Annotated in this window: 47 protein-coding genes and 1 pseudogene (1 of these 48 cut by a window edge); 37 read left to right on the top strand and 11 right to left on the bottom strand. The window is 43.3% G+C overall.

The window, feature by feature from the left end:
- The 23 genes and pseudogenes from BLQ13_RS18155 to BLQ13_RS18040 form a co-directional block, all read left to right on the top strand.
- On the top strand, positions 1–219 hold the end of the coding sequence (locus BLQ13_RS18155) for a carbohydrate ABC transporter permease (RefSeq protein WP_090922663.1). The gene continues 597 nt to the left of window position 1, outside the view; the window shows 219 of its 816 coding nt (coding positions 598–816); its start codon lies beyond the left edge, outside the window; the stop codon is at positions 217–219.
- 163 nt (positions 220–382) lie between these two features.
- Entirely contained in the window at positions 383–1,600 is a 1,218-nt protein-coding gene (locus tag BLQ13_RS18150; RefSeq protein WP_090922661.1) for an MFS transporter, read from the top strand.
- 278 nt (positions 1,601–1,878) lie between these two features.
- Positions 1,879–2,733 (top strand): cell wall hydrolase, encoded by an 855-nt coding sequence (locus BLQ13_RS18145; protein WP_244159363.1) that lies wholly within the window; start codon positions 1,879–1,881, stop codon positions 2,731–2,733.
- A 267-nt stretch (positions 2,734–3,000) separates the two neighbouring features.
- Positions 3,001–3,288, top strand: coding sequence for a DUF3139 domain-containing protein (locus BLQ13_RS18140; RefSeq protein ID WP_090922659.1), 288 nt, complete (start codon positions 3,001–3,003; stop codon positions 3,286–3,288).
- 108 nt (positions 3,289–3,396) lie between these two features.
- Positions 3,397–4,149 carry a peroxide stress protein YaaA gene (gene yaaA, locus BLQ13_RS18135; RefSeq protein ID WP_090922656.1) on the top strand — a complete coding sequence of 251 codons (753 nt, stop codon included), beginning with the start codon at positions 3,397–3,399 and terminating at the stop codon, positions 4,147–4,149.
- A gap of 237 nt (positions 4,150–4,386) precedes the next feature.
- Positions 4,387–7,692: a hypothetical protein gene (locus BLQ13_RS18130; RefSeq protein WP_090922654.1), complete on the top strand. Its 3,306-nt coding sequence runs from the start codon at positions 4,387–4,389 to the stop codon at positions 7,690–7,692.
- Positions 7,693–7,722: 30 nt separating this feature from the next.
- The gene (locus BLQ13_RS18125) at positions 7,723–12,546 is read left to right on the top strand and encodes an RHS repeat-associated core domain-containing protein (protein WP_090922652.1); all 4,824 of its coding nucleotides are present in this window, start codon (positions 7,723–7,725) and stop codon (positions 12,544–12,546) included.
- 11 nt (positions 12,547–12,557) lie between these two features.
- On the top strand, positions 12,558–12,929 hold the full coding sequence (locus BLQ13_RS18120) for a DUF7674 family protein (protein WP_090922650.1): 372 nt from the start codon (positions 12,558–12,560) through the stop codon (positions 12,927–12,929).
- A 281-nt stretch (positions 12,930–13,210) separates the two neighbouring features.
- Positions 13,211–13,546, top strand: coding sequence for a hypothetical protein (locus tag BLQ13_RS29245; RefSeq protein ID WP_476739422.1), 336 nt, complete (start codon positions 13,211–13,213; stop codon positions 13,544–13,546).
- A gap of 42 nt (positions 13,547–13,588) precedes the next feature.
- A complete protein-coding gene (locus tag BLQ13_RS18110) occupies positions 13,589–14,380 on the top strand; it encodes an RHS repeat-associated core domain-containing protein (protein WP_244159362.1) in 792 nt (263 codons plus the stop codon).
- A gap of 18 nt (positions 14,381–14,398) precedes the next feature.
- Positions 14,399–14,926 (top strand): hypothetical protein, encoded by a 528-nt coding sequence (locus BLQ13_RS18105; RefSeq protein WP_090922643.1) that lies wholly within the window; start codon positions 14,399–14,401, stop codon positions 14,924–14,926.
- Between the two features lie 267 nt (positions 14,927–15,193).
- Positions 15,194–16,324, top strand: a pseudogene (locus tag BLQ13_RS18100) (RHS repeat-associated core domain-containing protein); the annotation flags it as partial.
- A 10-nt stretch (positions 16,325–16,334) separates the two neighbouring features.
- A complete protein-coding gene (locus BLQ13_RS18095) occupies positions 16,335–16,694 on the top strand; it encodes a hypothetical protein (protein ID WP_090922639.1) in 360 nt (119 codons plus the stop codon).
- 199 nt (positions 16,695–16,893) lie between these two features.
- The gene (locus tag BLQ13_RS18090; protein ID WP_090922637.1) at positions 16,894–17,235 is read left to right on the top strand and encodes a hypothetical protein; all 342 of its coding nucleotides are present in this window, start codon (positions 16,894–16,896) and stop codon (positions 17,233–17,235) included.
- A gap of 395 nt (positions 17,236–17,630) precedes the next feature.
- Positions 17,631–18,059, top strand: coding sequence for a HEAT repeat domain-containing protein (locus tag BLQ13_RS18085; RefSeq protein ID WP_139168918.1), 429 nt, complete (start codon positions 17,631–17,633; stop codon positions 18,057–18,059).
- 17 nt (positions 18,060–18,076) lie between these two features.
- The gene (locus tag BLQ13_RS18080; RefSeq protein WP_090922633.1) at positions 18,077–18,454 is read left to right on the top strand and encodes a DUF7674 family protein; all 378 of its coding nucleotides are present in this window, start codon (positions 18,077–18,079) and stop codon (positions 18,452–18,454) included.
- Positions 18,455–18,801: 347 nt separating this feature from the next.
- The gene (locus tag BLQ13_RS18075) at positions 18,802–19,434 is read left to right on the top strand and encodes a hypothetical protein (RefSeq protein WP_090922631.1); all 633 of its coding nucleotides are present in this window, start codon (positions 18,802–18,804) and stop codon (positions 19,432–19,434) included.
- 148 nt (positions 19,435–19,582) lie between these two features.
- Positions 19,583–20,884 carry a WXG100 family type VII secretion target gene (locus tag BLQ13_RS18070; RefSeq protein ID WP_090922629.1) on the top strand — a complete coding sequence of 434 codons (1,302 nt, stop codon included), beginning with the start codon at positions 19,583–19,585 and terminating at the stop codon, positions 20,882–20,884.
- 3 nt (positions 20,885–20,887) lie between these two features.
- A complete protein-coding gene (locus tag BLQ13_RS18065; protein ID WP_090922627.1) occupies positions 20,888–21,409 on the top strand; it encodes a hypothetical protein in 522 nt (173 codons plus the stop codon).
- 928 nt (positions 21,410–22,337) lie between these two features.
- A complete protein-coding gene (locus tag BLQ13_RS18060) occupies positions 22,338–22,865 on the top strand; it encodes a hypothetical protein (protein ID WP_090922625.1) in 528 nt (175 codons plus the stop codon).
- Entirely contained in the window at positions 22,865–23,203 is a 339-nt protein-coding gene (locus BLQ13_RS18055; protein WP_090922623.1) for a hypothetical protein, read from the top strand. The genes BLQ13_RS18060 and BLQ13_RS18055 overlap by 1 nt, the downstream gene beginning before the upstream one ends.
- 73 nt (positions 23,204–23,276) lie before the next feature.
- Positions 23,277–27,608 (top strand): AVAST type 2 anti-phage system protein Avs2, encoded by a 4,332-nt coding sequence (gene avs2 / locus BLQ13_RS18050; RefSeq protein ID WP_090922622.1) that lies wholly within the window; start codon positions 23,277–23,279, stop codon positions 27,606–27,608.
- A 378-nt stretch (positions 27,609–27,986) separates the two neighbouring features.
- Positions 27,987–28,268: a DUF6809 family protein gene (locus BLQ13_RS18040; protein ID WP_090922621.1), complete on the top strand. Its 282-nt coding sequence runs from the start codon at positions 27,987–27,989 to the stop codon at positions 28,266–28,268.
- A gap of 135 nt (positions 28,269–28,403) precedes the next feature.
- Here the strand turns inward: BLQ13_RS18040 and BLQ13_RS18035 are convergent, their stop codons facing one another.
- Together BLQ13_RS18035 and BLQ13_RS18030 are read right to left on the bottom strand one after the other, a co-directional pair.
- On the bottom strand, positions 28,404–29,774 hold the full coding sequence (locus tag BLQ13_RS18035; RefSeq protein ID WP_090922620.1) for a right-handed parallel beta-helix repeat-containing protein: 1,371 nt from the start codon (positions 29,772–29,774) through the stop codon (positions 28,404–28,406).
- 578 nt (positions 29,775–30,352) lie between these two features.
- Positions 30,353–31,945 (bottom strand): catalase, encoded by a 1,593-nt coding sequence (locus tag BLQ13_RS18030; RefSeq protein WP_090922726.1) that lies wholly within the window; start codon positions 31,943–31,945, stop codon positions 30,353–30,355.
- Between the two features lie 197 nt (positions 31,946–32,142).
- On the opposite strand from BLQ13_RS18030, the gene BLQ13_RS18025 reads away from it, so the two are divergent.
- Positions 32,143–34,125: an ATP-dependent DNA helicase gene (locus BLQ13_RS18025; RefSeq protein WP_090922617.1), complete on the top strand. Its 1,983-nt coding sequence runs from the start codon at positions 32,143–32,145 to the stop codon at positions 34,123–34,125.
- Positions 34,126–34,343: 218 nt separating this feature from the next.
- Here BLQ13_RS18025 and cysK read toward each other — a convergent pair whose 3' ends face one another.
- The 4 genes from cysK to BLQ13_RS18005 all read right to left on the bottom strand — a co-directional run bounded on the left by cysK (position 34,344) and on the right by BLQ13_RS18005 (position 37,809).
- Positions 34,344–35,318: a cysteine synthase A gene (gene cysK / locus BLQ13_RS18020; RefSeq protein WP_244159361.1), complete on the bottom strand. Its 975-nt coding sequence runs from the start codon at positions 35,316–35,318 to the stop codon at positions 34,344–34,346.
- Between the two features lie 217 nt (positions 35,319–35,535).
- Entirely contained in the window at positions 35,536–35,922 is a 387-nt protein-coding gene (locus BLQ13_RS18015; protein WP_090922615.1) for a YhjD family protein, read from the bottom strand.
- 619 nt (positions 35,923–36,541) lie between these two features.
- Complete coding sequence (locus tag BLQ13_RS18010) at positions 36,542–36,775, bottom strand: hypothetical protein (protein WP_090922613.1); 234 nt, start codon at positions 36,773–36,775, stop codon at positions 36,542–36,544.
- Positions 36,772–37,809 carry a nucleotide-binding protein gene (locus BLQ13_RS18005; protein ID WP_090922612.1) on the bottom strand — a complete coding sequence of 346 codons (1,038 nt, stop codon included), beginning with the start codon at positions 37,807–37,809 and terminating at the stop codon, positions 36,772–36,774. The genes BLQ13_RS18010 and BLQ13_RS18005 overlap by 4 nt, the downstream gene beginning before the upstream one ends.
- Positions 37,810–38,720: 911 nt before the next feature.
- Here BLQ13_RS18005 and BLQ13_RS18000 point away from each other — a divergent pair.
- Complete coding sequence (locus BLQ13_RS18000; protein ID WP_090922608.1) at positions 38,721–39,449, top strand: YitT family protein; 729 nt, start codon at positions 38,721–38,723, stop codon at positions 39,447–39,449.
- A gap of 200 nt (positions 39,450–39,649) precedes the next feature.
- Here the strand turns inward: BLQ13_RS18000 and BLQ13_RS17995 are convergent, their stop codons facing one another.
- Complete coding sequence (locus tag BLQ13_RS17995) at positions 39,650–40,135, bottom strand: DUF2188 domain-containing protein (protein WP_090922606.1); 486 nt, start codon at positions 40,133–40,135, stop codon at positions 39,650–39,652.
- Between the two features lie 179 nt (positions 40,136–40,314).
- Here BLQ13_RS17995 and BLQ13_RS17990 point away from each other — a divergent pair, with 179 nt between their 5' ends.
- The 3 genes from BLQ13_RS17990 to BLQ13_RS17980 all read left to right on the top strand — a co-directional run bounded on the left by BLQ13_RS17990 (position 40,315) and on the right by BLQ13_RS17980 (position 43,153).
- Positions 40,315–41,115, top strand: coding sequence for a lipid II flippase Amj family protein (locus BLQ13_RS17990; RefSeq protein WP_090922603.1), 801 nt, complete (start codon positions 40,315–40,317; stop codon positions 41,113–41,115).
- Between the two features lie 124 nt (positions 41,116–41,239).
- Positions 41,240–41,833: a TetR/AcrR family transcriptional regulator gene (locus BLQ13_RS17985; RefSeq protein ID WP_244159370.1), complete on the top strand. Its 594-nt coding sequence runs from the start codon at positions 41,240–41,242 to the stop codon at positions 41,831–41,833.
- Positions 41,834–41,914: 81 nt separating this feature from the next.
- Entirely contained in the window at positions 41,915–43,153 is a 1,239-nt protein-coding gene (locus BLQ13_RS17980) for an MFS transporter (protein ID WP_090922601.1), read from the top strand.
- Between the two features lie 184 nt (positions 43,154–43,337).
- Here BLQ13_RS17980 and msrA read toward each other — a convergent pair whose 3' ends face one another.
- Together msrA and BLQ13_RS17970 are read right to left on the bottom strand one after the other, a co-directional pair.
- The gene (msrA, locus tag BLQ13_RS17975) at positions 43,338–44,300 is read right to left on the bottom strand and encodes a peptide-methionine (S)-S-oxide reductase MsrA (protein WP_090922599.1); all 963 of its coding nucleotides are present in this window, start codon (positions 44,298–44,300) and stop codon (positions 43,338–43,340) included.
- Between the two features lie 259 nt (positions 44,301–44,559).
- Positions 44,560–45,171: a TVP38/TMEM64 family protein gene (locus BLQ13_RS17970; protein ID WP_167375776.1), complete on the bottom strand. Its 612-nt coding sequence runs from the start codon at positions 45,169–45,171 to the stop codon at positions 44,560–44,562.
- Positions 45,172–45,404: 233 nt separating this feature from the next.
- Here BLQ13_RS17970 and BLQ13_RS17965 point away from each other — a divergent pair, with 233 nt between their 5' ends.
- Together BLQ13_RS17965 and BLQ13_RS17960 are read left to right on the top strand one after the other, a co-directional pair.
- Positions 45,405–46,343 (top strand): Gfo/Idh/MocA family protein, encoded by a 939-nt coding sequence (locus tag BLQ13_RS17965; RefSeq protein ID WP_090922722.1) that lies wholly within the window; start codon positions 45,405–45,407, stop codon positions 46,341–46,343.
- Between the two features lie 52 nt (positions 46,344–46,395).
- A complete protein-coding gene (locus BLQ13_RS17960) occupies positions 46,396–46,710 on the top strand; it encodes a hypothetical protein (protein ID WP_090922595.1) in 315 nt (104 codons plus the stop codon).
- 73 nt (positions 46,711–46,783) lie between these two features.
- Here the strand turns inward: BLQ13_RS17960 and BLQ13_RS17955 are convergent, their stop codons facing one another.
- Complete coding sequence (locus tag BLQ13_RS17955; RefSeq protein ID WP_090922593.1) at positions 46,784–47,602, bottom strand: AraC family transcriptional regulator; 819 nt, start codon at positions 47,600–47,602, stop codon at positions 46,784–46,786.
- A 192-nt stretch (positions 47,603–47,794) separates the two neighbouring features.
- On the opposite strand from BLQ13_RS17955, the gene BLQ13_RS17950 reads away from it, so the two are divergent.
- The 6 genes from BLQ13_RS17950 (at position 47,795) to BLQ13_RS17925 (ending at position 53,477) form a co-directional block, all read left to right on the top strand.
- Entirely contained in the window at positions 47,795–48,907 is a 1,113-nt protein-coding gene (locus BLQ13_RS17950) for a Gfo/Idh/MocA family protein (protein ID WP_090922591.1), read from the top strand.
- A gap of 378 nt (positions 48,908–49,285) precedes the next feature.
- Complete coding sequence (locus tag BLQ13_RS17945; protein WP_090922589.1) at positions 49,286–50,254, top strand: sugar phosphate isomerase/epimerase family protein; 969 nt, start codon at positions 49,286–49,288, stop codon at positions 50,252–50,254.
- A gap of 24 nt (positions 50,255–50,278) precedes the next feature.
- Complete coding sequence (locus BLQ13_RS17940) at positions 50,279–51,007, top strand: ThuA domain-containing protein (RefSeq protein ID WP_090922587.1); 729 nt, start codon at positions 50,279–50,281, stop codon at positions 51,005–51,007.
- 344 nt (positions 51,008–51,351) lie between these two features.
- A complete protein-coding gene (locus BLQ13_RS17935; protein ID WP_090922720.1) occupies positions 51,352–51,654 on the top strand; it encodes a winged helix-turn-helix transcriptional regulator in 303 nt (100 codons plus the stop codon).
- A 183-nt stretch (positions 51,655–51,837) separates the two neighbouring features.
- Complete coding sequence (locus BLQ13_RS17930; RefSeq protein ID WP_090922585.1) at positions 51,838–52,566, top strand: hypothetical protein; 729 nt, start codon at positions 51,838–51,840, stop codon at positions 52,564–52,566.
- A 194-nt stretch (positions 52,567–52,760) separates the two neighbouring features.
- On the top strand, positions 52,761–53,477 hold the full coding sequence (locus tag BLQ13_RS17925) for a hypothetical protein (RefSeq protein ID WP_090922583.1): 717 nt from the start codon (positions 52,761–52,763) through the stop codon (positions 53,475–53,477).
- A 141-nt stretch (positions 53,478–53,618) separates the two neighbouring features.
- On the opposite strand, the gene BLQ13_RS17920 is transcribed toward BLQ13_RS17925, so the two are convergent.
- Positions 53,619–54,335, bottom strand: a complete 717-nt coding sequence (locus BLQ13_RS17920) for a Crp/Fnr family transcriptional regulator (RefSeq protein ID WP_090922581.1) — start codon at positions 54,333–54,335, stop codon at positions 53,619–53,621.
- Between the two features lie 428 nt (positions 54,336–54,763).
- Between BLQ13_RS17920 and adhE the strand changes: the two genes are divergently transcribed.
- Complete coding sequence (adhE, locus tag BLQ13_RS17915) at positions 54,764–57,376, top strand: bifunctional acetaldehyde-CoA/alcohol dehydrogenase (RefSeq protein WP_090922579.1); 2,613 nt, start codon at positions 54,764–54,766, stop codon at positions 57,374–57,376.
- Positions 57,377–57,671: the final 295 nt, after the last annotated feature.

Raw genomic sequence — 57,671 nt, 5'->3', positions numbered from 1 at the left:
ATGGTGTGGAATGACTTGCTCATTCCGATGCTTATGCTCACCAGCAAGTCAAAACTGACCTTGCCACTTGCCCTGATGCAATTCCGCGGGGAGTACGTGACGAATTATCCGATGATGCTGACTGGCGTTCTTGTGACAGCGATCCCGATGATTGTGCTGTTCTTGCTACTTCAGCGTTATTTCGTCGCAGGTCTGACCGCTGGTTCCCTTAAAGGTTGAGGGTCGAGAAGAAGACTGAGAGATCCTTTACAAAATCGAGTTCGTTTTATATTCGTTGTAAATTGGCGTCACGTCGTATTTTGCATTGATTTCTGGTGCATTCTGCATAATAATGGTTTAGTGTCAGGATGACTACATAGAGATCAAGGGAGCTATTAATCTGATGAGTAAATTGGAAGTGTTGCGGAATCCCAAGCAGCGCAAGCTGCTGTTCAGTGCCGGCATGAGCTGGCTGTTTGATGCGATGGAGGTCGGCATGATCTCCTTTATCGTAGCTGCACTCGCGAAGGAGTGGAGTCTTAGTCCCGGACAAGTCGGGGTGCTGACAAGTATCAACTCTATCGGGATGGCACTAGGTGCCTTGCTCGCAGGTGCACTCGCAGATCGTTTTGGACGAAAAGCAATTCTGATGTGGACGTTGCTGATCTTCACGATTGCAAGCGGTCTATCTGCACTGGCGACTGGCTTTGCTGTGTTGTGTGCACTACGTCTCGTTGCAGGGATCGGTCTTGGCGGCGAGCTGCCCGTAGCATCTACGCTGGTATCGGAATCGATGCCTACAGCGGAACGTGGACGTGCGGTTGTGTTGTTGGAAAGCTTCTGGGCAGGGGGCTGGATTGTATCGGCGCTGATTGCCAATTTTGTAATCCCTGAGTATGGGTGGAGAATTGCATTTGCCATTGGAGCTCTTCCGGCGTTCTACGCGCTGTATTTACGCCGTGCCATCCAAGATCCTCCGCGGTACAAGAATCACACGAAATTGCACAAAATTACATTCCGCGAGAAGGTTGCCACGGTGTGGTCCGCACCGCATCGCCGCACCACATTAATGCTATGGATTTTGTGGTTTACCGTTATTTTCTCGTATTATGGCATGTTCTTGTGGTTGCCTTCGGTTGTGATGGCGAAAGGCTTTACGTTGGTCAAAAGTTTCCAGTATGTGTTGATCATGACGATCGCACAGTTGCCAGGTTACTTCACTGCTGCGTATTTCATTGAACGTTTTGGCCGCAAATTCGTACTTGTCGTGTACCTTACTTTGACTGCGTTCAGTGCGATTGCCTTTGGATTGGCAACGACAGAAGCAACTATTTTAGCCGCTGGAATCTGCTTATCGTTCTTCAACCTGGGAGCTTGGGGCGGATTGTACGCTTACAGTCCAGAATTGTATCCAACATCCGTGCGTTCCACAGGCGTTGGACTGGCTACATCGGTAGGCCGGATCGGGGGCGTACTTGCACCATTTATGGTAGGTATGCTTGTTCAGAAGGCAGTTCCAATCAGCCTGATTTTCACCATTTTCTTCGTGACCATTCTCATTGGAGCAGCTGCTGTGCTGTTCTGGGGCCGGGAAACGAAAGGGCAGGAACTCGCCGAGTAATGTTCAGAAAATTTTAGCGCAACTTTTGTGCGGGTCTGTTTGCCTACGGAAGTGGAGGCTAGATTAGCGGTAAAAGGTTGATATAAGAAGAGGTATGACCCTGATACGACCATGGGCTCATGCCTCTTTTTGATCTGTGCAGGACTCATTTTTTCATGCTCCATCGGTCCGATAGACGGGCAATTTTTGATATCCTATAATGACACTCGGGATGTCCATCCGAGAGGATTCAGGGGGAAGCCGTATAACTGGATTCAGAAAAATGGAGGGTTAAGGAAATGACGAATAAGAAGAATACAATGAGCGAAATGCATATGACGAGTGAACAGCATAGCGTGTACGAAATGGTGCGAGTTGATGAAGAGGCAGGGATGAATATCATATATGGGTATTCTGATCCGAATGATCTGCGCACGAGTGCAGACGATATGAAACCTATTACCGTGAGTCGTAAAGTCACCCATCGCAGGGGTAGAAAGACGAACAAAAGAGCAGGCCGAGTCAGTATGCTTCTTGGGGCCTGTGCAATGACGCTTGGACTTACCGTTGCCGCGCCTTCGGCTGGGGCACAAAAATTGGAGCAGGGCATTCGCAGTGAACATGTGGTGAAATTGCAAGAGCAGCTGAACGAGTTAGGATATTTTGACGCTGGAGTGACAGGTTATTATGGTACGATTACCAAGAGCGCCGTTCGCGAGTTCCAACAAGCGCAGGGACTAAGCGCCGATGGTGTAGCAGGGCCTGTGACGCTGAACAGGCTAAACCAAAAAGTCAAAGCCGAAGGTGAAACGCTGCGTCAACTGGCGAAGCTGATCCATGGGGAAGCACGTGGGGAATCTTTTGAAGGACAAGTTGCTGTAGGAGCAGTTGTCTTAAACCGGGTACAATCGGGAGAGTTCCCGTCATCCATCTCCGAAGTCATTTTCCAGAAAGGCCAGTTCACAGCGGTGGACGATGGTCAATTTAATCTGAAGCCAACCGCAACCTCGTTCAAGGCTGCACGCCAAGCTCTCAACGGTGTCGACCCAACGCATGGCGCGCTATTTTATTATAATCCGAAAATTGCCACGTCCGAGTGGAGCAAGAGCAGACCGACACTGCTGACGATTGGTCAGCATGATTTTACGAGATGATGCAGGGAAGGCAGATAGATAAATACTGAACTTTAATAAATAATAAACCCCGGCTGAACGTTTCTTTGGAACTGTTTCGTCGGGGTTATTTGTAAGGGTATTAGGAAAAGGTGTGGTAAGACAAGAACAGATGCAGTTCATAGTAGCTAATCTTGAATTGTGAATCGAATAGTCAACAAAGTCGGATCTAAAATAAATTACAACGCTGCTGTAGAATAGACATATCCGATTATAAAGAGAAAATAATCAAAGTCAGGGTGAATAAAGATGAAGTTACTAAAGACCTCATTGGCTGTAGTGGCTATAATAATTATTGCTTCTTTTGCATGGTACGGATCTTATAAAAGTGATATGAAGAAGCTTGAAGATGAGTTGAGGACGTATTTAACGGTTGAAAAAGGAATAGATGAGCAGACGATCACAAGTATCACAGCTCGCCGTAGTAAAATGCCGATGTATCCTGTTGTTGTTAAATTTAAGGACAATCCGGAGGAGCATATCTACTACTATAGAGAAGATGAATGGATTCAGCTTGCGCCTGATCCGAATTCGTAAACTTTTGTGAAGACGTAAGCTTAATACGCCTCACGATTGGATTCATCTGCCTAATCCTGTACAATGAATAACGACATAACAACGGTAGATTAAGGATGGATTAACACGATGCGAATTATTATATCACCAGCCAAGAAGATGAAGGTCGACACCGATCTGATGGCTAGCGCACAAATGCCGCAATTTATAAACGAGTCAGAACAACTCCTGAGTCTGCTTCAGACGTTATCCTATGATGAGCTCAAAGCGCTCTGGAAGTGCAACGACGCTATCGCGGAACTGAACATGGAGCGGATTCGGAGCATGAATGTAAAAGAAAATCTTACACCAGCCATCTATTCGTATGAAGGCATTCAGTATCAATATATGGCGCCTGGCGTTTTTCAGCAGGAAGAGCTGGCGTATCTGGAGCAGCATTTACGCATATTATCCGGTTTTTATGGCATGTTGCGGCCTTTGGATGGGGTTACCCCTTATCGGTTGGAGATGCAAGGCAAGCTGCAAGGCCCAGGGTTCAAATCGCTCTATCAGTTCTGGGGCAGCAAGCTGGCAGATCAGCTTCAGGCAGAGAGTAACTGCATTCTCAATCTGGCTTCCAAAGAGTATAGCAAGAACATCACTCCTTTTTTGAAGGAGAAAACCCGGTTTGTCACTTGTGTATTCGGACAAATGGTTGGTGGGAAACTTGTGGAGAAGGCAACCCGCGCCAAAATGGCCAGAGGTGAGATGGTACGTTATATGGCAGAGCGGAAGCTAACAGATGTGGAAGATATCAAAGGATTCGATCGGTTAGAATTTGTTTTCTCGGAAGAGATGTCGGATGAGAGTACTTATGTGTTTATTTATTCAGAGGAAAAGTAGTAATGGAGCTTATTTAATATGTAAGAGAGTAACAATCTGTTTTATTCTATCCAAGAGTCGCCATTTGGCGGCTTTTTTTGTTTTATTTACACCCTTAAAAGGAAAATAGTCCCTAAAATCAAGGACTAAATAACTATTACCTAAATTAAGGAAAATGACGATACTTATAATTCGACCATCTTTATCTCTTTTAAGGGATGAATTGGAAGATGAATATAAAGGAGGAAAAGAAATTTCATGAATTTACGAAAAGGCTTTATTATTTTTTTAGTTTTCTGGCTTGCTATTGGAACCATGCTTCCAACCAGCGGTTATGCACTTTCAGATCCATCAGCTTCAATAATAACGTCCGAAATCACGGGTGATGATGTTAACCGTTCTACGGAGGATGCAGTGCTGTTAGGGCAGGCGGATGTAGAGGGTTGGGATCCAGATTTCTATGAAGAACCTGAGGATGTAAATGAAGGTGAAGAACATATGAAGGAATCAGACCCGTTTACGGTGACGGATGATACATACGGAGAGCACATGTTCACTACCCAAGCAGCGGCTTTGGCGAACGAAACACTAGTCATGAATCCGGGAGAATCATATACATTCACCAATACCGGGACCGTTGCCAGGAGTTTAAGTATCAATGCATCAACCTCAAGAGGCAGTGCATATGATTATGCCAATTATAGACCGGACGGAAGTATTTCAGGTGATAATTTAGACTTTACCGGAAGTATAACGGTAAATTCAGGCTACACGATCGTCATTACATCAAGCGGGAAAAATCCTTTCACCGTTACGGTTCGACCGGAGTTTTCCTATGGTGTGTCCACAAACCCTGCGATGCACCGAGTTACTTTGTCCAAAGGAGAAAGTTACCGCTTCTTCAATGAAGGATCACAGTCAAGAGTTTTAAGTGCGGATACTTCCACAACCCAGGATAAGAAGATAGATTACGCTGTTTACAAAGAAGATGGTAGCCTTGTAAGTTCAAATTTTCAAACTACAGGCAAGCCTTCGGTTGCTGGAGGAAATGAAGTTATTATTACAGGTGCAGGTTCACAGCCTGTTAGTGTTGGTTTTCCCTATGAAGTATACACGGGTGACTGGAGTGACGAGCCGGCGTATACACGAGTAACTTTGAATCAAGGAGAGAGTTATCAGTTTACGAATATTAGTTCCAAATCGGATGCGCTTCAGAGTGATGGAACCTCTAAAGATAAACATGATTACGTTGTTTATCTTCCCGATGGTACAGAAAGTACGACCGGGACCAATTCAACCACAAAGCCGACGATCGCTGCGGGCCGAACAGCTGTGGTGACACTGGTAACCTCAACACCTGTAACTTACGGTGTACCATACAGAACTTTCGATGTTCAGAGAGCTGGCGGAGATGCGATAACAAGAGTGACCGTATATCCTGGCGAATCTGTTATTTTCCGGAACAATGGATCATTAGCCAACCCAATTAAAAACAATGCGAGCAGCGCCAACGGAGCTGTGTTTGATTACACCTTGTATACCTCGGAAAATGTTGTGCATTCTGACGGCTTTAACAAAAATATCAATCCAATCATTCGATCCCAAGGTTACGCCGTTGTATCCGTTGTAGGACAAGTTCCGATTGAGTTTAGTTACACGGATGATTTTTCCTTTGAATACAGCCTGGAACCATCCCATCACCGTGTAACGTTGAACCAAGGGGAAAGTGTGACATTCTGGAACTATGGTAAAAGTCAGGAATATCTCGACAGTGATGCTTCATCGAATAACAAATCTCGTTTATTTGATTATGTAACTTATTACCCCGATGGTACGGAGCGCAGCACCAAAAAATCAACCTCAACTGCTCCGGTAGTATTTTATGGGAACAAAGCCGTAATTACAGGTGTATCTTCACAACCTGTTACAATAGGTGCCATTTATACGATTTTTGATGTAGAGGATCGGCCTAATGAAGCATTGAGTAAGATTACTGTTGAACCGGGACAATCGGTGAAATTCCATAACGGAGGTTCACTTTGGAATCCAATCCGTAGTAATGCGAAGTCGGTGGCCTCACTCTATGACATTGTTGTATATAAATCAGATGGCAAAGCATATAGTGACAAATTCAATAACAATGGTAGTCTCGTTAACATTCCATCTGGCGGTGAAGCCATTGTTACCGTCGTAGGAAGCAAACCTGCGTTATTTGAATATACAGACGATTTCTCCGTCGTGAATAGTCAGGAACCCGCTTATTTACGTGTAACGTTAAACAAAGGTGAGAGTTATGCCTTTACAAATATAAGCTCCGATTCCAAGAGAATCAGGACGGATGCCTCTAGTAATCAACAGAAAGTCTTTGATTATATCATCTACAATTCAGATGGAACGGAATCATCCAAGAGAACAGCGGTTGCTTTTGATCCCCTTGTCGTGGGGAGTAAAAAAATTGTCGTTACGAATATTTCCGAGCAAGCGATAACGTATGGAGGGATTTATCGTATTTTCCGTGGACAAGACGACGAAGTCCCATCACCTGAAACGGAAATTACGGTAAAGCAGGGACAGAGCGCAGTCTTCACGAATCCGGGTTCAACGACGGCTCTAATAAATCGGGTAGGAACAAACAGTTCCATTGTTGATTTTGTAGTTTACGAAGGAACCGATAAATTCTTGCATCTAACGGCAGGTTCGGACTTGGATGCTTGGGACATACCTGCTGGCGGAACACTCGTGATGACTGCAATATCTTCTGAGCCAGTAACGATTCAATACAGTGCACCTGTGATAGCTAGTCCCAGTCAGGAGCCTGCACTCCTTAAACGAAATTTGGAGCCGAACACCACGGCGATATTCTCTAATACATCTTCTTTCTCATCCGTGCTCTTTACATCTCAATTAGGAGGATTGGTCTACGATTACGTAATCCGTAATCAGAACCAAGTCGTTGTTAAAGAAGGGGAAAATGCAGTAGGACCGCAACATGTACCTGGAAGATCGGATATTCAGGTGCATAATGTGTCAGACCAAACGTTGAAATTCGTAGCTCCATACCGCAATTTTACGGTCAAGCAAGTGGAAGTAGAGTTTATGACTTTGTATGAGAACACAGAGACAGAGCTTCCCAAAGTGCAACAGGGGAATGTCTACTATCGATTCAGCCCTTACAACTCAGCCAAATATCGTATCGCGATAAAAGAATCAGAGGATTTTTCCATTGAGCCGCGGATTGAATTGTATGAGGACAAGGAACTCAGCATACCTCTAGTTGCTTCAGTAGATCAGGAGCAGGTGTATGGCGAGCAATATACGGTGCTTGAATGGGATCTGCAGGGTGGGAAAACATATTATCTCAAACTGAGTGAGAAGAATGGAAAAACGATAAAAGGAAGTATAAAAGCGGCTACTATGCGAATCCGCAATGATAACAGCTATGAATACGGTTATGCGAATCAGCTACTAAAAGTCGTGCTGTATACAGGAGATCAGATTGTATTTGAGTATGACCGTAACGGTAATTTAACGAAAAGAACAAAGAAAATTTTCCCATTTAATTAATGATTGTTAATACTAGGTTGAGGTGATGAAGTGTTTAAGAAAATAACATTGATATGGTTATGTGCGATATTAGTTTTTAGTGGGCTTGGCTCTTTTGCGTATGAAGGGCAGGCTGCGGCGGCATCGTCGTCAGAAGGAAGAGATACTCTTCCTTCTGCTACCTATATTACAATTCATAGTTTACAAGAGCAGTTTGGTATTCAAAAGGAATGGATCAGAGCGAAACTGGATCAAGGTTACTCCTTGTATCAGTTGTATAAGGCGTTACAGACAGATCGCTCAGGCGGTGCGGCTGCCGAGAACTGGCTTCAAACCCAGAAAATCAGCGAACCGCTTACAATGGAGGGGCTACGCCCTTCCTCATCTACACCGTCGGATTCATCTCAGCTCAAACCATTTTCAATCCTTGCCGTTGACGATGAAGTTCCAGGTACAGGAACAACCGTGGATCAAACAGGGCTTGATCATGTCGATCTTCGGGATGAAGCATCCCGGTATATGACGTCTTATGGAGCTGAGTCCATCTCAACCGCTACAGGGGAGATGACGATTCAAAGTGCCGATCTGTCCCTTCCGGGTTTGATTCCCTTCGAACTGACACGTATTTATGATACAGCTAGAGCGAATGGACAGCTTGGTGTGGAGTATGACGCAGCGACTCAAACGTATTCTAATGCGGTAACACCGCGTAAAGAAACAGCTGCGGGCCTTGGGCAGGGCTGGCGTTGGGATCTACCTTTTATGGAACAACGTGGTGAGAACCAGTACATTTATGTTCCAGGTGTGGGCTATTATCGTTTAAACGCAAATTTGGAACTAGTAGGTTATGTGTGGAATGACATTTCACTGAAAAGAGATGCGACTGTAACGGTGGATGGAGTAGCCAGCAGTTATCGTTTGTCCATCCGCAACGGGTACGAGTATTTGTTCACACAAACGGGAGAATTGTTGCAGATTACGGATGCCTACCGAAACACGGTGAATTTCATATATACGAATTCAAATGGTAACCGTGTTATCTCTCGTATCGAAAATAGCGAAGGTCAAGCGCTGACATTTACGTATAGCGATCTGAAAATGACTATTCAGCTTGCTGGAACGGATCGGAAAGTGACCTATACACAGCGTGAGGACGGAGATATTCGTATTCTGAGAGAGTTTACGGATGCGCTGGATCGAACAACGACCTATACGTATTATTATCCGGAATCCAAATTCAACTTTTTACCGGAGCTTCAACAAAATCAGAGTGCACATGGTGTGATGCATACGGCGCTGCTGTCGCGTATTACAAGCCCATCCTCAGCGATAACAGATTATGCGTACATACCGGCTTTGAAACAGGTTGGAACGTCTTCCGTACATTTTGTATACAAAGTAAGAGAGCGTAAAAGTCATTTTAGTTCAACAGATGGCAAAGGTGATCTGGACAAAGTTAATTTCGAATACTCTGGAGAGGATCTGGAGTCATACGGTCAATCCGCTTCATGGACGACCGAAGTGAAATCAGGAAATACGGTGGATACATGGAAGTTCTCCAAATCATTCGGTGCAGCTGCACAGCCGGATTTAATCCGGGTGGACAAGCATGAATTAAGTGCAGATGATGTCGTCTATAACACAGAGTACAAGTACGATAGCCAAAATAATCGGAATCTGCCGACAGAACAATCCGAATGGACTAGCGAAAGTGGTCGTACAGGAGATAAACTGACTACTACGGTGACTTATGATACGAACGGAATGGTTACTTCCGAAAAGCAAAGTACGGGACAAGAAACGACTTATGCCTATGAAACCGGGAAGTCTCCGTACTTTTGGATCCAACCTATTCGTACTACGACTAAGATTAATGACAGGTTAGAAAGATACACGGAAACGACTTATAATGGACAAGGATCTGTATTACGAAGTGTAACCAAAAACGGATACGGAGGACAGATATTATCCGACTCCGAGATCAAACTCGACGCGAAAGGCAGAGTTGTCACGACAACGGATAAAGGCGGTTATCTGGCTAAAGACCGCGTGGTGACGCTGAGTTATGATGCGAATGCGGGACATCTAGTTCAATCGAAATCAACCATTGTCAATGATATTGCCGGGAAGGCAACTCCTTACGTTGATTCATATGAATATAATGGTGCTAGTGAACTGAAAAAAGTAACCGATGCTTCCGGTGAAGAAGAAACGTATCAGTATGACCAAGCCGGACGGGTTCTTCAAGTCACCCATGCGGATGGCACAAAATCAGTCACTACCTATGATGATGTGAGAAATATAATTACCAACACCGCCCCGGACGGTATGGTTACCAAAGAGCGGTATAATCCGTTAGGTCTTCTGGCAGAAGAACAGACGGCAGAGGCTACCTATAAGTATGCCTACGATCGTGAAGGAAATGTCACTGCGGTTGAAGATGCTGAAGGAAATGTAACCCGATTCGTCGTAGATGCGTTGGGCCGAACAACCAAGACTCAATACCCGGATACGACCACAGCTAACACAGCGTATAACGCTGTAGATCGAACGGTAACGTATGAAGATGCCGCTGGCAACAAAACCCGTGAAACAAGAGATGTACTGGGCCGCGTGACAGTGATGGAAGAATATCAGAACGGTGCATACGTTCCACTGCAACAGAAAGAGTATGATCTGGATAGTAATGTGACGACATCCATTGATGGTAACGGCGAACGGACAACGTATACGTATGATGCTATTGGTCAAATTGCAACGGCAACAACACCGAAGCAAGAGACAAGCCGGTATTTCTACAGCTATCAAGGTCAGACGACTCAGGTCGTATCAGCGAATGGTCAGACGGTTACCAAACAGTATGATGAACTGGGCAGGCTGATTAAACAGACTCCCCCTATTCAGGATGGCTCTGCAACCAGTTACTACTATGATAAACGAAGCAATCTGATCAAAAAGCAGGATCGACTTGGAAAAGTCACCGAATACACGTACAACAGTGACGACATGCTCACAAGCATGAAGGCACCAGATACGAGTGTATCGTATACGTATGATGCTGTTGGGCGCAGAACCTCCATGACCGACGACCATGGTAAAACGACGTACAGCTATCAGCAATCAGATGGAATGTTGGACGGATTAACATTTCCAGACGGAACACAGTTGAGTTATGAAAATAATACACAGCAACGTCTGGGATACACGTTGACCGATGTAAAGGGACAAGCCCTGCGTATTCACGGCGAGCTCGATGCGATGAATCGGGTCACTTCCATGGATATTACCTCGGGTACAGGAGGAGCCTCTGCTCTTGCTTCATCGGGAACAACACCGGTAGATCGTATGACGTTCAGTTACAAACCGAATAGCTTACTGGAAAAACTATCATTTGGTAAAGGGCTCAGTACGAGCTACCAATTTAACGGATATGACCTTTCAGGGGTTACGATCTCTCAAGGGACTTCCGCAGTTCAACAGTTTAGCTATGAGTACGACGGTAACAAAAACATGACGACCCGTACCCAAAACGGAAAAACGGATCAATACACTTATGATGAATTGAGCCGGATTCAGACTGAAACGGGCACGCAAAAAGAAACGTACACCTATGACCAGAACGGTAACCGATACAGTACCGGAAGCGGAAAAATATACGGTCTGAAGGATGCACAGTATACGTATGACAGTCAGAATCGTATGGTTAAAGCTACCGGAGAAGGTAAAACCGTAAGCTGTAGCTATAACGGCGATGGATTGTTGTACGAGCGTACCGAAGGCGAGCAAACCATTCGGTATTACTATGACGAAGAAGCCAAACTGATGGCTGAGGCTGTAGTAACATCAGGAAAATCAGAGCTTGCTTACGTTTATATCTATGACTTGTATGGGCAGCTATGGGCTCGTCAGGACAAAAAGACGGGCAAACTGGAGTACTACCAGTTGAACGGACATGGTGACGTTGTTGGCCTTGTGGACGATGCAGGCGAAGTTCTAAACAGTTACACATACGATATCTGGGGCGGACCGTTAACCAAAGAAGAAACGGTACCGAATGTACTTCGATACGCAGGAGAATACTGGGATGACACCGTAGGTCTGCAATACTTGAGAGCTCGCTGGTACGACCCAGGCATGGCCCGTTTCATCGGTGAGGATACGTATGAAGGGGAACTCAACGATCCACTGAGTTTGAATCTGTATTCGTATGTTCACAACAATCCGTTGAAATATGTGGATCCGAGTGGGCATAGACTTTTTCCTACAGGCACGGGCTACACAAATCGTCAGATTATAAATCATTGTACGAATGTTGGTATAAAAACTTGCTGGAATGAGTTTTACTCTGGTACGCTAAAAGCATCTATGGCAGTAGCGAATTTTATGATTGTGGATGATATCAACACAATTCGTGATGCAAATGCTTCAACTTTCAGTAAAACCCTTGCTGCTGCTAACTTTATACCTATATCTAAGTTTGTAAAAGGTGGAAAGTTGTTTTATAAACTTGCCTCATCATCAGGTAGGGAAATAGAAAGAGCAATTGAGTTTTCAACTTTACTCTCTAGTAAAAAAACGGGTCATATTGGAGAACTTCTGAAGGACTCTGCCCAGAATCCGAAATTAAAAGAGGTAATTAATCAGCTATGGAGACCTGAGAAACCAGGTTTTATAGGTAATGGTGGTACAGCTGATTTTGTTAGGAAACAAATTAGATATGGTTTATCGCTGGGACAGACAGATCATATCAATAAAGCTAAAGAGAGACTAAGAAATCTACAGAAGATTATGGCTTCTGGTAAATTGGATGAGAATGATTATGCTCTTGCAAATGCGATTTACAATGATTTGAAAAAGGCTTTGAATGCAAAATAGGAGGATGGCAAATGGAAAATGACATTTTAGTAAATCATTTTCTGAAATTGTTCCCTGAATTTCATGATTGTTATATAGAGCACTTAGATTTTAATCAAGAGTTTCTAGCACATGTGTTTTTTGGTGATGAAGTATCTAAACATGTTGAAGATTTGCTTCGTGAAAATAGTGATATAAAACAAATTGAGAAGTTTTTCATTTTTTTTGAATGGATGGCTACTCAAACGGAAATTTATATTGTGCAAGTATTATCCACTACAATATTGTATAATATTGGTGGTGATATACATGTTTTGGAGCAAGCGAAGCGTTATATGAAGCCATATACTAAAAAGCTGTCTCAAGAAATAGAAGATCTGCATTCAGGGAAATATTTTTCATAGAGAAGAGTATAAGTTTCACTTAAATATTATGATTTATGTTGTTGATTTGCAAATTATAACTAGTTTTAATCATTGGGGAATTCCAAGGAATTCCCTTCTTTTTTATGTCATAGTAGAGGATTTGAAGTATGTTTGAGGTTTAAAATGGAGAAGCATGTTTTTTTTAGCAATGGTTTATAGCTTGCTTTATGATAAGAATGGTAATTTTAATAGCGTAATAGGGTTAAAAAGATCAGTATATCCAGATTCCAAATGATCTTATATAGAAATACTATTTAAATATAAATATACTTAGAATACATTGTTCACGACCCTTTTATCATTGTAAGAAATTTAGTAAATCCCTGTCTCAACAACTTGGTGGAAAGATATACAGTTTAAAGGATGCACAGTATACGTATGACAGTCAGAATCGTATGGTTAAAGCTACCGGAGAAGGTAAAACCGTAACCTATAGTTATAACGGCGATGGATTGTTGTACGAACGTACCGAAGGCGAGCAAACCATTCGGTATTACTATGATGAAGAAGCCAAACTGATGGCTGAGGCTATAGTAACATCAGGAAAAGCAGAGCTTACTTACGTTTATATCTATGATTTGTATGGTCAGCTATAGGCTCGTCAGGACAAAAAGACGGGCAAACTGGAATATTACCAGTTGAACGGACATGGAGATGTCGTAGGTCTTGTAGACGATGCAGGCGAAGTTCTGAACAGTTACACTTACGATATCTGGGGTGGACCGTTAACGAGAGAAGAAACGGTACCGAATGTACTTCGATACGCAGGAGAATATTGGGATGATACGGTAGGGCTGCAATACTTGAGAGCTCGCTGGTACGACCCAGGTATGGCCCGTTTCATCGGTGAAGATACTTATGAAGGTGAACTGAATGATCCGCTGAGTCTGAATCTGTATTCTTATGTTCATAACAATCCGTTGAAATATGTGGATCCGAGTGGAGAATCAAAAAGACCAGCTAATAATGCTCATTTAGGTTTGGAAAGTGGTAGTGGCAGTTCCCGTGGGGGACGAACAGTTCCAGGAGGAAGCATGGGTGGCGGTGGAGGTAGAGGAGGTAGCAGTCCTTCTTCTAAACCATCCAAGCCGTCTAAACCGTCTAGCAGTTCAAACGTCACATCTCCTAAATCCACAAATGTTAGACCCGAGGCAGCAGTTAATGGTACAAAGAAACATGGAGTTAAGTGGAAAGAAGGCCCTGCTAGAGCAAAAAGTACTGGAAAACCCCAAGGCCAGTGGGATAAGTATGACATTGATTATGCAGCCAAAATGGCAAACACTCTTAAGCCTGGGGAAAGTAATTTTTTTGATCTTCCTAAGTTCTCAAAATCAGTTGTTCACATGCCAGATGGAAGCATTGTCCGTGCGACAAAAATGTGGCTCCGAAATAATGGAACAGGAACTTGGCATGGGTATCCGATGCCATAATTAAAGGAGGATAATAAAATGGATTTTTGGATTCAATCAAGTGCTCCGAATAGTCTAAAAGTGTATGATGAGAACGATGAGACTCTCTGTGACGCAATAGAAACTGTATTTCCTATGTTAACTGAGAATGCAATAATAGTGTGGAAAACAATCCACATTCCGCTTAGTTACAAATATGATTTAAGCTGTATGATTCATGATATTATAGATATGTTAAACTCTCTGCGTACAGAAGATTCAGGTACAATGATAATACATTGGGGTTCTAATACATTTTCTAATATTTGGGACCTTAATTGGGGAAATAATAATTTGACGATTAATGCTAGGTGGAATAGCGTTCTTGGACACACTGAAGATATATTGAATGCTACTGACCCTCTTTATTGTTCGATACAATCATTTAGAGCCGAGTGGAAGAAAGTATTATATACACTCTTAGAAGCTCTAAAAAAAGGAGGATATGACCAGAGTAATACTCCTGATATAGAGTTTTTGGAATTAGAATATAACTTAATAAATTCAAATGGAATATTGTACGAATAGAACGACTTTAATACCCCTTCTCGACAGGTTGTGAGAATATAGATTGTATTTCTATAAAATCACTACTGAAGTCTCGGGGAAAACTCTCAAAGTAGCCCGTTCGCATTTTCATTAGAACTCAATTGCATTGAAATGGTCTACTATTTTACTGATGAAGACAGCAACTGAGTAAATTCAATGAAAACTTGGGGGATTTATTGTCCCTCAAGTTTTTTTTGTTGATGAGATAAAGAGGTTAAAGCCACTGGAGAGGGTAAAACCGTAAACTATAGCTATAACGGCGATGGATTGTTGTACGAGCGTACCGAAGGCGAGCAAACGATACGTTATTACTATGACGAAGAAGCCAAACTGATGGCTGAGGCTGTAGTATCGTCTGGAAAAGCAGAGCTTACTTACGTTTATATCTATGACTTGTATGGGCAGCTATGGGCCTGGCAAGACAAAAAGACAGGCAAACTGGAATACTACCAGTTGAACGGACATAGAGATGTCGTAGGTCTTGTAGACGATGCAGGCGAAGTTCTGAACAGTTACACGTACGATATCTGGGGCGGACCGTTAACCAAAGAAGAAACGGTACCGAATGTACTTCGATACGCAGGAGAATACTGGGATGACACCGTAGGTCTGCAATACTTGAGAGCTCGCTGGTACGACCCAGGCATGGCCCGTTTCATCGGTGAAGATACGTATGAAGGTGAACTGAATGATCCGCTGAGTCTGAATCTGTATTCTTATGTTCATAACAATCCGTTGAAATATGTGGATCCGAGTGGGCATCGTAAAACATCGACGTATTATGAAATTGAAAAAATGTTGGATGCAGCAATGAAGGGGGATAAATCTTACAAGTCTAGCCTAAACAAAGTCTTTACTAAGGTCTATGGTGATAAAGGTGTTAAATTTGCCAATCTCTATGCACAATTAACTCAAACTAGCGGTGCGTTTATTAATTCTCCATTTTATGCGAATATGGCTAAAGGACAGTTGTTGTCAGCTTATGAAAGCGGACAAGATAGTTATGATGTTAAGGTGGCATGGACCGCAGTAGCCGGTAGTTTTTTGTCTGGACGAGTGGATAGCTCACTTGGGATCAGCGGATCATCTTCATTACTTCTTCCCTCATCTCGTTGGATAGCAAGGCCTACCTTTGATGCTCTAAGAAAACTAGGTTTAAATCAGCAGTTCGCTAGAGCAATGCAAAAAGGGGTGGCTAATGCTAGATTTGGAGATAACGGTATTATCCTCCTATCACAGGCTGAGCAGATAACTCATAAGGGAAATTTATACATTGTTAAATTAAAAGTGGCTAAAGCTCCAAATCACGTGAGAGTATACGGCAGAATGGATGAAAAAGGAAGTCTGATCTTTGATTACCTCAAAACTGGAAAATAGGAGGGGTTATATGGACCTAAATGATCTACAAAAATATTTCAATGAGGCGTATCATTTTGAAAAACTAAAGGAAAATTCAATTATATTCTTCAAAGAAATGATTGATAATTGTCAAAATAATTATTTAAAAGAAGAAGATGATCATTTACCTGATGGCCTAAAATTAAAAGATCTTATCGTGGAGTACAAATGTATTGAGTTAATAATCAATGACCGAAATAGACTTTATCCTTTCTTTAGAGTTTGTCTTGAATTACTTCACCCTAAGACAGAGATCGCGGAATATTATTATGACATTGAGTACACCATTGAAGGGGAACTATCTGACGAATATTTTGGAAATAAGTTTCCAAGAATAGCTAAAAGCTAGAACAAAGAAATATTAAACAAACTAATTTAGCCACAAGTGAGATTATAAACTCCTTGTGGCTCTTTTGACATATAACTTTATATAGAAATTAAAGAAATCAATTCCTGTTCACCATCTATAAGTTGAATTACGACCATCTTGTAGGGTGATTAGGAGATATCTGAAGTGCCTATCCAAAAAAAATTAGGAGCGTGTCTTATTGAATATGTTTAATAAAATAAAATTCTATGAGAGTAATGAAAATGGCGCTATTCATACCTTAGTATCCTTTATAGATATTGAGGTTGAGGAATACTCAATTCAAGATATAGTTAACTTTCTAACTCATTCTCTCGTTGGAGATAAGTTAGAATTAACTGATCATTTTATAATTAAAGAAAGTGAATTTGAAGTGGTTATATTAAATGAAACCAATGAAATGTTCGTAAAGAATCCAGAAAACTATAGAGCAAAAGTAGAAATTGAATCTTTAATTTATCTGATGAATGAAAAAATGTTATACGGATTGAGTAAGGTTAAATCGACCATGAAAATTAAGTGAAGATGTGAATAAGAAATCAAAAAAGTCGCAATTTTTGTGGCTTTTTTTGATATTTTACACTTATTAGTATGGAGTCCCCTTAGAGGTTAGTGTATGTCTTTGGATCGAATCAAAAATACAATTAGGGATAATTACTTGGGCGATATTTTTCTAACAGGACTTTTATGTGAACATTGAATCAACAGTTTTTGGCAAAGAAACCTTTCCGATTGATAAAAAGGATTGGAAAAAGTTAAATATCAGATCCAATATTACATTTTATATGGACTATTGGAACCACAACATTGAACTACTATAAATGGATTCGATTCGTAATAGAATTTTTATAAGGGAGGTTGTATCCAATACACACTACTATCAAGGATTTATTAGATGCAGAGAGGTTCGAGGAAGCAATGACTCGGATTGCTGAGCTGGGAGAAAAAAGAGATCAATCTTCAGTTGAGTTTCTAATTGATATTTTGACCGAAGCCAAGAATGCTCTTGTCAGAAATCAAGTGGCGATCGCACTAAAAGACATTGGAGACAATAGAGCGGTTTATCCGCTAATTGAGGCTCTGTCCAACGCTCAGTTGAGAAGGAGCAGGGGCACTCTGCTATACGCAATGGAAGAAATGCATTATGAGCCTCATATCGAGATCATTGTGGCATTGATTGGAGATACGAGTTTGGAAGTAAGGCTGCAGTCATTTCTATTGTTTGAAAAGGTGGCGGACAAATTAAGCGAGCAGCAGAAGCAGGTTTGCAAAAATGTTATATTGCAGTGCAAAGCTGTAAGTCCAAATGAGATGTTTGATGAGGCGTTGGCTTTGTTAAAGAAGTAACTTAGAGAGAAAATGAGATGGCACATAAAAGTGAAATATCTAGATTGTTTTTAGAAGTATTCCCCGAGTTTGAAGCGGCCTATCAAGAACATATCTCAGAATACAATGAGGAGCTAGCCCATGTTTTTTTCGGCGATCATGTCACTAGTGAAGTAATTAATCAATTGAAGTTGGAAGCATTCAACAGTAAGGCTGTTAAATATTTTGCATTTTTCGAGGATATAGCGAAGGAAGCGGATCTCTATAGTAGACAAGTTCTAACCACAACCATTTTAACAAGAATTGGTGATGACATCACTATATTTAAAGAAGCTCAAAAATATATGGGTGAACGAACCAGACAATTATCGGATGAAGTAGAGTTATTGATTGGAAGGAATGATACTACCAGATGAGACAAAATGTATAAGTAAGGAGAATGATGGATGGAGAAAGATATCTTAATAAGTCAATTTCTAAAACTGTTTCCGGAATTTAATGATCGATATATTGAGCATATGGAGTTTAATCAAGAGTTTCTAGGACATGTATTCTTCGGAGATGAAGTGTCTACTCATGTGGAAAGATAGCTTCAGGGACATAGTGATATTGAACAAATCAAAAAGTTCTTCCTTTTTTTGAATGGATGGCACTACAGAAAAGGTTCTCAGTAGAAATAGAAGATTTACATACTGGAAAGCATTTTTCATGAGAGTGAAGCGAAAGAAAAGGATGGAATGCTGGAGAATGTGGAGGTGAGTGTGTGTCGTGTTGGATCAAATGGATTTGGGGTGCTGCGGTTCTCGTTAATCTAGCCATATTTATTTGGTTTTTAGTTGGTGCTACTTCTAATTTTCAAAAATCACTCGATTTGGTCGGCATGCCGATCATGCTTCTTTGTGGTATACCATCGCTCATGATTAATATGATTTCAGTAGTAATTTTAATAAGGAAATGGCACTCTTCCTTAAGTGTAAGTACCATGATCTATGGCGGGGTATTCATTTTGATATTAATGTTCTGTACTCCAGCGTTTATAAATGCATTAGAACATTCAGTGAAACCAGAGCGAGTAGAAAGTGATCCTGTCAGCCGCACATCGGATCAGAAGTACGAGTACAATCTGGAGATAATCAACATGTCCCAGCGAAATAATCAGGTAAATTTAATTGTAAAAGAGGTCTCTGATCAATCTGTTAAGAAAACGATCCCGCTAGATCTGGATGCGAAAGAGATCGCGGCCATCACAACGGGCCCAGGATCAGATTGGCAGTGGACTGTTCTAGAACCTACAGAAAAACCTGAAATATACAAGCTAACCACTACCGAAAAATTAGGCATGCATAAGGTCTATAGGATTGATGTTGCAGAAGGGCTAACACAAGAAATGAAGTGAATGTGGAGCCGATGTAGGACCCCAGTATGGAAACTCCGCATTGTGAGAGTGGATTCATGAATTGAAATCAGGAAGTTAGCCGGATGAAATTGCCATTAAACTTCTGCTAACATAGATATATCATACACAAAATAAGCGGTGAAATCGGATGAGTACAATCAAAGTAACACCTGAGCAGTTACATCACGTATCCAGTCAGGTGGATCAGGCGAGGCAGCAATTGGAGCATATTCAAGATAATCTCTCCAGGCAGATGATGTTCCTTCAAGCCATGTGGATGGGTGTGACACAGGAGCGCTTTTATGATGATTTTGAGCGGTCGCGTCCCGTACTACAGAAAGCACTGGAGAGTATGGTGTATACTTCGAAAGAGTTAGAGGATATTGCGACACGGTTTGAGAATGCAGATGCGGAGAAAGGGAGTCTGGGCGGTATTATTGGTGCTGTTGGGGCGGCAGCAATGATGAAGAGTTCAGCAAGTGATGCGAGTTCGGGTGATAAGGGCTACCGGATGGCACAAGTCAATATCTATGGTCGGCTGATGTGGATGCCTGTAAACGAAAATGGTGTTCCCGATCAGGCATCTCTGCAAGCTTATGAGAAGGATCAAGGGCATTTGGATATCAACAAGATGCAAGCAGCAGGTCATGTAGAAGAGCCGGGGGAAGATATCAATGCGTTGCAGATTAAAGCTTTTGAAAATCGAATCCATCCTTTTACAGGTGAGCCTGTATCCGATAAGTATGCTCAGATAATGCTGACTTCTCTGAAGTTCAGCCAGATATTTATGGCTTTTCAGATGGTTCGCGGAAGTATGCCGGGACGCAAAGGGCCGTTTCGCTTACCTGCTTCTGATCCGGCTGTGGCAAAGATTAAAAAGAATTTGGAAGCGGCTGAAGCGAGGAAAGGAAATGGTAAGAAGGAAGGTGCCGGCGTTACCGGACAGTCTTCTAATGTTGGTAGTTTAGTTAAAGAAGGAAACAAAACGAAATATACTAATCCAGCTGGTAATGTTCTGCATTGGGATGATCAGCATCCCAAAAATATTAATCGAGACATTGATCAATTGTTAAACAGTAAGGACTCAGGAAAAGCAACTGAAGCCAAAGCAGCTTACGCTGTAAGAGAAAGTAAGGAAGTTACAGCCTTCAGCCAAAAAATTCAAAGGGCTGATGGTAATCCTGCAGGGGATTTTGACGTAGTAACGAAACATGAAATTATTGAAGTTAAAAAATCATTGAAAGCTATCACAGATGTGGAACAGTTTGATAAATACGTGAATGTAAAGCACCAAGATTTCTTTAACTATGAACAGAAGAAGGTCATTTTATATATTGACAAGCCATTGACTAATCCACATCCGAATGATCTGATAAAATTGGAATTAATCAAATCTAAAGATGTTACTGTTGTGAACTCTTTAGATGAACTCAAGGGGGTATTGAAGTAAAATATGGGTACTTCAGCTGTTATTTTAACGAACAAAGATAAATATTCTCCAGAGCAACTCTTGGCTGATACTATTGTTGCAGCTTTTCATTCCGACTCTGCTCTTTATTTCTATAACAACAAAACGTATACAAACGAAGGAGAGTTTTTGTATACAACGCTTAATATCAACCGTAAGTCATTCACAGGGGATAATGAATCCTCATTAATTTTCCATATTCACAGCATAAGTAGCTCGAGTACTGAATTTTATTATCACGAAGATTTAGGTTTAGATACTAGTGAATCCCTATGCCAGGTTGGGCATATTGAAGATATCTATGGTAATCAAGAGTTAATACTTAACTTTATCCATGAATATCTCAAGCTCAATCCTGATGATTATTTTTGGATAGCGGACAATGATTGGGTATACAGCTTGGAGGACATACAAAAACTGAAATCTTTACCGTATGACCCGGATTGGTGTTATCAGAATCCAAAAGACTTACTTTCGAATGATCATAAAAATAATAAAGAATATTGATTAACGTTGCCCAGAAGAGGGAGAGTACATTGGCGATCAGAAAGTGTGTTTTATTGGAGAGCCGCCAGCATATGATGAAGATGTTATGGCAGTGATGGAGCATGATGAATTTTATAACTATTTGATGATTTAAAAATTGAGAAGTATGTGGAGGAGCACCCAGAAGCTAAACAGGAGATTTATTATTTATTAGATAAGTTTGGGTTTACATTCTTAACTCACTGATTGTGAATCATAATTCATTTGCGAGGAACAACGAAAGTTCGTTTATCTTATACGTCCATGGTATTCATAGCCCAAGTATTGGCTGTACAGTTGGGAAGATATACAAGCACTAAAAACATTACCGTATAACCCCGATTAGTGTTATAAAAATCCGAAAGCCACCTTGTGAAAGACTTACGCCTCTAACAACAAGGTGTACCAATAAACGACCAGGCTAGACATTTACTTTCGAAAGCTCTTTCCAACCTGGATGTTGTAAGGAAAGAGCTTTTTTTTCTTACAGAAAATAAACAAAGAAGGTGAAATGATAGTTGATGAAAGTGCTGAATAAAGTATTGCTGGCTACAGTGATAGCCCCTCTCGGGATTCATATGACAGATTGTCGCACTTGGTTTAACAATCTGTCGTATAATAAGAATGTAGTTTGTTAGGAATATTGTTATTGAAACAACTTTTCTCGCAGTTGGTGCTCCAATAAAAAATATATTTTTCGAAACTTTACTTTAAATAGGACGTAGGCAGATTGTAAAACTCCCTAATTAGACAAACGTATTTTAAGTTATACTGTACGTATGTTAAATTTAGTATGATGAAAATAATGTACAATAATTTCCATTGGAAGGGATATTTTTTTTTATTAGAAGTTTCTAGCAACATGAGAATTGGTTGGTGGGAAGCACACATATATGAAAGGAGAACTTGAATGAATACGGAATATAACTTCAAAAATCGAAATGATAGTATACAGGAGGATAGATTAAGATACAAAAGAACTCTAGAAGATGAAATTGATTGGAAAATTATTGATCAACTACATAATGCAACTTTAAATTTTTCAACGAAAAGTTTAGAAATTAAAAAAATGTTTTTAGTATTTATCGGTATTTTGATTCCTGCAATATTGAAATTATCCAACGATACTATGAATTGGTCTATTGTTATAATTATGTATCTTTCTATTTTATCTTTTTGGTTAATTGATAGCTACACTTATTACTATCAAGAAAAGCTAAGAGGTTTGATGGATAATAGATTTATAAATATATCAAAAAGAAATGAAAGAGAATTAATCATTAAAGAAAATATAAAAAGTGGTTTTACTATTGAGCCTAACAGAGTAAAAAAAGTGAGCAAAGTAAAATCAATATTCAATGCTTCGCACTTAATTTATTTTATCATGCTAATTCTTAATATAATATTTCATCTTTTATATTGGAAAGGGTTTTTTTAGTGAGAAAAATTTTCGTTAGTTATACAACTAGGAGTAGTGAAATTAATATAAAAAATTTAGAACTTATAAAAGAGAAGTTAGAGAGATTTACAAATGTTTATGTATATATTGAACTTCTAGACAAAAATAGCTCTAAGAAGCAGGAAAATGTTATTAATGAACTAAGTACAAGTGACTATCTTTTATTATTAGATACTGAATATATAGATAAGTCGATTTGGGTCCAACTCGAATTAGAATATGCTTTAATATTCAATATACCAGTTACTAAATTAAAACCATCTTTTATTTTAGAAGAAACACAAGAATATATACATACAATGAAGAAAATAAAATAAAAGAACTGATGACTAAACTGGTCATACAGAAAATTAAGATTAATATATCATTCTCTATGATGGAGGTAGTATAATGTCACAGTTTAATTGGCTAAACATAAGAAGCTTTAGTAATTCTCAAAATAATGCCTTTGAAGAATTGATATGTCAACTTGCGCGAGAAGAAGATATTTATAGGAAAGTCTCGTTTACTAGGGTAGGTGCACCTGATGGAGGTGTAGAATCATATTGTAAATTAGAAAATGGGGAAGAGTATGGTTGGCAAGCTAAGTATTTTAATTCAATGGGAGACTCCCAATGGAAACAACTAGAAAAATCTTTTAAAACAGCTTTTTTGAAACATCCAAAACTAACAAAATACTATATCTGCATTCCATTAGACAGACAAGATCCAAGAATCGACAATCAAAAATGGTTCATGGATAAATGGAATGACTACATTAGTGAATGGAGTGATTTTGCAAAAATTCAAAGTAGGAATATTGAGTTTGAATATTGGGGAAGTTCTGAACTATTAGCAAGATTATCTCAAGAAAAGCATGCTGGAAAAGTTAGATTTTGGTTTAATGATGAAGAATTTTCTCAGCGGTGGTTTGGTGACAAATTACAGCTAAATATAGATTCTTTGGGACATAGATATACTCCTGAACTAAATTATGAGTTAGAGATTGCGAAAGTTTTTGATGGTGTTGCCAGAGGTAGTGGGTTCAATAATCAGATGGATGAAGTATACAACGAATTTCAAAAAAGAATGAAAAAAGCTATAAGCTTGGTAAGAGAAGAAAGTCTGATTGAATTAAAGAATGAAATAATGCAAATTTATACAAAATTGAACGATTATTACTACGGTATAAACTTCGATGAGATGGAAGATATTGATTTAGAAATGATTAATGATACTTGTAATGAAATTGATAATTTGATTTGGGAGTGTATCGAAAAATTTGAAAAAATAAATTTAAAAGAAAAAGGAGAAAAAAAACAGGAAATAAATAGATATGCGGAAAATAACAAATTTAGTTCAGAAATTAATGATCTAAAGCAAGTTCATACTGCAATAGGTCAGCTTCGAAACTTTGTGGATTCTCCTACGGCTTTGATTGCTAATTCGGGAGTTTTAATTTTAAAGGGTGATGCGGGGATTGGGAAATCTCATCTTTTGGCAGATGTTGCAACAAAAAGAAATGCGGACGGTAACCCTGTTATTCTTTTACTGGGTCAACATTTTATAGATGATCAAAATCCTTGGACGCAAATATTACATAATCAATTACGATTGAATATGAATGAAGAAGAATTTCTTGGAGCCTTGAATTCGAAGGCTCAATCGATGGGTGTAAGGTTATTATTTATCATTGACGCAATAAATGAAGGCCGCGGAAAATATTTCTGGAAAGATCATGTAAAAGGTTTCATAAGAACAATCAGTAAATATAAATGGCTTGGATTAGTTTTAAGTATTCGAACATCCTATGAAAAAGCAATTCTCCCCCTAGATTTAATTACAGAAAAAGAAGCAGTGAGAGTGACTCATTATGGGTTCACGGATGTTGAATATGAAGCTTCCAAGATGTTTTTTGACAACTACAATATTCAGCAACCCAGCATACCATTGCTCCATCCTGAATTTCAAAACCCTTTGTTTTTGAAATTATTTTGTCAAGGACTATTTAAAGCTGGCCTGAATTATATACCAGATGGTTTTGAAGGGATATCAAAAATTTTGAATTTTTTTCTTATAAGTGTTAATAATCGATTAGGTGAACCTAATAGATTTGACTACTCGAATAATATCAATCTTGTACAAAAAGCCATAATGGCAATTATTGCTGAGAAATTGAAGAAGAATTCTCAATACCTACGATTTGAAGAGGCAAATGAAATTGTATGTAGTGAGGTTAAAGAATATACAGAGAAGTGGAGGCAGTTTTTAAACGAACTAATAAATGAAGGAATACTAACTTTAAATCTCTTTTATGTTAGTTCTAATGAGTATGTTAATGGTGTTTATTTTGCTTACGAAAGATTTGATGATCACATTACAGCTTCTTTTCTTCTTGACAAACATTTGAATATCGAAAATCCAATGGAAACTTTTAGAGATAATCCGAATCTAAATGAATTAGTAAAAGATGAAACATCGTGTTACAGAAATAAAGGTCTTATTGAAGCATTTTCAATACAAATTCCAGAAAAGATTGGAATGGAGTTTTTCGAGATAGCTCCGTTTTGTAAATCTTACTATCCAGTGATTGATGCATTCGTGAATGGACTATTGTGGAGAAAAACAAATACTATAAATGAAAATATTATTCCTTATATTAATGAACATGTCTTGAGGAGAAGAGGGACATATGAAACTTTTTGGGATACAGTTCTTCAAGTTTCGTCTAATCCTAAACATTTTTTTAATGGTTATAAGATACACGAACACCTGATGAAGTTCTCCTTGGCTGATCGAGATGCTGAATGGACGCAATATATAAGTCCTCGATTCTCAGGTAATTCTGCTATAAAAAGATTAATTGATTGGGCTTGGACAGAGGAAAATAGAATCTACATTTCTGATGAGTCTGTAAAATTGGCTGCTGTGACTATATCTTGGTTCTTAGTAAGTCCAAATCGCAAACTAAGAGATTATTCTACAAAAGCATTGATTTGTTTGCTTAGAAACAGAATAAACGTGCTTGTTGATGTATTAAGAATGTTTGAGAAGGTCAATGATCCTTATGTATATGAAAGACTTTTTGCGGTTGCATATGGATGTGCCTTAAGAACTGAAAAAAAAATGGATCTTGAGGATCTTTGTAATTATATTTACAGTACTATCTTTGACAAAGAATATATTTATCCACATATATTACTCAGGGACTATTCAAGGGGTGTTATAGAGTATGCGCTTTATTCGGGGATACAACTTAATGTTGACCTCAAAAAGGCAAGTCCTCCTTATAGGAGTGAATGGTATATCAAAAAACCAACTATTAAAGAAATAGATGAATACGATTATGATTATGAATCAAAAGACTTTAAAAATCATTATTGGGCTCAGAAGAATATATTAGACTCTATGACAACTGAATACGGGAGAGGTACTGGAGCCTATGGGGATTTCGGTCGTTATATATTTCAAAGTGCTGTTTCGAATTGGGAAGAACATTTTGACCCTCAAGAGCTAAGTAACATTGCAACTCAAAGAGTATTCGAGCTTGGTTATAATGTTGAAATTCATGGGAAATATGATTTTCATGAAGTTGGAAGTTCGGATAGACATGAGCATTCTAATGAGAGAATTGGGAAAAAATATCAATGGATTGCTTTTCATGAACTTTTAGCTAAATTAACAGATAATTACTCAATGAGTGAAATTGATTATGGTTGGCATGAAGAAAGTGATGATGATTTTGATTTGAATGATTTTGATATAATTGACTGGATAAAATCTTTAGAATCCCTTCCTATACAGAGTTTAGAAAGTGAAAGTGAAGAAGAATTATACCAAGAAAATCAGAGCGAAACTAGTATAAGGTGCAAGAGAAAATATAAAAAAATGGATTATAATGGACCGTGGAATCCATTTGTACGAGACATTGATCCAACTGTATTAATTACTCAGACCAACAAAAATAACAAAAATTATTATTCAAATATTTATGACCTCCCTGAAATTGATTTAGATAAATGGGTGCATGATTTCAAAGAGATTCCTAAACTCAATAATATTTTCTTCACAAGTCAGAATGGAAAAGAATTTATATTGTTAAGTTCTCATATTAAGTGGTTGCGACAAAAAAATGAAGAAGATTATAAAAATAGGCAAGAGTTGTTTGTCAAAACTACAGCATTGTTAGTACCAACAGAGCTAACCACCCAATATTCGGAGAGTAAAAATGTTCACGATTATTCCTACAAGAATCACTGGGAATCAGATTATAAAATTTTTGCTAGTGAATTTTATTGGCATCCAGCATATAAGGAGTATCGTTCTGAAGCGGGAGAGCATCTTGACATAAGTTCGGAAGTTAAAACAACTACTTTTGAATATCGATGGGAAAAAGGATACGATAGATCAATTATTGACTCTGTTAGCTTCTTAATGCCAAGTGAATTTATAGTAAATGAATTGGGGTTATCCCAACATAAGGAAGGGTACTGGTACAATGGTCATAATGAGATCATATGCTATGATGTTGCTTTGGAAGGATACAACCCAGGTTTGTTAATTGAGAAAAATTCACTTGAAAAGATACTGGTTGAAAAAAATATGTCAATTATTTGGGATGTTTATTTAGAAAAAGTGGCTAACAAAGAACTTCATGAATGGAGAATGGTTACTGCTTTGATAGATGGACAAATTACTATTAAAAATATTTATGATGAAGCAAATTGGCCTTTACAATACTGAGTATTTTTAAATTAGAGAGAGATTTCTCCTCAATTAAATATCTTACCTTAATTAATACTCTGCCCAAATTCAACCGAAGAGATGATGCCTCATGACAACTCAAAGAGTACCTAATAAATTAGCCAAGGAAAACTCACCGTACCTGCTGCGACACGCACATAATCCAGTGAACTAGTTCCCTAGGTGGGAAGAAGTTTTTGACAAAGTTAAACAGGAGAATAAACCCATTTTTTTCTATTGAGTATAGCTAATTGTTGATTCACACGTACCTTTCATTTTAGATTCTTTGAAAAAAAGAAAAAAATACTAGCGGGTTTCCCGCTAAATTCCCATCTCACCTCTTCCCATGAGTTACAATCTTCCTGAGGTGGCTATAGCATGAAGGATAACATGTCAAACCTGATCGAAGATTTGTTTCACGGGAACCTGCGGTTGGACGAGTCGATTCACCCTGAACAGACCGAGTATCATAAAATTAACAGCCAAATATCGGACATCATGCAAAACTACAAAACAAGGCTCCCAGATACAGAATACGATGCCTTGGAGCAACTGATCGACTTGATCGGACAGTCCACATCCATGTACGTGGAAGCGGCGTTTGAGCAAGGTTTTCGTACAGGATGCAGACTGATGATTGAGGTTTTAGCCAAACCGTGAGTATCTATCTACCTTATGAGCCAGTAGACAATACACGGCAATTCAAAAATCCCCTTCTCCATTACCACCGATCAGGCTGGCATGGGGGAGGGGATTTTGCTTTGTAAATTATTTTTTTATCTTACCAACCCACAGCTACCGCGCTCCAATATTCTTCCCCGCTGGCGTTCCCGACCCAATCAGGTCACTGCCACCTGCAAGCTTCAGGAAGTTACCCAATACAGGGGTGCCGTCTGCGGCACGGGTTACCGAAGGCACGAGGGAGACAAAGTCGGCTGCGCTGGCGAGCAGGCCTTTGTCGTTAACGCTTTTTTTGTTTTTCCACCAGACGTTAGTACTGCTGACATCGGTTCCGCTGGTTTTGTCACTGGCGCCGCCCTGGAAGGACAAGTTGTTGATGAAGATGTGGGTACCTTTGTCAAAGGCAAAGTTGCTTTGTCCGTTGTTCCATGATGTATTGTTGTTCATCTGAATCGAACCCGGGTTGCTGTTATAGGTAAAGCCATGCTTTTTGTTATTAAACGCAATATTGTTCTCGACAATGTGATTCACGGCAATTTTCTCGCCGCCTAGCTTGAAGCCGTTACCATCACTGTTGGAGGTGGAGGTTCCATCAGCGGTGGCTCCGTTACCGTATGCGATACTGTTGCGGATCGTCACTGCACCGATGGCGCCTGTGTCTGTTTTGCTATAGAGATCCCAGCCATCGTCTACGTTATAAGCGGCAATGCAGCCGTCAAAGACGTTCCCCGGACCGACCGTCAGCTTGGCGGCAAAACCGTCCGCATCCTCGCCGTCATCCGGGTCATAGTTGTTGTGAGAGTAGGAACGAATGACTTCGTTATACGAAGGCCATTCACTTTTGGCAGCCGTTGAAGCATAACGCCCGATCTGAATGCCGGTGTCCCTGTTATGATGCGCTTCGATCTGCTCCAGACGGTTGTAGCTGCCACCGATGAAGATACCGTTATCGCCCGCACCTTTGACTTCAAGACCCTTGACGAACCAGTAGTCTCCGAACATTTGCAATCCCCGATTCGTGGAAGCGAAGGTTTGAGCCGAGAAATCGAAGACAGGTTTTTCCGATCCGTAGGCGACCAGATTTTTGCGCTGTGAGGCGGTGCCGCTGTTGCCGCGTTCAATCGTAATCGTTTGCGAGAAGCTGTAGGTTCCGCCGCGCAGATAGATCGTTTTGCCTGGGGCGATCTGGGTCAGAGCGTTAGCGAGTGACGTTGGACTGTTGATCGTTCCCGGATTGCTGGCAGATCCGTTAGGGGACACGTACAAATCACCCGCAGCCAGCGTAAGATTGGAACTGTTCACCACTGACTCTGATTCTGAGGTATTAGGCAATCCACCTTCCAAAAGTTCTGCGGCACCCACCGAACCACCGCTTAGCAGTAATAGAGGGAACGCAGCACTGAGACAGATGTTAGTCATTTTGGATTTCAGGGAACGCTGGGATCGTGCAGATGCATGAGTAGATGTGGAAGGGAATAATTTCATGATGCAAGCCTCCTTGGTTAATTGGGATAAAATATCGAGCTGGCGGGTAACCGGGTATGGACTGAACAGAGCAGAACAGAACAAGCAGAACAGAGAGTACCTTCAATGAAATCACAATATGATACGTCACTTGCTTCGTCCTACCTGGCTCACTGCCTAAAAGGTATCCACCCGGACACAGCTTCATGGTAAATGTTGTAAACGCTCTCATCAATAATCATTTGATCAGGTCGCGTTTAAGGCAGGCGGGGCAGGGTTAACTGCTCCGAATCCTATCCCTTCCAAAAGAAAAATGTAATCCGATCATTGGCTGATCGCCTTTTTTTAACGAACCATCGTCCGAAATGAACGTGAATATGCCTGTTTTTCCTGAGCTGATCACACGAGACTTATCCCGAATCCACCGCTTTGAACCTCATTTTCTCCAAAATCAACAGCTGTCACGTAACAAAAAGCCCCATAAGCGGCTGCCAACACTGGCACCCAGACTCATGGAGCGATGCTTCATCTAACTTTTTAAGCAATAATTCTCATCCAGTTATGGATAATACTCGTTCAGCTCATCTAATTCCAATTAATTAATACCCATCCGTCTCCCGACTACGTTTTGCAGCCTGCTCAACGCTCGGATCATACTTCGGCTGCACTGTTTCACTATCGTCTGTGGATACAGCAGCCAGTCCTTCCGCCACACGTCGCCCGTAATCCGCATCCGCTTGGGTAAAATAAGAGATCATGCGCTCCCGGATATCCGGTTTGCATTGGGCCAATGCGCCGACCATGTTGCTGATTAACTCATCCCGCTCCCAGTCCTCGAACGCCCGGTACGTATCCCCGGCTTGCCCAAAATCATTCGTACGCTCAATTTTCTCCCGCACCAGATGGCCTTCCACCAGCGGTTCATGCTCCTTGCCGCGCGGTTGAGCTTCCGTTAATCCCCCGAGCGAAGAAGGCTCGTAATTCACATGTGGATTTTGACCCGGTGCCCGGTCCACTTTATACTGCATCTGCCCGCCGCTTTGATTGGTGGCTACCCGGTTCTTCGGCGCATTCACGGGCAGTTGCAGATAGTTTGCACCCACCCGGTGACGCTGGGTATCCGAATAGGAGAAGGTACGTCCTTGCAGCAGCTTGTCATCCGAGAAATCAAGCCCGTCCACCAGCACACCCGTCCCGAATGCGGCCTGCTCCACTTCATTAAAATAATCCTCGGGATTGCGATTCAACGTCATTTTACCTACAGGCAGAAACGGAAACTGATCCTGCGGCCACAGCTTGGTCGGGTCCAGCGGGTCAAAGTCCAGCTCCGGATGTTCGCCATCCTCCATCACCTGAACGCATAGCTCCCATTCCGGATAGTTACCCTGTTCAATCGCATGATACAGATCGAGTGTGGCGTGATTGAAATTCTGGCCTTGAATTTCACTAGCGTCCTTCTGCAGCAGGTTGCGAATGCCTTGTTTCAACGGTTCCCAGTGGTATTTGATGAGCACACCTTTGCCGTCCTGGTTCACCCATTTGTATGTATTTACGCCTGACCCCTGCATTTGCCGATAATTCGCCGGAATGCCCCACGGTGAGAAGAGAAAGGTCACCATATGTGTCGCTTCGGGACTGAGGGAGACAAAATCGAAAAACCGCTCCATATCCTGTGCGTTAGTCAGTGGGTCGGGTTTGAAGGCATGCACCATATCCGGGAATTTGAGCGGGTCGCGGATGAAAAAGATTTTCAGATTGTTGCCGACGAGATCCCAGTTGCCGTCTTCGGTATAGAATTTAACGGCAAATCCGCGCGGGTCCCGCAGCGTCTCCGGGGAATGCCCGCCATGGATGACGGTCGAGAAGCGTACGAACACGGGCGTTTGTTTGCCTTTTTCCTGAAAAAGACGTGCTCTGGTGTACTTCGATACGGGTTCATTACCAGCCGTTCCATACGCTTCAAATACGCCATGAGCGCCAGCCCCACGGGCATGCACGACCCGTTCCGGGATACGCTCGCGGTCGAAGTGTGTAATTTTTTCGAGAAAGTGATAGTTCTCCAGTGTGGTCGGTCCGCGGTTGCCCACGGTTCGTACGTTCTGATTGTCGGTAATCGGATGGCCCTGCCGATCCGTCAACGTTTCGTTGGATGGGTCTGAGGAATGGCCGGATGGTGAAGAATGTTTATCCATGGAGCGGTATACCACCTTTCCTAAAGTTGGATTCATGTATATTTTTTCCTAGTGGTCAACATCTATACATAGCCCTATCCAAGCTTCTCCGTTAACCAAGTAAAAAAAAGCTTGTCTCCTGATCCATCACATGCGATAATTAACTTTTGCCCTGCGGACTTTTTTGAACGGAAAAGGAAAGAGGACCGCGTCTAAGAATGGAGGCTGACCCAGGATTGTCTACACAACGTTACCCTTTTGCATATGATCCGGCTGAACCTTTTGTATCCCGTCTGGGAGAGTGGGTGGCCGATGTGTTTTATGATATTTTGCCAGAGTCCGGCTTCGAGGTACGGGACGAACAGATTTTTATGGCGTACCAGCTCGAACGGGCCTATGGAGATAAAAAGACGATTATGGCTGAGGCCGGCGTAGGAACAGGTAAAACACTCGTTTATCTGCTCTACGCGGTTTGTTATGCACGTTATTCGGGCAAACCGGCGGTGATCGCCTGTGCCGATGAGTCATTGATTGAACAGCTGGTGAAGCCGGGCGGAGATATTGCGAAGCTCGCTGAACATTTGGATTTGCAAGTGGATGCACGTCTGGGTAAGTCGCCAGATCAATACGTCTGTCTGAACAAGCTGAGTGCCGTCCGATTCGCCGATGAGGATGCGCCAGTGATTGAAGAGGTGTACGAGAGCCTGCCGGAATTCGTGAACACGCCGGGAACACTTCAGGCGTTTCATCCGTATGGTGACCGCAAACAGTACCCGCATCTGAACGACCGCCAGTGGAACAAGATTAACTGGGATCCGTTTCAGGATTGTTTCGTGTGTCCAAAAAGACAACGCTGCGGCCTGACGCTGTCGCGTGATCATTACCGTCGTTCCAAAGACATCATTATCTGTTCCCATGATTACTACATGGAGCATGTATGGACCTATGATGCGCGCAAGCGTGAGGGACAACTGCCATTGTTGCCTGACCACAGCTCGGTTGTATTTGATGAAGGGCATTTGCTGGAAGAAGCCGCATTGAACGCTCTAAGTTACAAGTTGAAACACCGCATCTTCGAGGAACTGGTCACGCGTCTACTCGAAGGGGAGATTCGTGAAACCCTTGCCGAGCGTGTAGATGAAGCAATTGAGAGCAGTGAGCGATTGTTCCGCCTGCTGGATACGTATACGGTGGCGATTCCCGGCTCGGAGCGGAAGGAAGTTCGGGTAGAAGCACCACTGTTGCAAGAGATCGAACGGTTGAACAGTGTGCTGGATGCAATTGGCGAAGAGCTGGTATTCGAGAGTGGATTATTCTCGCTGGACGGGTACCAGATGCGTGTCGTGGAAGAACATCTGGATATGATCCAGACAGCGTTGTCTCTGTTCCGCAAGGCGGATGGTTATATCTGTTGGGCGGAAGAGAGCGAGGATGAGACTACGTTATCCATTATGCCGCGTACCGTGAAGGAAATCTTGAACGAGCGTGTGTTCAACACCGGTATTCCAATTGTCTTTTCATCGGCTACGCTGTCCGTGGACAACTCATTCCGGTATGTGGCAGGTAGTCTGGGGATTGAGGATTTTGTATCGTTCTCGGTGGCTTCTCCGTACGACTACGCAGATAAAATGCAGATGAAAATTGCCGAACAAGCTGTCCCCGGTCATGCAGAGAACGAAAACCGTTTGCGTGATGCGGCGGCTTTGCTCCAGGAGAGCGGCGGTCGGGCATTGATCCTGTTCCGTACGATGGAGGAGCTACGCGCGTTCAAGCAGGATATCGTGCATGTTCCAGAAGCGCAGGGATTGCGTTTTATGTATGAAGGGGATCGGGAGATCAGTGACCTGATCGCGGCGTTCCAGCAGGATGAGGAAAGTGTGCTGTGCTCTGTCAATCTGTGGGAAGGTCTGGACGTTCCAGGGCCATCGTTATCCAACGTGATGATCTGGTCGCTTCCGTATCCACCGCAGGACCCGGTATTCAATGCCAAACGGAATGCATCAGCTTCGCCATATGAAGAGATCGATCTGCCGTATATGCTACTGCGTGTGAAGCAGGGTCTTGGACGTCTCATTCGCACAAGTAGTGATTCCGGTTCAGCCGCGATCCTGGATGAGTCGATCTATACCCAGAAGGAAGCCAAAGACCGCATTGCCGCTCTGCTTCCCGAAGGTGTGGAATGGACAACCTTGGCACATTAATCGATGTAGATCACATATAGATTTCATACGAAAATAAAAATAAGCTCCTGTTCACTGGGATACATGATCCGAGGTGAGCAGGGGCTTATTTGTTTTGATTTTCTATTCGGTTATTCATTTGGTTCTCGATTTTGTTATGCAATATGGACTAAGAGCTTGAGTAGATGATGCAGAGAAATAATAGATTGTCGAGTTAAGGATCGTTGCCTTCGGCCTTGTTAAAAAATACCCATGCTCAGATACCGTTCCCCGGTATCCGGCGCAATGCAGAGCACCCGGTGCCCCGGCCCCAGTTCCTTCGCGATGCGAAGGGCGGCCCACACCGAAGCGCCAGAGGAAGGGCCGAGTAGCAGCCCTTCCCGGGCAGCAAGCTGCCGCATCGTATCCAGTGCGTCCTCATCGGACACCTGGATGATGGCATCCCATACGTCGGTATTCAAGATGTCCGGAATGAAGCCCGGACTTGTACCGACGAGCTTGTGCGGTCCAGGCTCGCCGCCGGACAGCACCGGGGAACCTTGCGGCTCCACCGCATAGATGCGGAGGGCGGGGAGCTGCTTGCGCAGCTCTTCGCCTGTTCCGGTGATCGTGCCGCCGGTTCCGGCTGTAGCGATGAAGGCGTCTAGCCTGCCATCCATCTGCTCCATAATCTCGGGTGTTGTCGTGATCCGGTGAATATCCGGATTCGCCTGATTCTCGAACTGCTGCGGAATGAAACTGCCCGGCAGTTCAGCATGAAGTTCCTTCGCTTTGCGAATCGCTCCAGGCATCCGCTCCGCAGCAGGCGTAAGTACAACCTCAGCACCGTAAGCCTTCAAAATGTTGATCCGTTCCTTGGACATGTTGTCTGGCATGATGAGGATCGCTTTGTATCCTTTGGCCGCAGCATTCATCGCAAGGCCAATTCCGGTATTGCCGCTGGTCGGTTCGATAATGGTTGCCCCAGGCTGAAGCAATCCGTCTCGTTCAGCCTGAGCGATCAGGTTGTAGGCGGCACGATCCTTGACGCTGCCGCTTGGGTTGAAATACTCCAGCTTGACGAACACGTCAGCGGAGTCACTGCCTGTGAGCCTGCTGAGTCGAACCGCAGGGGTCTGGCCGATCAGTTCAGTCACATCTGAGGCTACGAGCGGATGTGGATTTGTATTATTTTTCAAAAATGAAGGTGAATGCGAATTTGAACTTCTATTCATAAAGTACAGCTCCTTGATTGAAAAGACGTTTAAGTTATATCCGTTTCCCATATTGGAATGGTTGGATATGTCTTCTCCATCTTAATGACAGAGCACGCAATGGTCAACCTGTTCAGCAGTCACTTGCCTGGAATATGGAGTCTCGGCAGAGCCTTGCTTCTTTCATCTGCTGGCTTGGGAACCAATCGCGCCTCCATACCTCGGGAACCAATCATACTCAAGTTTGGGTCAGATCCATCTGAAGATGGCGACTTAGCTCTTTTTTAACCTCATTACGTGCAAATGTCCAGAGCATATAGAACCGCTGTCCGTATCCTCTGCACAAATAAACGGTTTCGATGCCATCCTTTCCCCGCGTTTCCTCCAGAACTTTCACGCCACGGGTTCTCATTTGTTTGCGCAGTCCGAGCATCTCCTGAAGTACCTCATTCTGAATACGGGTCAGCGACAGAATATAGACCTCGGGCATTTTCAGAAGCAGCGTATCCAGTGTTCGAATATCCCGTTCCAGTACATCCAGCAAAAGGGTGCGTACGACCATACCTTTGATCAGGCGGTGATCTTCATCGGAAGGGGTGGGGGCGGAAGTAGAAGAGGATGTCATGGCAATTCACTTCCTTAGCCTATAATTGGAATTTAATGTTTACAGAACATGTGTTCCTATATTATAATCAATATATGCAAAAGATAACCGTTATACAACCGAGAAATAATGGAAATGAGTTTGCTCTCCATTTTTAATCGTTTATATAGAAACCCAAGTTGTAAGGCGAATGCATCATTCATCTCAATGAAGTCTAATTGCCAAGTAAGAGCACATGATTTGTGTTACAACATCTATGATGTGTTAAATTGAGAAGTTTGTGGTTTTCAAATGGGTGGATACTTGCTAAAAACGGACAAGCTGACTCCAAAATTTAGGTATAATTTATGGGTTTTGCAGGAAACCTAAGGTCAGAAGCAACATCAACTTGGTCAAACATATATTCAGAGCTAACGTTCCTTATATGCGAATATTGTAATTAGAAATAACAAAGAAAGAACACATTGAGGAATTTGCAAAAGAGCATCAAAAAAGCCCTGCCTTGGGGGCGGGGCCTTGAGTAAATGCTGCCGATACAGCGGCAGTCTAAATGTTAGATGTGTAATGGAATAAAATAGAAGCATCTTTAACAGTAAATAAACAACTAAAACTAAAGTCTGCAGCAGGTTGTTACCCAATTTTAAGCAAGATATTGAGGTTTCTCGTAATATGCTTCTTTTTCTAAAATGACTTTGTAAGGCCGCTCCTTGCCCTTCAGTGATGGGCCGATGGTAACGAGCGGTACGGCCGGTTTGTGGAAACGATCCTCTTCCTTGGGTTCCGGAACCGGTCGTGATGAATCAGGCGCAGAACTAAGGCGAACTTTCTTCTCGCTGCCCCAGCGCTTGCTTATTTTTTTCATTTCCGGTCTCATTCCGGTTCGCCTCCTAACAGATCGTTGATGGCGTTAAACAGTTGACGATTTTGCAAGTCAATGTGCTGAAACACCGCCTCATCCGCTTCAATATGACCAATAATGTGAACGGTAATTACATACCTCTTGGCTACAGGATAGCACAGCAGATACTCTTTCTCAAGGTAATCGTCGTACAGATTTACTTTGATTTTGTTTTCTTGATATGAATCGACAACAAGAATGCGTTTGGGATCGTCCGGCGGTTTGTCATCATTGGCGGACAAGTCGTATTTTCTGCCGGGTTCTCCAACATTACCACATAATTGCTCAATGTAACCATTACCATCTGTACGATAGATCGCAGTGCCGCGTACAGTGAATGGCGGATGTGAAACAAAGGCACTTCGCAGTGCGTCACTCATGCGTTCGAGCATCTGGGCATCTGCTTTGCGTGTACGCAGCAATTCCCTAAAGAAACGTAGCAGTTTGAATAATTGCAGTCTTGCCTGATCTTCGGAGCGCTTATGATTCTCGATGATACGCTCAGCTTCGGGATCACTCCAGCGTCCTTGTTCTTCAATGCTGTCTGCGATCTTGGAGCAGGCTACAGATACGGCGGGAGCCCATTTTCCGTCAGAACGAATCTCATATACCAGCGGATTCAATCCCAGCAGATCGGTGGGCATCCGCAATCCTTCGACTTTGGCAGCATCCTTGATGTCCGTAATATCTTCAGGAAGAATGAAAAAAATACGCTTTCGTCCCAGACGGCCCATAAATAGACCCATTTCAAGCATTGTATTATCCCGAACCGATGCGTAGTACTTCCCGCGAATTTTGGATATGTCATCCGGATGGAAGATAAAAATGGCAAAGTCCGTCGTGCGTACCTCAGCTTCCAGATCGTCCATGGTATAACTGCTTGGATTAAATACCCCCGAGTACCACGGGGTGACTTCGGCTGAGAAACGCAAGTTTTCGTGCACAGCGGCTGCAATCGGCTTCGCTTCCAGCGAGCAGCCAATAAAGACTCTCGGCTTTAACGTTTTCATCACTCCGCCTCGCTTAAACGGTAATGGGATTCAATTGTTATATTATACCATAAACAGCAGAGTAAGTCTGGAAACGTTTGAATTGTATTGGCAATACCGTTCGCTATAGTGTATGTGCATAAGGAAAAGGATTCCTTTGCTAACGACCAGAAAATAAAAAAAAGCCCGTAATTGTCACAGTTAGGTGACTGCACTGTTATATTTGAAAGCTTCGGTCATAGAATAAAGGAGCAGGTAGCACCATTCGTTAGCTTTGCTGATACGGGTGTGCCTGTATGACGGCTGGAGCAGCCCAGAGGCTGTTTTATGCGTGTTTTTGCTGGGTTGCTTGTTTAGACCCGGTCACATTGGTGTTATATAATAGAAGTACAAGCAAGTTAGCTTTGATGTTTAAGCAGAATTGAATGATTACAGGTTTGGAGTCACGTTTGAACTTATATTCACACAGGAACGGAGAGTGCAGAACCCATCTGTAGAAGCAAAGCGCTCGCGTTTATCACAGGATTTTTCCTTTTGAAAAAAGGAATCAAAAAAATCCGGGGATAACAGCGATCGAAAGAGGGTACTGCAATCGGAGTGGTTAGGTGTGAAACAAGGTGTTCAATGTTGTGCCTCTGTAAAGTTTCAGTTCGTTTAACCAAGCACAGCTAACCACAAAACACAGAAAGGATCAGGATACCATGAGTCCCCGAAGGACAATCTCCCCAAGGACAATCTGGAAACGTTACGATCTCTCATACACATAGCGCCCCTTGTAGAGTAAACCAACCGGTTCAACAAAACGGCTGACTCTGCGAAAGAGGGGATTGGGATGAATATTCGAAGGACGTACACGATGATTTCTTCCAGGCTTACCTTTTGCAGGGTACGGTCGGTCTAAAAAACCAACTACAAACTGCGAGGGAACCTGTATGAAGAGAACATCGTTAACCGTACAACACGTTAAGACAGAAGCGATCAAGTTTGCAATTATGTTACTTGGTACATTTATTTTGGCATTTGCTTATTATCACATTAACTTTCAGAATCATTTATCGGAGGGCGGATTTGTCGGTCTGGCCCTGCTCGGAAAATATGCAACGGGTTTATCGCCGGCGATCGGCATGTTGCTACTCGACATTCCTGTCATGATCCTGGCCTGGTTCATCAAGGGCTGGAAATTCATGATCCAAGCACTGCTTGGTGTGGGTGCATTTTCCCTATTCTACGACGGCTTTGAGCGTTACTCCACACTGGTGATGAATTTTAACGGAAACCTGTGGATTCCTGCAGTACTGTCCGGTGTATTGACCGGGGTTGGTGCGGGAATTGTACTTCGCTTTGGTGGAGCGACAGGTGGAGACGATATTCTCGCTGTGCTCGTCAGCCGCTGGAAGGGATGGAAACTGGGAACGGTTTTCTTTGTCAGTGATGCGTTCGTTTTAGGATTGTCACTCTTCTTTCTTCCGGTAAAAGAAACTTTATATACAATTCTGGCTGTATGGATTGCCAGCAAAATGATTACGTATGTGGTCGGCATTCCGGCTCGCGGTACAGTGGTTACAACATCTGCTGTAAAATTACCGATTCCATCGGTTGCCGCCAAAGCGGTCAATGCAGCTACAACACGGACTTCCGTGGCACAAGGCGTAACGCATTGAGCAGGCATTTCAGAATAACCCATAGCTTATATGGCATAAAAAGTATTCGAGCTTTATCAAGCTTTGACTGGTTTGAAGCAAGCTCTGATTTAGAGAGGAATCCCTTTTGTCTGCAGACTCTGCAACAAGAGGGATTTTTTGTTATGCGTTAGGAATGCTTTTAAATAAATGTCCTTGAACATTAGTGTGATAGATGCACATTAGGATTTAAGAGAACGAGCAATTTGTCCATCCTGATTATGAATAATGGCTCGAATATGATGTTTGGTGCTCCATGCTTTAGCGGCATCAACAGCCTCCACTTTGGTATCGTAGGTGGAATGGTAATCGGATGTGCCTTCTTGTTTAATGGCCCAGCCCGATTCGGTCGGTACAACATGAATGTTGTGATGGCTCTTGGATGAGGAGACAGGTTCGGAGTGGCGCCGATTCCGAGAAGAAGATTCTGAAGAAGAAGACTCGTCAGGTTTTTCTGATGATGTACGAGAAAACGAATCGGAGCCTGACGCCGTATGATCAGGGTGATTCTCATTCCACTCCTCCGCTTTGGCCGTTGCGATGGCAATTGCCCGTCCTTCTTCATAACCGTCATCAAGCAGAGCGTTGGCAATGTCGATGGCTTTATGCCGAATCCGTGGCTTCAGATTTTTCATGGATACCGGGTAGTCGCTTTTATTCCATGGCATATGTTATCCCTCCTGAAATAGTATGGGTTAGTAGTATATTACCCCCAGGCATATCAGATAAACGCCAAACGGTTTCTCATTCCTTTTCTATACTTCGGGGGAGATAAGGCGTATAATACGTTGGTGATAAAAATTGGATAAAATCAAACATTAGAACCAATATAAAGGAGAACGTACATATGTTCAGTCTAAGTCTCGCTCTTCCAATGATATTTACGATGCTGATCCATGCAACAGATAGCTTGTCGTATGCACTTCGTCTTGGCGGGTTGCGTACGCGCCGGATTGCTCTTGCGATATCACTCGCAGGCATTTTGCTACTCGTCTCTCGTACGTCCAATATGGCACAGGGCCCCATGATCGGTAGTCTGGTGGACTCCGCCACTCGTGGAGCCAACCTGCACTTTGCAGCACAACTGCATTGGTTGATGGGGGCAGCAACGGTAGGAACGGCATTAGCCATACTCTGCTTCCCGACAATGGTCAAACTCTCATCGCGAATGGTTGTACATTTTGAAGCGGCAGGTTCCATTCCTGGCATGGTCCGGCAACTTCTGAAGCGGAGTAAGCTTCGTAATGCAACGTATTACATCACTCCGCCATCTTGGGAAATGGCCAAACGTTTGGTACAACACGGCATGCCAAGACGGTTAATGTTGCTCAATGTAGCCGTAACTGCCATCTATACTACAGGTGTTTTGTCCAGTTTATACGCAGCGTATCTATACCCGGATCAGGCTGTGGCTGCATCTCAGTCGACAGGATTGATTAACGGTATGGCAACCATTTTGCTTACAATTCTGGTCGACCCGCGGATTTCACTCCTGAGTGACCGATCTTTGCGTGGTGAAATCCGGCTGAATCGCATGAATCAAATTTATGGCTGTATGCTGATCTCTCGTCTTTTTGGCACACTGGTGGCGCAGTTACTGTTGATTCCTCTGGCCTACTGGATTGGCTGGATCGTAAGTATGATGTGATCATTTTTTCACAGTGCTTACGAATGAGTGAGAAGGGATGCCTTACTTCTATCGATTGACAGAAATTAGGGGTGCATGCTACTATTAGACCGAATAGTCGGTTTTTTGTAGGGAGGGTATATTTATCGAAGTCAAACGGAGAAAAGACGTTGCTCAGATAAAAAAAGATATTGTACGTAATACCAAAGAGCTTTTTGCCCAGAAGGGGTATGGAGCCACTTCGATGGAAGACATATGTACGATTAACAATCGAAGCAAAGGTAGCATTTATTATCATTTCAAAAGCAAAGAAGAGCTATTTATGTACCTGATCAAGCTGAACAACGAAGACTGGATGGACGAATGGCTTGAGAAGGAACCTCAATATAAGACCGCTACAGAGAAGTTGTACGGACTCGCTGATCATTATGTCGATGACATGGCGAATCCGCTGAATCATGCGATTAATGAATTTGTCTCTGGTCAGGTGGTTAGCCAAGAGATGATGGATGAGATGCTTGCTCTGATTCGGATTCCGTATGCGACCTACGAGCGTATTTTATCGGAAGGTATGGAAGCTGGAGAGTTTAAACAGGGTAACCCGCAGGACATGATGCATATTATTTACGGCCTGCTTAGTGGATTAAGTACACTTTATTTCGAAAAAGATGTGCAAGAAATCCGGCGCCTGTACCATATCGGGATCAGTAGTTTACTGACAGGCATCCAGCAACGTTAATGAGAACAAACTGATGAAATATCAGTTTTTCTTTTTAAACAATAATAAACCGGACAGTCGGTTTAAAAAGGGAGATGGAATATGAATACGTTATTCAGAAACAGAGCTTTTCTTATCATCACCGGATCAGATTTGTTGCAAAACCTTGCGATATGGATACGCAATATGGCAATCCTCTATTACATTATGGATCAGACGCAAGGAAACCCGGTGGCAATCTCCCTCATTACTGTTCTGGAATATGCTCCAATCTTTATATTTTCCATCATAGGCGGTGCGCTTGCAGATCGGTGGAATCCCAAACGAACGATGATTATCGGAGACATTCTAAGTGCTATATCGATTGTCATCATCATGGGTATTCTTAGCTCTGGTTACTGGCAGGTTCTTTATGCAGCAACCCTCGTTTCCTCCATCGTCAGCCAGTTCTCTCAACCCTCATCTGTCAAAATAGTTAGACGGAATGTCAAAAAGGAGAATGTACAGTCAGCAATCGCCGTAACGCAAAGTGCAAACTCCCTTTTCCTCATTTTTGGGCCAATCGTAGGTACTTTTATATATACTGCTATGGGCATTCAAACATCCATGACGGTGTTGCTCATCTTATTTGTCGCTTCTGCTATTTTGCTAACGTTTCTGCCCAAGGATCAAGCCAAGCGGGAAACCGGTACTTCTCTCTTCGCTGATATTAAAGAAGGATGGAATTATGTCACTCAGTCTCGTTCACTTCGCATGTTGGGTCTGGTTTTTGGCTGTGTTGGCCTATCCGCGGGCCTAATCAATCCACTAGCCATTTTCCTAGTTACGGAACGATTGGGATTGGAACAAACCGCACTACAATTTCTGTCGGGAGCATCCGGGCTTGGTTTGCTCATTGGCGGGGGGATCGCTGCAGCTGTCAGCAACAAGTTGAATCAAACGAAAACATTAATGATCGGGCTGTTGTGTCTGGCTGTTACAATGTTAGGTGAGGTCCTATCCAGTTGGCTCTGGTTAACGATGGGTCTGACGTTCCTGAGCTCCATAAGTCTTGCTTTTATTAACATCATTATCTCTTCCTATATGGTCAGCCGGATTGATGAGCACGTCATTGGCAGGGTGAATGGAACCATTATGCCCTTATTTATGGGAACGATGCTGATTGGTTCCTCACTCGCGGGTGTGATCATGAATCAGACTTCCTTGATTTTTGTGTATGTGATATCGGTCATCATCATGCTTCTGAGCATAATTCCGGGTTTAAGAGTTCAGTTTAATGATCACGAGGCCACGGCCGAGAGTGGAGAGCAGGTAGAAACGAAAGAAGTTCTATCCAACTAAGCCTGATAAAAGATGTAATGAACATTTTGAATCATGGGGATATAAAAAGTAGATCGGACACTGTGGCTTGAAGGTTTCGAAGCCGATATGTTAATTCAAATAAAAAAGAGCAAAGGGATCAACCCATTGCTCTTTTGGCTTAGTAAGAGGGTACTTTTGCTACATTTATTGCTTCCGCCCAGACTTATTCGAATAAAACGTGGTATTCGCCGTAGCCTTCTTTTTGCAGATCCTCTTTAGGTACAAAACGAAGTGCCGCGGAGTTGATGCAATAACGTAATCCGCCTGCTTCCGTAGGGCCATCCGGGAATACGTGTCCCAGGTGGGAATCCCCTTCACGGCTGCGAACTTCGGTACGGATCATGAAGTGGCTGAGATCTGTTTTTTCCTTCACGTTGTAGTCTCGGAGTGGACGAGTGAAGCTTGGCCAGCCGCATCCCGAATCGTATTTGTCGGTAGAACTGAACAGCGGCTCACCCGATACGATATCCACATAGATGCCGTCCCCGTGATGATCCCAGAATTCGTTGTGGAACGCGGGCTCCGTGGCATTGTTCTGTGTTACCTCATATTGAAGCGGAGTCAGACGCTCCTTAAGTCCGCTTTTGTCCACACTACCCGACCAGTTGCGCTCAATGAAGTCCTGACGGCCTGAGCCTTTGCTGTACCGTTTGTAATGAGCAGGGTTTTTGCGGTGATAGTTCTGATGATGTTCTTCTGCTTCATAGAACGGTTTGGCAGGCAGGATTGGGGTGAAGATCGGTTTGTCAAAACGTCCGCTCTGTTCCAGTGCAGCTTTGGAAGCTTCAGCAATCTGGCGTTGCTCCTCACTGTGGTAGAAGATAGCCGTCTGATAAGATGATCCGCGGTCATGGAACTGTCCACCGGCATCTGTTGGATCAATCTGCTGCCAGAAGAGCTCAACCAGTTTCTCATATGGGAAAATGGATGGATCAAACGTGATCTGCACCGCCTCCACATGACCTGTTGTTTCCGAGCATACTTCCTCATACGTAGGATTTTCGGTATGTCCACCTGTATAGCCTGAAACGATCTTATGAATACCAGGCAGTTCTTCAAAAGGGGATACCATACACCAGAAGCATCCGCCTGCAAATGTTGCTTTTTCCAATGACTGTTGTTCCATGCTATATTCACTCCATTTCTGATTTTCTGATGAAAGAATCGGGCGCTTGCAGTTGAACAGGGCTATGCAATATGGCATGCATTTGCCCCAAAACATCCGCTCCCGTTCAAAGAGAGGCTCGAACTATCATCGTTATATTTGAATTTCTAAATATGAATATTAGGCTTACGCTTCTATTATATCCCGAATGGTCAAGTCAACCAAGCGGGATCGCGCAAGTAGGCATGAATCAGACTGGAAAAATTGTATCAGTACAGCCTCAAGCCTTTTTACGTGACCGATAGCGGAACAACATGAAAATCATAGCCATAACAATCATATATCCCGCCAGTACTCCCAAACTCAGCCAGATCGATGAACCGGCCTGTGCCCCTGCGTAGGCAAATACAAAGATTGCAGGCATTTTGCCAATCGCTGTCGCGGCCAAGAACACCCAGAAGGGGGTATACGTAATGCCGGCATAGATGTTAACAGCCATCTGGGGAACCACGGGCAGTAAACGCATCGTCATCACACCCATGAACGGATGTGCCTCCATCCAGGCCGTGAACCGATTCAATCCACGGATACGTTCAAGATAACCCCGAGCCTGTTCCCGAAAAATAGTTCTTGCACCAGCATAGACGAGGATTGCCGCAAGCGTTGTGCCGAGCCAGCATATCCATGCAGCCATGGTTATACCGTAGCTGTATCCGAAAGCAATAATAACAAATTTGTAGGGAATAACAGGTACAAGGGCAAACAGTGTTGCCAAAGAAAGTAACAGCGGAATGGACTGATGATCCTCGGCCCATGCCAGCAGTTCATATCTGTAAATAAACGTGACTCCGGCAAGTAAAACATAAACGAGGAGCCAAAACCATTTTCGCAAAAGCCAAACGCTCCTTTCAATTCAGATCCTTGGAGACTCAGAGTCTCATCCGGTTCTGCTATCCTTTATAAGTTTACCACGACAGGCCATCTCGTGAACAATGTAGACAGCTATTACTTCGGATCACTGGCAAGTTAGAGGCGGAGAGGTTACACTATAGGACGGAGAAAGTCATAGGCCGGATTACAAATGAAGGCTGACGAATGAATATAGCTGAAGGTGGAATGCTCATCATGGAAACGATCAAGCGCACCCGAATTGCAATCATCGGACTCGGGGGAATCGCACGTAAAGTATATTTGCCACTGCTCACGGCCCATCCGCAAGTAGAGATTGTTGGTATTATGAACCGGTCACCTGAACCAGTAGAGAAGATTGGTCAGGCGCATCGCATTGAGCGGGGCACAACCGATCTGAAAGAGCTGCTGTCCTGGGATTTGGATGCGGTATTTGTACATACGGCAACAGAATCTCATTTCGAGATTGTGATGGCATGTCTGGAGAAGGGACTGGCCGTGTATGTAGACAAGCCATTGTCCTATACCTTGCGGGAGTCTGAAGAGATGACTGCATTCGCAGAAGCACAGGGCTTGCTACTCGCTGTTGGATTTAACCGCAGATTCGCACCGATGTATCTAAAGGCAAAAGAATGGATGCAGGGCGGAAAGGGGTACGAAACACTCACCCTGACCAAACATCGGACAGGTCTACAAGATCGCCCAGCCGCTGAGACCATCTATGATGATCTCATTCATATGCTCGATCTGATGTTATGGTACGCAGATAACGATGTACAGCTTGTACATCAGTGGCTTCGCCGAGATGATCAAGATCGTTTGCTACACGCGGCTGGAACAGCCAAGCAAGGTAAAACGGCACTCGCCCGGTTCGAAATGATTCGTGCCGCAGGCGCTGATCTAGAAAAGGTAGAAATGCACGGCGGAGGAAGATCGGTAGAAGTCGTGAATATGGATACAGCTTACTATGCAGAACAAGGGGAACTGGATACAAAAGAGACATTTGGAAGCTGGGATACCGTACTGGCACGCAGAGGTTTTGCCGGAGCTGTAGATCATTTTCTTGCCTGTCTGGATACACCCGATGACTGCCAGATCAGTGCTAGTTATGTTATGGACAGTCATGAGCTGGCTGAGAAGCTGATTACCGGATAAGTAAATACAGTGTACAGTTGAATGAGGTAAAGTAAAGGAGTGCTAACAAAGCATGGATGAGTATCAAAAGGAACGCAACAAACAGATTGAGGAAACCGTCATTGAGTCTTATAAGCAGGAAGAAGAGATGATGATCTTGGTCTTTGCTCAGTGGTGTGTAAATAACGAGCTGGACCCGGAAGAGATGTACCGACAAGCGTATCCCGAGCAACAGAGCAATGAGCGTTTGCAACAGGTACAGAAGCTGATTGTATCCAAGGAGGAAGCTGGAGATATTCCAGACGATACGGTTCTTGGTGTACTCTCCATGTTTGGCAACGAAGACCTCGCTATGGTTGTGTCCGAGGCCATCGCCGCGCGCAAATAAGTGTATAAGACGTATACTACTGTATCACCAAAATGGTAACCAATTTGACATTCAACAGCGTTTAACGACACCATTACATCTGTTCCCGGTGAATCAGGCGGAATTCTTTTGGTGACATGCCAAACCGGGAACGGAATACACGATGGAAATATGTATAATTGTTAAAACCGGATGATTCAGAGACTTGTTCGAGGGTCATTGGACTAAAAATAATCCGTTCTCTGGCCATATTAAGACGCACATCTAGCGTATATTGCATAATGCTTTTGCCAAACGTTTCTTTAAAAAGATGCACCCCTCGTGAGACGCTGATGCCCAGATGCGTTGCCACATCCTCCAGTTTGAATAGAGAAGAAGCATTTTCCTCAATATAATTTTTAATTTCATAAGCAACATAATTGGTTTTCGTATGGGTTGGATGCTCGGATAACAATCGATCCACTTCCAGACATAATATACGCATGTAATAACTCGAAATCTCGGGGTAAGGATTGGAAAGGCGACGTTGCTCCAGAATCAACTGTCTGAATAAAGTTAACAGACTCTCGGACAATTCAACCTTGATTCGAGTCGGCCGTTTATGGTGTTTCCACCACTCATCCACCCAGGAACCGTTGAAGAAAATATGATAGTCCCCACTCTCCACAAGCCGTTCTCCCATAGGATTGTACTCATTGTCTATTCTCAGTTCATAAGGCTCATCCGGGTCAAAAAGAAGCAAGTCTCCTGCGTCAACCCTGGACATGGAGCCATCAATGCGAGCACGGCAGCGTCCATCCGTTTGAAGCCGCATCAAGTAATTTTTTACCCCGTCCAGTTGAACCATGCTGTAAGGTTTACGATGGAATGAAAAGCCAGCTGTAAGAACTTGGCAGGAAAAGTCTGTTGGCATAGGTATACTCCTTGTGTGAATTAGAAAATTATGACCAGATAGTTCATGTTTCAATCATATTATTCATTTTAATTGAAGCGCAAACAGAATACCATAGACTTAGAGTTGAGCAACATAAACAAACTATGGTTTCAACAAGCATTTTAAGCAAATGAACATGGTTCTTACATGCGTAAGGAGATGAACATCATCGTGGAAAAAATGAAAGCAGGCATCATTGGCTGCGGTAATATCAGTGCGATTTACTTAGAAAATCTTAAAACAAATCCTTATATCGAGGTTGTTGCGGTCGCTGACCTGATCCGTGAGCGTGCTCAGGAACGGGCAGATGAATTTAATATCGCAAACGTTTACAATGTAGATGAGTTGTTACAAAATGACGAGATTGAGCTTGTGCTGAACCTGACGATTCCGGGCAGTCATGCGATGACTGATCTGGCTGCTCTGGAAGCAGGCAAGCATGTGTATGCCGAGAAACCGCTGGCCATTTCACTGGAAGATGGGCGCAAAGTAGTCGAGCTTGCCGAGGAAAAGGGACTGTACGTTGGCTCTGCGCCGGATACGTTTCTTGGATCAGGCATCCAAACTGCTCGCAAAGCCATTGAAGAAGGTTTGATTGGCAAGCCGATTGCGGCTACTTCCTTCTTTATGGGCGGGGGGCCGGAGGCATGGCACCCTGATCCTGAGTTTTTTTACATGGCAGGGGGCGGGCCGATGTTTGACATGGGGCCGTATTATTTGACGGCTCTCATTACGCTACTTGGTCCGATTCGCCGGATCAGCGCGTCCGCAGGTATTCAGATTGCTGATCGCAAGGTTGGTTCAGGTCCCAAAGAGGGAACTACGCTTCGTGTCGAAACACCAACCCACTTGGCTGGAACGATCGATTTTGCGGATGGAGCCATCGTAACGATGATTACAAGCTTTGATATCCGCGGAGCTTCTGATCTGCCACGTATCGAAATCTATGGTACCGCTGGCACGCTTAGTGTACCTGACCCTAACTTCTTTAATGGAGAAGTCAAGCTTCGCCGTTATGGTCAAGACACATGGGAGACGGTTCAGCCAGCCTTCGAAAGTGGCCACAATGAGAGGGGCATTGGACTAACCGAGATGGTGGAGTCCATTCGTGCCGGACGCGAGCACAAAGCAAGTGGTAAACTGGCATATCATGTGCTTGAGGCCATGCATGCATTTCAGCGTTCTTCTCTTGAAGGCAAGCACATTCATCTGGAGAGCACCTATGACAGCGTTGTAACAACCAATGCCAGTCCATCCGAAAATGAAACAGTTGAATCTCATTAATGGATAATGGAGCTTCGAGTTTGAAGATCCATGAGTGACAACGTTGAATTTTCGGGATAGAATCATGCTTGTTTTTCCACAATAACTAAACAAGCATGAGAACGGAACAAAAATGCAACAGCGACAGGTTTGATAAACTATATCGTTTGAACATTTTATTTACACAGCAACGGAGAGGACGGAAAAAACCTGGAAAAGCGAAGCGCTCGCCTTTATCACCGGATTTTTCCCTAACAAAGGGAATCAAAAAAATCTGGGGATAACAGCGATTGGAAGGTCATTCTGTCATCGGAGTGCTCCGTGTAAAGATTTGGTTCAACATATATAGGAGAGCAAACACAGCAATCATACACTATCTAAATCAGGGAGGAATTGCACTTGAAACTCGGCGTATTTTTGGTACTATTCGGTGGACGTAAATTAGAGGATGCCCTTGATTATGTAGCTTCCAAGGGACTTAAAGCAGTAGAGATCGGAACAGGTGGACACCCGGGGAACGCTCATTGTAAGCCAGATGAATTGTTAAGCAATCCTACAGCACTTAAAAACTTCAAAAATGCGGTGGAATCACGCGGTCTGACGATCAGCGCTCTTAGCTGTCACGGCAACCCGTTGCATCCGCAAAAAGACATTGCAAAAGGCTTCCATGATGATTTCGTAAAATCGGTAGAGCTGGCTGAAAAGCTGGAAGTACCTGTTGTGAATACATTCTCCGGCTGTCCGGGAGACCATGAGGATGCGAAGTATCCAAACTGGCCTGTGGCACCGTGGCCTAATGATTTTCAAGAAATTTTGAAATGGCAATGGGAAAACAAAGTGATCCCTTACTGGACGGAGTGGGGCAAATTTGCTGCGGATCGTAATGTAAAAGTAGGTCTGGAGCTGCACGGTGGATTCTCCGTGCACACACCTGCAACGTTGCTAAGACTGCGTGAAGCCGCAGGCGAAGTCATTGGTGCGAACCTTGACCCAAGCCATATGTGGTGGCAAGGCATTGATCCGGTTCAAGCGATTCACATTTTGGGTCGTGAAAATGCAATTCATCACTTCCATGCCAAAGATACAACAATTGATCCGGTGAACGTGAATAAACACGGGGTAACAGATATGCAGGATTACACGAACATGTTGGATCGTGCTTGGCAGTTCCGCTCCGTGGGTTATGGACATGATAACAAAACGTGGGCGGACATTATGAGTGCCCTGCGTCTGGTTGGATATGATTATGTGGTAAGTATTGAACATGAAGACGGTCTGATGTCGGTTGAAGAAGGATTCTCTAAAGCCGTACAAAATCTCCAGCAAGTATTGATCGAGGAACCGCTGGGCGATATGTGGTGGGTTTAGAGCTATACTAGGGGGAAATTGAATATGATTAACGTCACCATTTGGAATGAGTTTGTCCATGAGAAAATACATGATGAAGTAAAAGAAGTATATCCGGACGGTCTGCACCGTGCACTTGCTGACGGACTTGGCGGCGAGGGATTTGCGATTCGTACAGCTACATTGGATCAGCCTGAACACGGTTTGAGTGATGAGGTACTGGATTCCACAGATGTGCTTATATGGTGGGGACATATGGCACATGATCGCGTTAGCGACGAGATTGTACAGAAGGTAGTGCAACGTGTATTGAACGGTATGGGTATGATTGTGCTCCATTCGGGTCATTTCTCGAAGCCTTTCAAAGCGTTAATGGGCACAAGCTGTGATCTCAAGTGGCGTGTAGCAGATGAGCAGGAGATCGTGTGGTGTGTCAATCCGTCTCACCCGATTGCAGAAGGCATCGACGCCAAGATCGTATTGGAAAAAGAAGAGATGTACGGTGAATTCTTCGATATTCCAGTACCGGATGAGCTGGTGTTCGTGAGCAATTTCCAAGGCGGAGAGGTATTCCGCAGTGGATGCACGTTCCGTCGCGGCGAAGGCAAAATCTTTTATTTCCGGCCCGGACATGAAACGTACCCCACGTATTACAATCCGGAAATCTTGAAAGTGATCAGCAACGCTATAAAATGGGCTTACCCTGCCCGCAGCTCGAAGCCGCAATACGGCAAGAGCGAACCCGTAAGACCAATTGGTGGCGTGCTGGTCTAAGCCGCAGAAGCTTTAGCTTTACTCATGGATATTCATCATTAAAATTGATTAGGTAATACGGTAATACCGGGAACCCTTCTCCAGGTCGTCTGACTGTGGTAGAAGGGTTCTTTTTGGGTAATATAAGGATATCAGTTGTTAAACGATATTTCCCATGGTTACCTGCCATAACGTGTTGTATACTGAAGGTATACTGTATCGACAGTATTGAGTTTTGTTTTTTTAATGTAAAGTTTTTTGCGGCAGACGTTTTCTTTAAAGCTCAAATGTGTTATTATGAAATATACTAACAAAACGTAAGTTGAGTGATCTCTAAAGAGGTGATAAAAGTGGAAGATCAAGATATGCGGATGTGTCCGCGCTTTGAGACGGCGTTTTCTTTTTTGGGCAAGCGCTGGAATGGGTTGATTATTCAAACGTTAATGAGTGGTTCAAAGCGATTCAAAGACATCTCCAATCTGATACCATCCATGAGCGACAAGATGTTGTCTGAACGGATGAAAGACCTGGAGAGCGAAGGTATTCTGGTGCGTCATGTGTACCCGGAAACGCCAGTGCGAATTGAGTATGAGTTGACCGAGAAGGGCAAGGCGTTACAGCCTGTAATGAGTCAAATTCAAGACTGGGCCGAGCACTGGGTAGAATAACCAGCTGATGCTGTGTGCAGAAAGTACAGAAACTCTTGATTTCCAGTGAAATCAAGAGTTTTTTGTCTTATGTGACAGCTTACATGGGACTTTTTCGCTTATCCGTTGCACATGTTGTCATCAGATGTAGTATAATCTATAGAAAATGGCCGCAGACGGCCGGAGCGAAGGAGGCCACTTGTCATGAGAGAAGAAAGCTTATCCCGTGAAATACGCTACGGCAAACAAGATATTGCAGAACTTGAGAGCGCATCCATTCAGGTTCATCTGATTTATCAGAAAACGGCAGAACTGTTCAAACGCTCGGTTGATTCACCTTCGGGTAGTAATAATCCTGTCCACACAGACGTGGATTGGATGAACAGCGCTGGCTCAGGATCGTCTCCGGCGGTGCTGCAAAAATGGATCCAAGCGCCTAGTGGCTGGAAATGTATCGGCTGTGAACTGCGGTTACCAGATCGTGTGTCTCATGCAAAACAACAAACTTACAATGACCGGCTCTGTCTGAAGGCCGGAAACGGGAAATTGGTTCAGATCGAAATGCTCATTCAGGCCGTGGTTTGGTCACAATACGAAAAAATCCGTATGTTTGCACCTTGGCTTGGTGATGAGCCGTTCTACACTGCGGAAGAACTAGAAGTTATTGCACGATATATTGTTCCGACGTATTTCTCGGATCGCCCATTGCATGAGCAGGGCAAAGTGTTCAAAATTCATCAGCCCTACGGTCATATTCCGTTGTATCAGGAATACGTAGATGCTCCGTCCTGCTGCGTACAGGTAGACGGTGCATTACTTGAAGGTCGTTTGCTTACTGGTGTTTTTGTATCCGATACTCAGACGTTTGGCCTTAATCCCTATGTGAAGGACGGCGACGGAGGTCGTACCTACATGCAGGCTTTTGTTCAATAGTGGTCGGGTCAAACGTATGGCTAATGCAGTATAAGGAGGGTCTGCTTGCAGGCTCTCCCTTTTTTGATGGTAGGTGCTTAGACAGGGAAAGGACAAAAGTAACGGCTTTGACACTGTTTTTTATCAAAGAATGTGCCATAATAAAGGGTATGGACAACAGGGTGAATGATTTTACGCAGGGTGGTGTTACCTACATGATGAAGAAAATTCCCGGTTACATAGGTCTATGTATGCTTGTTCTCGTCATTTTGACGGGGTGTACCAGAGAGACACAGCCTTCCGAACAGCCGGTTGTCTCAGAGAAAGATTCAGCCAATACGATTACGGTTGCCATTGATGGCAGTACTTTTTTACCTGATGCGACGAAGTCCATCAAGCGAGATTTCAGTGAAGGCTTGACGCTCAAAAAAGCTTTGCTGAACAGCGGGCTGGTTGATTTTACGGCAGACGGAAAACGGATCCAGTCTGTGGGTGAGGTTTCTCTTGATTCGTCTCTGAGTTGGGCAGTGAAGCTGAACGGTAAGGATATTGCTCCAGAAAAGTGGGATACCGAGCTTCATGCTAAGGATGAAGTCATTATATACGTCAAAGCTGCTGACAGCGGGGGAGAAGGTGTCGCATATCAGACAACCCTGCTTAAAGTGAGCGGTGGTAGCGTGGAACCAAATCTGAATCGGCAGTATGCCGGTATTTATGTGCAAGAATGCACTGTTCGTGACGTATTAAAATCCAGTGGAGTTGTGCGTCTGTCGGAGAATAACAAGTTTGTTGTTGCCGTTGAGAATGTTATGCCTCGGACGAATCAGCGCTGGGTAATCAAGGTCAATGATAAAGAGTTAATGGAGAATGGATTGGATATGAAATTAAATCCACGGGATGCGGTGAAGCTTGAACTTGTCAACGCATCCTGAGCACATACAAGGAAATACGAAAAGCCCAATGTTGATAATAATCAAATTTGGGCTTTTTACTGTATGATGAACTCTTTAAACAGTCGTGACAGCAAGTGAAAGGCCCGCTACCTGAGGTCAAGCTATTCATTTAACATGACGTCAAATGCGGCAAATTTCATTCGGGCACAATTCGCAGTGGCAAATGCCCTGCAACATTTTCAGGTCTTTGATCACAATCATACCATTGTCATATTCAATGGCATCTTTTTTGCGAAGGTCACTGAGCATGCGGTTTACACTTTCACGGGTAGCGCCAATCATATTGGACAGATCCGTGTGGGTAATTTTTTTATGAATCATCACATGATCTCCGTGCGCCTCTCCATACGAATTGGACAGCCTGATCAAGGTAGAACAGAGTGCCCCAGGTTTACCGTACAACATTAGATCTCGGAACTTTGTTTGAGTCAAACGATGATGAATGCCCATCCACTTCATGAAATCAATCGCAAAGTCACAATGCTGACAGATCAACATTTCCAGGTCCTTGTGTTCCAGCACACCAATCTCGCTGTCCTCCAGTACTTCCGCCGAGAAGCTGTGTCTGGAGCCAAAGAAAGGATCGGCCTGACCAATCATATCGCCTGTCTGGTACATGTACATGATCAGTTCCTTGCCCTCGTCGGTGGATTTTGTGATCTGTGCACGTCCCCGTTTCATATAATAAAGTTTGTCAGAGACGTCACCTTCCCAGTACAGATGTGTTCCTTCCGGGTAAGTTCGGTCTTTCATCGTTACGAGCAGATGATTAAAATTCACTTCCGAGAAACAGTTGGTGTTTCCGCGTTTTTCCAGTACGTTTGTTAGTTCTCCCATACGTTGATCTCCCCTTTATCTCCCCGGTCTGGCGAGTGCAGCTACATGTTGCCCCCGAGGTTCGCCGCAAACTGTGCCATCCTGATCTGGGCATCTCGGCCGTGTGGAGGTACGGTACAAATTGCGGTGGTTCAATTTTTAAGTTCAGTATATACCTAATCTTACCGTTTGAGGGGCATGGAAAGCATTTAAAAATGGCGAAATTTCAAACATTGTGATTAAATTCACTTTTCGAGGGGAAGGATGAGGCTGTTGGTCTACTATTTTAAATAGAAACTGAAATATGACTTCTAAGGGGATGTTAAAAACTTAACTAAAATTTGTCATACTTTGTGAAAAAAATCACATAATATATCTTTTCCCCATGGTACGATGTGCATGTAAAGAAGAGAGACAAACCAATACGAACCTTTAGGAGGATGAGGGAGATGGCTGTAAAAAATGAAGTCGCCCCAACAAAAGAACCGACAGCAGGTCAGTATATTCAAACGTTAATTGATAAAGCGAACAAAGCACATGCAGCATTCATGTCCATGGATCAGGAGCAAATAGACCGGATTGTGCAGGCAATGGCGCTTGCGGGACTGGATAAACATATGATGCTCGCCAAAATGGCCGTGGAAGAAACCGGACGCGGTGTATATGAAGATAAAATTATTAAAAATATATTCGCCACAGAGTATGTTTATAACAGCATTAAATATGAAAAAACAGTAGGCGTTATTGAAGACAACGAGTATGACAGCTTCCAGAAAATTGCGGAGCCAGTTGGTATTATCATGGGGATCACACCGGTAACCAACCCGACATCAACAACGATGTTTAAAGCACTGATTGCCATCAAAACACGTAACCCGATCATCTTTGGTTTCCACCCTTCCGCACAGAACTGTAGCCGCGAGGCCGCGAAAATTTTGCTTGAAGCTGCTGTGAAAAACGGTGCTCCAGCCGACTGTATCCAATGGATTGATGATCCATCCATGGATCGTACGAACGCATTGATGAATCACAATGATGTGGCTCTCATCTTGGCGACAGGCGGATCAGCGATGGTACGGGCAGCGTACAGCTGTGGTAAACCGGCACTGGGCGTAGGACCAGGTAACGTGCCTTGCTTTATCGAGAAAAGTGCAGATATCAACCAGGCGGTAACGGATTTGATTCTGTCGAAGTCTTTTGACAACGGTATGATCTGTGCGTCCGAACAAGCGGTCATTATTGAAGAACCCATCTTCGATCAAGTGAAAAAGAAAATGATTACGAACGGCTGTTACTTTGTGAACAAAGAAGAGGCAGCCAAATTGACAGCAGGTGCAATCAACGCAGAGAAATGTGCGGTTAACCCGACTATCGTAGGTCAGTCCGCTGTGAACATTGCTAAAATGTGCGGCATTGAAGTACCGGCAGGCACTAAAATTCTGGTAGCCGAGATTGAAGGTGTAGGCACCAAATTCCCATTGTCTGCAGAGAAATTGAGTCCGGTGCTGGCATGTTACAAAGTTAAATCTGCAAAAGATGGTATTGAGCGTGCGGCAGAAGTGGTTGCTTTTGGTGGTATGGGTCACTCCTCTGTCATTCATTCGAACAATGAAGAAGTGATCAATCAATTTGCGGATCGCCTGCAAACCGGACGGATTATCGTGAACTCCCCTTCAACACATGGCGCAATCGGAGATATCTATAATACCAACATGCCATCGTTGACACTGGGTTGTGGATCGTATGGACGTAACTCGACATCTTCCAACGTAACTGCTGTGAACCTAATCAATGTGAAAAGGGTGGCTCGCCGTACCGTGAATATGCAATGGTTCAAAGTGCCGAACAAAGTCTACTTCGAAAAAGGGGCAACTCAATACCTTGCCAAAATGCCGGACATTACTCGCGTAGCGATTATTACAGATGCCATGATGGTCAAACTCGGATATGTGGAAAAAGTAGAGCATTATCTGCGTCAACGTCAGACACCGGTAGCGATTGAAGTTTTCTCAGAAGTTGAGCCAGATCCATCAACAACAACAGTAGACCGCGGTACAGCCATGATGGAACGCTTCCAACCAGACTGTATTATCGCACTCGGCGGCGGGTCACCAATGGATGCTGCCAAAGCGATGTGGTTGTTCTATGAATATCCGGATACAGAGTTCAACAACCTGAAACAAAAATTCATGGATATCCGTAAACGGATTTACAAATACCCAAGACTCGGATCAAAAGCGAAATTCGTAGCCATCCCGACAACATCAGGTACAGGTTCGGAAGTCACATCGTTTGCGGTAATTACGGATAAAGAGCATGGCAACACCAAATATCCGCTCGCTGACTATGAATTGACACCAGACGTAGCGATTGTAGATCCAGAGTTCGTATACAGCTTGCCAAGAGTCGCAGTAGCCGACACCGGTATGGACGTATTGACTCACGCGATTGAAGCGTACGTATCCGTTATGGCAAATGACTACACAGACGGTCTGGCAATCAAAGCCATCCAACTGGTGTTCCAATACCTGGAGCAATCGTCACTGCAAGGTGACAAACTGGCACGTGAGAAAATGCATAATGCTTCCACGATTGCCGGTATGGCTTTTGCCAACGCGTTCCTGGGCATTAACCACAGCTTGGCGCATAAATGGGGCGGTCAATATCACACTGCACATGGACGCACCAATGCCATCTTATTACCACACGTTATTCGTTACAATGCGAAAAAACCGACGAAATTTGCATCGTTCCCGAAATATTCGCACTTTGTGGCAGATGAGCGGTACGCCGAAATCGCACGTATTCTCGGATTACCAGCACGCACAACCGAAGAAGGCGTGAACAGCTTGATCAAAGCCATCCGTGATCTGAACAAAAAACTGGGCATCGAGGAATCGTTCCAAGAAATCGGATTTGACGCGAAAGACTTCGAATCGCGTGTAGACTACTTGGCAGATCGCGCCTTCGAAGACCAATGTACAACAGCGAATCCAAAACTGCCGCTGGTCACTGAACTTGCCGATGTGTATCGCAACGCTTTCTATGGCAAATTTGAATAACAAGCAACATAAATTACAACTTAGCACTTCAAGTTAAAGCAAGTGATTCAGGGGTTCTCCACATTGGGGAGCCCCGATTGCCGTATAGTTGCATAGCCGAAGGAAAGAACGGAGAGATAGGAAAGGAGGTGAGGCAAAGAGGGCAGAGAAACGAGAAACGAAGCCCTTATTTATCAGTAACGCTAGACAGGTCTTGTGCAAGGTCGAAGCGGACCGTCCGTTTTCAGGAGCGATCTAGTCTCATGCATGAACGAGGTCACACGAGAACGCACCAGTAGGGTTGTAGCAAAATGTA

Source organism: Paenibacillus polysaccharolyticus (assembly GCF_900102085.1).
Lineage (GTDB): Bacteria > Bacillota > Bacilli > Paenibacillales > Paenibacillaceae > Paenibacillus > Paenibacillus polysaccharolyticus.
Note: the sequence above shows the minus strand (reverse complement) of the source record. Positions and strands in the feature narration are given on the sequence as shown.

Coding starts and splice junctions, on each gene's coding strand:
- BLQ13_RS18150 (WP_090922661.1), top strand. CDS start 383: ATGAGTAAATTGGAAGTGTTGCGGAATCCCAAGCAGCGCAAGCTGCTG.
- BLQ13_RS18145 (WP_244159363.1), top strand. CDS start 1,879: ATGACGAATAAGAAGAATACAATGAGCGAAATGCATATGACGAGTGAA.
- BLQ13_RS18140 (WP_090922659.1), top strand. CDS start 3,001: ATGAAGTTACTAAAGACCTCATTGGCTGTAGTGGCTATAATAATTATT.
- yaaA (WP_090922656.1), top strand. CDS start 3,397: ATGCGAATTATTATATCACCAGCCAAGAAGATGAAGGTCGACACCGAT.
- BLQ13_RS18130 (WP_090922654.1), top strand. CDS start 4,387: ATGAATTTACGAAAAGGCTTTATTATTTTTTTAGTTTTCTGGCTTGCT.
- BLQ13_RS18120 (WP_090922650.1), top strand. CDS start 12,558: ATGGAAAATGACATTTTAGTAAATCATTTTCTGAAATTGTTCCCTGAA.
- BLQ13_RS18105 (WP_090922643.1), top strand. CDS start 14,399: ATGGATTTTTGGATTCAATCAAGTGCTCCGAATAGTCTAAAAGTGTAT.
- BLQ13_RS18095 (WP_090922639.1), top strand. CDS start 16,335: ATGGACCTAAATGATCTACAAAAATATTTCAATGAGGCGTATCATTTT.
- BLQ13_RS18085 (WP_139168918.1), top strand. CDS start 17,631: ATGACTCGGATTGCTGAGCTGGGAGAAAAAAGAGATCAATCTTCAGTT.
- BLQ13_RS18080 (WP_090922633.1), top strand. CDS start 18,077: ATGGCACATAAAAGTGAAATATCTAGATTGTTTTTAGAAGTATTCCCC.
- BLQ13_RS18070 (WP_090922629.1), top strand. CDS start 19,583: ATGAGTACAATCAAAGTAACACCTGAGCAGTTACATCACGTATCCAGT.
- BLQ13_RS18065 (WP_090922627.1), top strand. CDS start 20,888: ATGGGTACTTCAGCTGTTATTTTAACGAACAAAGATAAATATTCTCCA.
- BLQ13_RS18060 (WP_090922625.1), top strand. CDS start 22,338: ATGAATACGGAATATAACTTCAAAAATCGAAATGATAGTATACAGGAG.
- avs2 (WP_090922622.1), top strand. CDS start 23,277: ATGTCACAGTTTAATTGGCTAAACATAAGAAGCTTTAGTAATTCTCAA.
- BLQ13_RS18040 (WP_090922621.1), top strand. CDS start 27,987: ATGAAGGATAACATGTCAAACCTGATCGAAGATTTGTTTCACGGGAAC.
- BLQ13_RS18035 (WP_090922620.1), bottom strand. CDS start 29,774: ATGAAATTATTCCCTTCCACATCTACTCATGCATCTGCACGATCCCAG.
- BLQ13_RS18030 (WP_090922726.1), bottom strand. CDS start 31,945: ATGGATAAACATTCTTCACCATCCGGCCATTCCTCAGACCCATCCAAC.
- BLQ13_RS18025 (WP_090922617.1), top strand. CDS start 32,143: ATGGAGGCTGACCCAGGATTGTCTACACAACGTTACCCTTTTGCATAT.
- cysK (WP_244159361.1), bottom strand. CDS start 35,318: ATGAATAGAAGTTCAAATTCGCATTCACCTTCATTTTTGAAAAATAAT.
- BLQ13_RS18015 (WP_090922615.1), bottom strand. CDS start 35,922: ATGACATCCTCTTCTACTTCCGCCCCCACCCCTTCCGATGAAGATCAC.
- BLQ13_RS18010 (WP_090922613.1), bottom strand. CDS start 36,775: ATGAGACCGGAAATGAAAAAAATAAGCAAGCGCTGGGGCAGCGAGAAG.
- BLQ13_RS18005 (WP_090922612.1), bottom strand. CDS start 37,809: ATGAAAACGTTAAAGCCGAGAGTCTTTATTGGCTGCTCGCTGGAAGCG.
- BLQ13_RS18000 (WP_090922608.1), top strand. CDS start 38,721: ATGAAGAGAACATCGTTAACCGTACAACACGTTAAGACAGAAGCGATC.
- BLQ13_RS17995 (WP_090922606.1), bottom strand. CDS start 40,135: ATGCCATGGAATAAAAGCGACTACCCGGTATCCATGAAAAATCTGAAG.
- BLQ13_RS17990 (WP_090922603.1), top strand. CDS start 40,315: ATGTTCAGTCTAAGTCTCGCTCTTCCAATGATATTTACGATGCTGATC.
- BLQ13_RS17980 (WP_090922601.1), top strand. CDS start 41,915: ATGAATACGTTATTCAGAAACAGAGCTTTTCTTATCATCACCGGATCA.
- msrA (WP_090922599.1), bottom strand. CDS start 44,300: ATGGAACAACAGTCATTGGAAAAAGCAACATTTGCAGGCGGATGCTTC.
- BLQ13_RS17965 (WP_090922722.1), top strand. CDS start 45,405: ATGGAAACGATCAAGCGCACCCGAATTGCAATCATCGGACTCGGGGGA.
- BLQ13_RS17960 (WP_090922595.1), top strand. CDS start 46,396: ATGGATGAGTATCAAAAGGAACGCAACAAACAGATTGAGGAAACCGTC.
- BLQ13_RS17955 (WP_090922593.1), bottom strand. CDS start 47,602: ATGCCAACAGACTTTTCCTGCCAAGTTCTTACAGCTGGCTTTTCATTC.
- BLQ13_RS17940 (WP_090922587.1), top strand. CDS start 50,279: ATGATTAACGTCACCATTTGGAATGAGTTTGTCCATGAGAAAATACAT.
- BLQ13_RS17935 (WP_090922720.1), top strand. CDS start 51,352: ATGCGGATGTGTCCGCGCTTTGAGACGGCGTTTTCTTTTTTGGGCAAG.
- BLQ13_RS17930 (WP_090922585.1), top strand. CDS start 51,838: ATGAGAGAAGAAAGCTTATCCCGTGAAATACGCTACGGCAAACAAGAT.
- BLQ13_RS17925 (WP_090922583.1), top strand. CDS start 52,761: ATGATGAAGAAAATTCCCGGTTACATAGGTCTATGTATGCTTGTTCTC.
- BLQ13_RS17920 (WP_090922581.1), bottom strand. CDS start 54,335: ATGGGAGAACTAACAAACGTACTGGAAAAACGCGGAAACACCAACTGT.
- adhE (WP_090922579.1), top strand. CDS start 54,764: ATGGCTGTAAAAAATGAAGTCGCCCCAACAAAAGAACCGACAGCAGGT.